At 67.3% G+C, this 57,671-nt stretch carries 42 protein-coding genes (2 of these 42 cut by a window edge); 23 read left to right on the top strand and 19 right to left on the bottom strand.

Features of this window, described 5'->3' with window-relative positions; translation table 11 throughout:
• Positions 1–712, top strand: partial view of an aminopeptidase P family protein gene (locus tag J5474_RS17930; protein ID WP_209362595.1) — the 3' portion only. It extends 515 nt beyond the left edge of the window; 712 of the gene's 1,227 nt are visible here — the last part of the coding sequence; the start codon falls outside the window, past its left edge; it ends in the stop codon at positions 710–712.
• Positions 713–767: 55 nt separating this feature from the next.
• Here the strand turns inward: J5474_RS17930 and J5474_RS23165 are convergent, their stop codons facing one another.
• Positions 768–1,355: a di-heme oxidoredictase family protein gene (locus J5474_RS23165; protein WP_209362592.1), complete on the bottom strand. Its 588-nt coding sequence runs from the start codon at positions 1,353–1,355 to the stop codon at positions 768–770.
• A 16-nt stretch (positions 1,356–1,371) separates the two neighbouring features.
• On the opposite strand from J5474_RS23165, the gene J5474_RS17920 reads away from it, so the two are divergent.
• The 3 genes from J5474_RS17920 (at position 1,372) to J5474_RS17910 (ending at position 2,734) form a co-directional block, all read left to right on the top strand.
• Positions 1,372–1,695 carry a hypothetical protein gene (locus J5474_RS17920; protein ID WP_209362590.1) on the top strand — a complete coding sequence of 108 codons (324 nt, stop codon included), beginning with the start codon at positions 1,372–1,374 and terminating at the stop codon, positions 1,693–1,695.
• A gap of 146 nt (positions 1,696–1,841) precedes the next feature.
• Positions 1,842–2,108 (top strand): hypothetical protein, encoded by a 267-nt coding sequence (locus J5474_RS17915; protein WP_209362588.1) that lies wholly within the window; start codon positions 1,842–1,844, stop codon positions 2,106–2,108.
• Positions 2,109–2,125: 17 nt separating this feature from the next.
• The gene (locus tag J5474_RS17910) at positions 2,126–2,734 is read left to right on the top strand and encodes a DUF1523 family protein (RefSeq protein ID WP_209362586.1); all 609 of its coding nucleotides are present in this window, start codon (positions 2,126–2,128) and stop codon (positions 2,732–2,734) included.
• Positions 2,735–2,844: 110 nt separating this feature from the next.
• Here J5474_RS17910 and J5474_RS17905 read toward each other — a convergent pair whose 3' ends face one another.
• The 4 genes from J5474_RS17905 to J5474_RS17890 all read right to left on the bottom strand — a co-directional run bounded on the left by J5474_RS17905 (position 2,845) and on the right by J5474_RS17890 (position 8,450).
• Positions 2,845–3,828: a nuclear transport factor 2 family protein gene (locus J5474_RS17905; RefSeq protein ID WP_209362584.1), complete on the bottom strand. Its 984-nt coding sequence runs from the start codon at positions 3,826–3,828 to the stop codon at positions 2,845–2,847.
• Between the two features lie 3 nt (positions 3,829–3,831).
• Positions 3,832–4,704: a dimethyl sulfoxide reductase anchor subunit family protein gene (locus J5474_RS17900; protein WP_209362582.1), complete on the bottom strand. Its 873-nt coding sequence runs from the start codon at positions 4,702–4,704 to the stop codon at positions 3,832–3,834.
• Between the two features lie 65 nt (positions 4,705–4,769).
• Positions 4,770–5,519 (bottom strand): 4Fe-4S dicluster domain-containing protein, encoded by a 750-nt coding sequence (locus J5474_RS17895; RefSeq protein ID WP_209362581.1) that lies wholly within the window; start codon positions 5,517–5,519, stop codon positions 4,770–4,772.
• 120 nt (positions 5,520–5,639) lie between these two features.
• Positions 5,640–8,450, bottom strand: coding sequence for a molybdopterin oxidoreductase family protein (locus J5474_RS17890; protein ID WP_245216558.1), 2,811 nt, complete (start codon positions 8,448–8,450; stop codon positions 5,640–5,642).
• A 209-nt stretch (positions 8,451–8,659) separates the two neighbouring features.
• On the opposite strand from J5474_RS17890, the gene J5474_RS17885 reads away from it, so the two are divergent.
• Positions 8,660–9,529 (top strand): phosphate acyltransferase, encoded by an 870-nt coding sequence (locus J5474_RS17885; protein WP_209362580.1) that lies wholly within the window; start codon positions 8,660–8,662, stop codon positions 9,527–9,529.
• A gap of 58 nt (positions 9,530–9,587) precedes the next feature.
• Here the strand turns inward: J5474_RS17885 and xsc are convergent, their stop codons facing one another.
• From xsc to J5474_RS17870, 3 genes are all read right to left on the bottom strand, one after another.
• Entirely contained in the window at positions 9,588–11,366 is a 1,779-nt protein-coding gene (gene xsc, locus J5474_RS17880) for a sulfoacetaldehyde acetyltransferase (protein ID WP_209362579.1), read from the bottom strand.
• A 99-nt stretch (positions 11,367–11,465) separates the two neighbouring features.
• Positions 11,466–12,449: an SHOCT domain-containing protein gene (locus J5474_RS17875; protein ID WP_209362578.1), complete on the bottom strand. Its 984-nt coding sequence runs from the start codon at positions 12,447–12,449 to the stop codon at positions 11,466–11,468.
• A 58-nt stretch (positions 12,450–12,507) separates the two neighbouring features.
• A complete protein-coding gene (locus J5474_RS17870) occupies positions 12,508–13,710 on the bottom strand; it encodes a glycosyltransferase family 4 protein (protein WP_245216557.1) in 1,203 nt (400 codons plus the stop codon).
• A gap of 171 nt (positions 13,711–13,881) precedes the next feature.
• Here J5474_RS17870 and J5474_RS17865 point away from each other — a divergent pair, with 171 nt between their 5' ends.
• Positions 13,882–15,285 (top strand): hypothetical protein, encoded by a 1,404-nt coding sequence (locus tag J5474_RS17865; RefSeq protein ID WP_209362577.1) that lies wholly within the window; start codon positions 13,882–13,884, stop codon positions 15,283–15,285.
• Positions 15,282–16,565, top strand: a complete 1,284-nt coding sequence (locus tag J5474_RS17860; RefSeq protein WP_209362576.1) for a glycosyltransferase family 4 protein — start codon at positions 15,282–15,284, stop codon at positions 16,563–16,565. The genes J5474_RS17865 and J5474_RS17860 overlap by 4 nt, the downstream gene beginning before the upstream one ends.
• A gap of 101 nt (positions 16,566–16,666) precedes the next feature.
• On the opposite strand, the gene J5474_RS17855 is transcribed toward J5474_RS17860, so the two are convergent.
• On the bottom strand, positions 16,667–17,158 hold the full coding sequence (locus J5474_RS17855; protein ID WP_209362575.1) for an SH3 domain-containing protein: 492 nt from the start codon (positions 17,156–17,158) through the stop codon (positions 16,667–16,669).
• Between the two features lie 101 nt (positions 17,159–17,259).
• Here J5474_RS17855 and J5474_RS17850 point away from each other — a divergent pair, with 101 nt between their 5' ends.
• The 4 genes from J5474_RS17850 (at position 17,260) to J5474_RS17835 (ending at position 19,918) form a co-directional block, all read left to right on the top strand.
• Positions 17,260–18,246 (top strand): 2-hydroxyacid dehydrogenase, encoded by a 987-nt coding sequence (locus J5474_RS17850; protein ID WP_209362573.1) that lies wholly within the window; start codon positions 17,260–17,262, stop codon positions 18,244–18,246.
• Positions 18,243–18,614: a CidA/LrgA family protein gene (locus J5474_RS17845; RefSeq protein WP_209362570.1), complete on the top strand. Its 372-nt coding sequence runs from the start codon at positions 18,243–18,245 to the stop codon at positions 18,612–18,614. Before J5474_RS17850 ends, J5474_RS17845 begins: the two co-directional genes overlap by 4 nt.
• The gene (locus tag J5474_RS17840; RefSeq protein ID WP_209362568.1) at positions 18,607–19,323 is read left to right on the top strand and encodes an LrgB family protein; all 717 of its coding nucleotides are present in this window, start codon (positions 18,607–18,609) and stop codon (positions 19,321–19,323) included. The genes J5474_RS17845 and J5474_RS17840 overlap by 8 nt, the downstream gene beginning before the upstream one ends.
• An 82-nt stretch (positions 19,324–19,405) precedes the next feature.
• Entirely contained in the window at positions 19,406–19,918 is a 513-nt protein-coding gene (locus J5474_RS17835; protein ID WP_209362567.1) for an alkylphosphonate utilization protein, read from the top strand.
• A gap of 228 nt (positions 19,919–20,146) precedes the next feature.
• On the opposite strand, the gene J5474_RS17830 is transcribed toward J5474_RS17835, so the two are convergent.
• Entirely contained in the window at positions 20,147–21,721 is a 1,575-nt protein-coding gene (locus J5474_RS17830) for a 2-isopropylmalate synthase (RefSeq protein WP_209362566.1), read from the bottom strand.
• A 340-nt stretch (positions 21,722–22,061) separates the two neighbouring features.
• Here J5474_RS17830 and J5474_RS17825 point away from each other — a divergent pair, with 340 nt between their 5' ends.
• Entirely contained in the window at positions 22,062–25,007 is a 2,946-nt protein-coding gene (locus J5474_RS17825; protein ID WP_245216556.1) for a calcium-binding protein, read from the top strand.
• Positions 25,008–25,161: 154 nt separating this feature from the next.
• On the opposite strand, the gene epsE is transcribed toward J5474_RS17825, so the two are convergent.
• On the bottom strand, positions 25,162–26,373 hold the full coding sequence (gene epsE, locus J5474_RS17820; protein ID WP_209362564.1) for an exopolysaccharide biosynthesis GT4 family glycosyltransferase EpsE: 1,212 nt from the start codon (positions 26,371–26,373) through the stop codon (positions 25,162–25,164).
• A 150-nt stretch (positions 26,374–26,523) separates the two neighbouring features.
• On the opposite strand from epsE, the gene J5474_RS17815 reads away from it, so the two are divergent.
• From J5474_RS17815 to J5474_RS17785, 7 genes are all read left to right on the top strand, one after another.
• Positions 26,524–27,375 carry a glycosyltransferase family 2 protein gene (locus J5474_RS17815; protein ID WP_245216555.1) on the top strand — a complete coding sequence of 284 codons (852 nt, stop codon included), beginning with the start codon at positions 26,524–26,526 and terminating at the stop codon, positions 27,373–27,375.
• Positions 27,372–28,724, top strand: coding sequence for an oligosaccharide flippase family protein (locus tag J5474_RS17810; RefSeq protein WP_209362563.1), 1,353 nt, complete (start codon positions 27,372–27,374; stop codon positions 28,722–28,724). Before J5474_RS17815 ends, J5474_RS17810 begins: the two co-directional genes overlap by 4 nt.
• A gap of 195 nt (positions 28,725–28,919) precedes the next feature.
• A complete protein-coding gene (locus J5474_RS17805; protein WP_209362562.1) occupies positions 28,920–35,285 on the top strand; it encodes a type I polyketide synthase in 6,366 nt (2,121 codons plus the stop codon).
• A 3-nt stretch (positions 35,286–35,288) separates the two neighbouring features.
• Complete coding sequence (locus J5474_RS17800) at positions 35,289–36,275, top strand: glycosyltransferase family 2 protein (protein ID WP_342454064.1); 987 nt, start codon at positions 35,289–35,291, stop codon at positions 36,273–36,275.
• Complete coding sequence (locus J5474_RS17795; RefSeq protein WP_209362559.1) at positions 36,262–40,731, top strand: MupA/Atu3671 family FMN-dependent luciferase-like monooxygenase; 4,470 nt, start codon at positions 36,262–36,264, stop codon at positions 40,729–40,731. The genes J5474_RS17800 and J5474_RS17795 overlap by 14 nt, the downstream gene beginning before the upstream one ends.
• A gap of 117 nt (positions 40,732–40,848) precedes the next feature.
• Positions 40,849–41,487 (top strand): 4'-phosphopantetheinyl transferase family protein, encoded by a 639-nt coding sequence (locus J5474_RS17790; RefSeq protein WP_209362557.1) that lies wholly within the window; start codon positions 40,849–40,851, stop codon positions 41,485–41,487.
• Positions 41,488–41,750: 263 nt separating this feature from the next.
• Positions 41,751–43,079, top strand: coding sequence for a Wzz/FepE/Etk N-terminal domain-containing protein (locus J5474_RS17785; RefSeq protein ID WP_209362555.1), 1,329 nt, complete (start codon positions 41,751–41,753; stop codon positions 43,077–43,079).
• A 271-nt stretch (positions 43,080–43,350) separates the two neighbouring features.
• On the opposite strand, the gene J5474_RS22860 is transcribed toward J5474_RS17785, so the two are convergent.
• The 6 genes from J5474_RS22860 to J5474_RS17755 all read right to left on the bottom strand — a co-directional run bounded on the left by J5474_RS22860 (position 43,351) and on the right by J5474_RS17755 (position 51,488).
• Positions 43,351–44,868: a CpsD/CapB family tyrosine-protein kinase gene (locus J5474_RS22860; protein WP_245216554.1), complete on the bottom strand. Its 1,518-nt coding sequence runs from the start codon at positions 44,866–44,868 to the stop codon at positions 43,351–43,353.
• 178 nt (positions 44,869–45,046) lie between these two features.
• Entirely contained in the window at positions 45,047–47,152 is a 2,106-nt protein-coding gene (locus J5474_RS17775; protein WP_209362553.1) for an NAD-dependent epimerase/dehydratase family protein, read from the bottom strand.
• Position 47,153: 1 nt separating this feature from the next.
• Positions 47,154–48,113: a glycosyltransferase family 2 protein gene (locus J5474_RS17770; protein ID WP_209362550.1), complete on the bottom strand. Its 960-nt coding sequence runs from the start codon at positions 48,111–48,113 to the stop codon at positions 47,154–47,156.
• A complete protein-coding gene (locus J5474_RS17765) occupies positions 48,110–49,330 on the bottom strand; it encodes a glycosyltransferase family 4 protein (protein ID WP_209362548.1) in 1,221 nt (406 codons plus the stop codon). Before J5474_RS17765 ends, J5474_RS17770 begins: the two co-directional genes overlap by 4 nt.
• Positions 49,327–50,334 (bottom strand): NAD-dependent epimerase/dehydratase family protein, encoded by a 1,008-nt coding sequence (locus tag J5474_RS17760; protein ID WP_209362546.1) that lies wholly within the window; start codon positions 50,332–50,334, stop codon positions 49,327–49,329. The genes J5474_RS17765 and J5474_RS17760 overlap by 4 nt, the downstream gene beginning before the upstream one ends.
• The gene (locus J5474_RS17755; protein WP_342454063.1) at positions 50,322–51,488 is read right to left on the bottom strand and encodes a Gfo/Idh/MocA family protein; all 1,167 of its coding nucleotides are present in this window, start codon (positions 51,486–51,488) and stop codon (positions 50,322–50,324) included. The genes J5474_RS17760 and J5474_RS17755 overlap by 13 nt, the downstream gene beginning before the upstream one ends.
• Before the next feature lie 206 nt (positions 51,489–51,694).
• Here J5474_RS17755 and J5474_RS17750 point away from each other — a divergent pair, with 206 nt between their 5' ends.
• A complete protein-coding gene (locus tag J5474_RS17750) occupies positions 51,695–52,459 on the top strand; it encodes a WecB/TagA/CpsF family glycosyltransferase (RefSeq protein WP_209362542.1) in 765 nt (254 codons plus the stop codon).
• A 159-nt stretch (positions 52,460–52,618) separates the two neighbouring features.
• Here the strand turns inward: J5474_RS17750 and J5474_RS17745 are convergent, their stop codons facing one another.
• Positions 52,619–53,110 (bottom strand): serine O-acetyltransferase, encoded by a 492-nt coding sequence (locus J5474_RS17745; RefSeq protein ID WP_209362540.1) that lies wholly within the window; start codon positions 53,108–53,110, stop codon positions 52,619–52,621.
• A gap of 143 nt (positions 53,111–53,253) precedes the next feature.
• On the opposite strand from J5474_RS17745, the gene J5474_RS17740 reads away from it, so the two are divergent.
• Genes J5474_RS17740 through J5474_RS17730 form a run of 3 tightly spaced genes read left to right on the top strand, consistent with a single transcriptional unit; the run spans position 53,254 to position 57,598 of the window.
• Positions 53,254–55,305 (top strand): acyltransferase family protein, encoded by a 2,052-nt coding sequence (locus J5474_RS17740; RefSeq protein ID WP_209362537.1) that lies wholly within the window; start codon positions 53,254–53,256, stop codon positions 55,303–55,305.
• Entirely contained in the window at positions 55,302–56,846 is a 1,545-nt protein-coding gene (locus J5474_RS17735) for a GMC oxidoreductase (RefSeq protein ID WP_209362535.1), read from the top strand. The genes J5474_RS17740 and J5474_RS17735 overlap by 4 nt, the downstream gene beginning before the upstream one ends.
• Positions 56,843–57,598 carry an SDR family oxidoreductase gene (locus J5474_RS17730; protein ID WP_209362534.1) on the top strand — a complete coding sequence of 252 codons (756 nt, stop codon included), beginning with the start codon at positions 56,843–56,845 and terminating at the stop codon, positions 57,596–57,598. The genes J5474_RS17735 and J5474_RS17730 overlap by 4 nt, the downstream gene beginning before the upstream one ends.
• A 7-nt stretch (positions 57,599–57,605) precedes the next feature.
• Here the strand turns inward: J5474_RS17730 and J5474_RS17725 are convergent, their stop codons facing one another.
• Positions 57,606–57,671, bottom strand: partial view of a Hint domain-containing protein gene (locus tag J5474_RS17725; protein ID WP_209362532.1) — the final stretch only. It continues 999 nt past the right edge of the window; only the last 66 of its 1,065 coding nucleotides appear in the window; the start codon falls outside the window, past its right edge — the gene reads right to left on this strand; its stop codon occupies positions 57,606–57,608.

Below are 57,671 nucleotides of genomic sequence, written 5' to 3'. Positions count from 1 at the left end.
GATCCGCGACGGTGCCGCCGTGGCGGACGTCGGCGGCCACGCCATCCGCGCCGCGATCCGCGAAGGGGTGCGGGAACTCGACGTCGCCATGGCGGGCCGCGACGCGATGGAGCTGGAGATCGCCCGCCGCTACCCCGACGCGGAATACCGCGACACATGGGTATGGTTCCAGTCCGGCATCAATACCGACGGCGCGCACAACCCGGTAACGGGCCGCATGCTTGAACGTGGCGATATCCTGTCGCTGAACTGCTTCCCGATGATCTCGGGCTATTACACCGCGCTGGAACGCACGCTGTTTGTCGCAGAGGTCGACGCGGCCTCGCTGAAGATCTGGGAGGCCAACGTCGCGGCGCATGAATACGGCATGTCGCTTCTGAAGCCCGGCGCCTCCTGCGCCGAGGTGACGGGGAAGATCAACACATTCCTCACAGAGCGTGACCTGCTGCAGTACCGCACCTTTGGCTACGGGCACAGCTTTGGCATCCTGTCGCATTACTACGGACGCGAGGCCGGACTGGAACTGCGCGAGGACATCGATACCGTGCTGGAACCGGGAATGGTGATCTCGATGGAGCCTATGCTGACCATTCCGGAGGGCCAGCCCGGAGCGGGCGGCTACAGGGAGCACGATATCCTCGTGATCACCGAAGAGGGGAACGAGACTATCACCCATTACCCCTACGGCCCGGCGTTCAACACGGTCGGATAGGTCGATACGGCGGGGGCATCCTTAGTCCCCGTCCACCCGCGCAATCACCTGGACCTCAAGGAAGGCAATCAGCGCCGCCTGCTCCGCCTCCGTCAGCGCGGCAAGGGCGGCGCGGCTTTCCGCGCCCTCGCCGCCATGCGCCATGCGCCATGATCGCCTCGCGCAGGCTCGTGGCGCGCCCGTCATGCAGCCACGGCCCGGTGGAACCGACCCCGGCAAGCGAGCGTGTCATCCACAAACGGTGCCGAATGCCCTGCGTGGCCTCCGGGCCGGCCGGCGCCTCGCCCATGTCATGACGGCGGAAATCGGTCCACCATGGCACCTGTACGGCGTCCCCCTCCTCTGCCAGCGGACCAAGGTGCCGCCCCTCGTGGCGGTTGTTCGGCTGGTCCCGCGTCAGGTCAAAGGAAATCGCCCGCGTCATGCCGCGTTCGGCCGGGATCGAGCCGTCTGGAAACCGCAGGTCGAAAACGCGGCTGGGTTCGCTGAACACCGGATCGTCCAGCGTGAGCACGGGCCGGTGCCCCCCTCCTCCGTGGTGGCGCGCGGCGGCGAAGCGCCAGGCCTGCACGCGCGGGGGCTGCCGTCCGGTTACAAGCGCCGTGGGGGTCGCTTTCACGGCGCTTGTAACCGGACGGCTCACCCGCCATCCTTTGCGCATGATCGCCGGTCTCTTGATCCCCGCTGCGGCGCTTGGCGCGCTTGCCATTCTCGTGACGCGCGGGGTGGAACGCGTCATGCCGGAAACGCTGGCGGGGCTTGTGCTGACCGCGCTGGTCGGGGCACTGCTGATGTGGCTGCTCTCTGCGGGGTTCTTCGCGCTGTGGTACGCGCTGAAGGCGCCGGGCGCTGCTTGGCTGATCGGCCAGACCGGGGCGCACCATTTCATGTTGCTGGGCGCACAGGCGGCCTTGATCTGGGGGCCGGTCCTCGTGCTGACGGTCAGCACCGCACCGCGTCGCTGGCGGACGAACACCTGGTAGACCGGGGCGCAGGCCCGCACGAACGCACTGGAGGCCCCATAAAACCCTGAATGGCTCCGCTCCACAGACGGACCGGAACGCCCGCGCGCCGTTTTGCCGTTGATTTTCGCCGCGCCCCGGTTCAGGTCATGACAAGGGAGACGGACATGCTGGCCTTTCTTCGGTTCTTTGTCATGGCCTTCGTGGTCGCGACCACGCTTTACGCGATCCTGTGGTTCCGCTACCGCGCCCTGCGCCGCCGCAAGATCCTGCAGGACTGGAAAGAGGACCATTCCGACCGCAACCTGAAGACCTTCATCGCCGAGGAAACCCGCCGCTGGGACCGCATCCGCCATCGCAACCTGATCGTCCTGCTCTACCTCTTGCCGACGGCGCTCGTGACCACCATCATCTACCTGACGAATTTCCACTGAAAGGCCCGCTAGACGCCATGACCATCGTGAAATGGACGCTCCGAGTGATCTTCTGGCTGCTTGTGCTGGCCTTCCTGCACTACACGCTGCCGCAGCACGACATCGCCCGCGTTACCGACACCTATGAAAAACGTATCGATCCCGGCGAGAACCGCTGGTTCTGGGCACAGGCCGACGTGGGCACGGACGGGACGGTGCCGAACCGGGACGTGTTCTTTATCCAGACGCAGCGGCGCAACGGATCGACCATGGTCTACCGCAACGAGGACACCGGCTGGGGCTGGCCGCCTTACTTCAAGTTCGACACGGCCAACCTGCAAGCAGAGGCGGCGGACCTGAAGTCGACCTCCGACAATCCGCGCTGGGTGGCGATCCGCCATTACGGCTGGCGCAACCAGTTCATGACGATCTTCCCCAACGCGGTCGGCCTGAAAGAAGTCGAAGGCCCGGACGTGGTCATCATCCCGTGGCTGAACATCGCCATTCTCGTGGTGCTTGCCGCGCTCTGGTGGGCGATCCGCGTGCGGTGGAATCGGTTCTGGGCGGCGCGCATCAGTCCCATGCTGGAAGACGCGGGAGACCGGATGCATTCGGGCGGGGATCGCATCCGCGGGCTGTTCCGCTAACGGATCAGCCGAAGGCCTGCGGGGGTCTGGCTCCCGCTCCCGTCCTGCTCGGGGCGCACCTCCGGTGTGCGCCAAGTCGAACTTTCAGCCCGAACCTTAAGCCCGAACCTTCAGACCGATCCCGTGGCCAGCAGGATCTGCCGCCAGATGGCGGGCGTATCGATCAGCGTCCATTCGCGATACAGCCCGCGCGGACCAAACGCCGCTTGCGTGATCCCCATCACCAGCACTTCGGTTCCCGTGGGCGCCCCGAACAGGCCGAACCCGTCGTGCCGCCCCTTCAGCACCCAACGCAGCGACGCGCGCGGGCTTTCGGGCTTTTCCTCGTTGCCGACGGCGTGCTGCACGGTGAATTTCGCGGTGGGGAAGGACGCGCGCAACCCGGTCCAGAACGCCTCTGCCGCGCGGTGCCCGGTTTGCGGGGCGCCGCCCGGATAGGCCAGTTCCGCCGCTTCGTCGTAGGCGCGCGCGACGATCGCCACCTCGCCCGCCATGATCCGGTGCAGGATGTCGCCCAGCGTGGCCGCCCATGGGTTCTCTGACGGTTTGCCCTCCATCCGGGGCGGCAAGTCTGTGTCGGGCGAAAGCGGCAGCACGCAGGCCTCCGGCCCGCCCTCGGCCCGAATGCTGGCGCGGGTCCAGCTTTCGGCATCATGGCCCAGTGCCTGTGCGATGGCCTGCCGATCGGTGATGCGCCAGATCTCTGCCACTTCGTTGGTGCGGCACCAGCTGTCAGTCAGAACGCGAAAGCCCATCGGCTTCTGTGTCGGCGCGCCATAAAGACCGGGGCCGGTGTGGGTGGCGGCGACCCAGTGGCGTTCGGCTGCGGTAAAGGACTTGTAGCCGGTCTGAACGGTCTGCAGGTCCTCGGACAGCACCGCCATGTCCGGGAAGGCGGACAGGCGGGCCTGCGCTTCGGCCACCAGCGCGGAGCGGCCTTTCAGCAGGCCTTCGGGCGCGCGCAGCACCACGTCCTCCGCATGAGTGGCGCGAATCCGGTCCAGCCGCCGCCCTTCCCATGTTTCACGGGTCACGGTGGTTATGAAATGCGCAGCGTCGCGCCAGCGCTCTTCGAATCCCGGCAGAAAGGGCATGTCTCAGGTCCTTTGGCTCTTGCCGTAGTACAGGCTCATGACGTGTTCCGCTTCGGCGAAGAACAACCATCGCGCCGTGATCCCCCCTGCCACATGCGACAGCAGGGCAACAAGTCCCAAGCTGTGGTGAAAGGGCAAAAGCAGCAGAAGCGCCGGCAGGAGCGCCCCGAGGGCGAGTGCGATGAGGCGCAGCTTTTCTGCGTGGCGGCGGGCCACGGAAAAGGCCATCTCGCGCGTGAGGTAGTTCGGTCCGGTGTGTGGCGGGGCAAAGGCGCGGGGACCGGGCAGGCCGGTGGCGGTGGAAAGCGTGGTGCCGGCGCGTGCGAGCCGCCGGTCGCCGTGGAGAAACACCGCCCCCTGCGCTGCGCCCGTGACGGTGAGCAGCACCAGCGCGGCCTCTACCCGCCCCGACAGCAGCGCGCCCCCGGTCACGGCGTATAGCAGGAACAACACCGGCGTCGACCAGTGATGCCAGCGCGGGACGGTCCTGAGTTGGGCATAGATCATCGACGTGGCGAAGACCGTGCCCAGCGCCAGCGCCGCCCCCAGCCAGCCCAGCGCGGGCAGGTGCAGGTCGAAGAACACCAGCCCGGCGGCATGAAACGCATTGACGGAAAGCGCCGCGACGGCGGCCCACGCCTCGCGCGACAGCCAGCTTGACCGCCACTGGGTGAACGCCTTCAGCGCGCGTTCCGGTCTTCCGAGGTGGCGGGTGGAAGCGCCGAGTCCAGCCAGCGCAAGTGCATAAGCGATGAGGTAGAAGGCTAGGCCCACCCAGCCGGACGGCGGCGTGGCGTCGATCCCCAGCCAGAACAGCAGGCCAAAGCCAAGGCCGGAGGCGACGGTAAAGGCGATGAGGGAGGGGGCCGGATGCATCTGTGTCCTTCTGGGGCGGGCGGGGAGCGGGGGCTGTCCTGCCCTGCGGTCGGTCCTGCGTCTGGTCAGAGTTTCGAAAGCGTCCGGTCGAGCCAGCCGAGGAAGCCGCGCGCGTCCTCCGCCACCGGCTCGAGGAAGGGGGCGAGCACATCAACCTCTTCGGTCCAGGTGTCGCGGGGGCGCGGGGGGAGGTACTTGTTGACCGGGCGGGTGCCCTGTTCGGGCATGAGGTCGAAGCCGCCCCGCTCTTCCACCAGCGCCGAGATGGCGGAGTTCGGGTCCGAGAGGTCGCCGAAGTGGCGGGCACCCGCCGGGCAGGTGCGGACGCAGGCGGGGATTCGATCCTCCTCGGGCAAGGTGGGATTGTCGATGCGGTCGACGCAGAGGGTGCATTTCTTCATCACCCCTTCGTCCGCGTCCAGTTCGCGCGCCCCGTAGGGGCAGGCCCATGCGCAGAGACCGCAACCGATGCAGTCGGTTTCGTTGACCAGCACGATGCCGTCGGCGGCGCGTTTGAAGCTGGCGCCGGTAGGGCAGACGGTGACGCAGGGGGCATCTTCGCAATGCAGGCAGCTCTTGGGGAAGTGGACCACCTGTGCGGGGCCATCGGCGGGCGTGACCTCGTAAGTGTGGATGCGGTTGAGGAAGGTGCCGGAGGGGTCGGCGCCATAGGGGTCCTGATCGGAGAGCGGCACGCCATGGCTCTGCGTGTTCCAGCCCTTGCAGGCCACCACGCAGGCATGACAGCCGACACAGGTATCAAGGTCGATGACGAGGCCGAGCCGGCGCTCGGTGAGTTTCGGCAGGCTGGTCATGGATGGGACCGAAGAAAGGGGGGCTCCGTCCCCAGCGGCCCTTGCCGCGCCCTGCGGGCGCTGCACCGCTGCGCGGACCGGTCCGCTTCCCCCCGGAGTATTCTGGCAAGAAACACGGGATCAGTCCTTTACCTGCCAGCGGAGGCTTTGCGGCGGCTCCGGGACCGGGCTGCGTTGCGCCGGCGGCGCGGGGTCGGGCGCGGCGGTTTTCTCGATCCGGACACGCAGGTCGAACCAGGCCGCCTGCCCCGTGACCGGGTCGGAGTTGGACCATCGCAACCCGTCGCCCTTTGGCGGCAGGAGTTCGTGGATCACATGGTTGAGCAGGAAGCCTTTCGTCGCCTCCGGCGCGCCGAGGGCAAGCGCCCAGGCGCCCGGACGCTTGCCGATGGCGTTCCACGTCCAGATGGTGTGGGGGTTCAGCGCGGCCATCTCCGCCACCGGCGCGGTGATCGACCCGTGCGGGGAGGTGACGCGGATCCAGTCGCCGTCGCTGAGGGCGTGCGCGCGCATCTGGGCGGTGGGAAGGTACATCGGGTTATGGCCGTGGATCTGCCGTAGCCAGGGGTTCTGAGCACCCCAGGAATGGTACATCGCCATGGGCCGCTGGGTGAGCGCGTGCAGGGGGTAGTCCCGCACGTCCAAGGCCGCTTGTTCGAAGGGCTCGTACCACGTAGCCAGCGGCGTCAGACTGTTGCGGATGCGGGCGCGCAGGTGGTCGGGCGGCTGGCGGGAGCCCTGTCCCTCGGCGGCCAGCTGGAAGCGTCTGAGCGGTTCGAGGTACAGCGTGAACCGGTAGGGCGCGGGTTTCTCGCACAGCCCCTTGGCCACGGCCCAGTCCTGATACGCGGCGTTCCATGGCTTGAAGTAGCGCGCTTCGGGCAGGACGTGCATGGTACAGAAGCCGCCGTTGGCGATGTATCGCTGCACCTGTTCGGGGTTGGGCGCGCCGCGACCGTGGTCTTCGCCCGAAGCGCCCAGCCGCCAGCCCGCCAGCGGTCCCACACCGGGGCGGCGTTCGTGGCGTGTCATGTAATCCGCGTAATCGGCGTATTCCGGGGTGCCGTCGTCGCCCACCATTCCCGGCAGGCCCAGCCGCGCGCCGAGGTCCAGCAGCACCGACTGGAAACCGCGCACGTCGCGGTCGGGTCCGACCACCGGCCAGCGGATCGCGTCGGCGGCCGCATCGGGTTCGGAGATCGGGCGGTCCAGCAGCGAGATGCAGTCGTGCCGTTCGAGGTAGGTGGTGTCCGGCAGGATCAGGTCGGCGTAGGCCACCATCTCGGACGAATAGGCGTCCGAGTAGATGATGCGCGGAATGACGTAATCGCCGCTCTCGTCGGTGCGGGTCAGCATCTCCATCACGCCGCGCGTGTTCATAGACGAATTCCACGCCATGTTCGCCATGTAGAGGAAGAGCGTATCGATGCGGTAGGGATCGCCGTTTACGGCATTGGAGATCACCATGTGCATCAGCCCGTGCGCCGACAGTGGGTTTTCCCAGGTAAAAGCCTTGTCGATGCGGAGCGCCCGGCCTGCGTCGTCCAGCGCGAGATCCTCCGGCCCCAGCGGGTAGCCCAGGTGCGGGCCGGCGAGCGGCTGACCGGGGATGGCCTGCGCGTGCGGTTTCGGATGGGCGTGGGCGGGTTTCGGATAGGGTGGCTTGAACCGCATCCCGCCGGGGGTTTCCACCGCGCCCAGAAGGATCTGCAGCGTGTGCAGCGCGCGCGCCGTCTGGAAACCGTTGGAATGGGCAGAAATCCCGCGCATGGCGTGGAAGGCGATGCCGCGACCCTTCATCGTGTGGTGCCGCGTGCCGTGCACGTCTGTCCAGGGCTGGTCGATCACCACGGGGTCGTCGAAGGCGCGGGCGATCTGCGCGGCCAGCGCGCGGATCTGGGCCGCAGGGACACCGCAACGCTCCGCCACCGCTTCGGGGGCATGGTCGGGGGCAAGCCAGGTCTCCGCCATGCGATGCAGAACGGTCACGTGGGTTACCCCGGCGATCCGCACCTGCCCGCCGGGGTCGGGGACGGCGCCGGGCGTGTCCTGCGGCGCTGGCCTGCCGGTGCAGCGGTCGAGCACCTGCACCCGCCCCGCCTCGTCACGCAGGTAGAGGCCGTGGGTGGGTGACTTCGGGTCGCAGTCCAGCAGCGTGGCGGCGTCCGTGTAGCGGGTGAGGTAGTCGAGGTCGATCTTGCCTGCCTTCATCAGGCAATGGATCAACGACAGGATCAGCAGCCCGTCGGTGCCCGGCGTGATGCCCACCCATTCGTCCGCCACGGCGTTGTAGCCCGTGCGCACCGGGTTCACGCCGATGACCTTCACGCCGCGCGCCTTCAACCGGGCGATGCCCATCTTGATCGGGTTGGAATCGTGGTCCTCCGCCACGCCGAACAGGATGAAAAGCTTTGCGTGCTCCCAGTCGGGGGAACCGAACTCCCAGAAGGCGCCGCCCATGGTGTAGATGCCCGCCGCCGCCATGTTGACCGAACAGAAACCGCCATGCGCGGCGAAGTTGGGGGTGCCGAATTGCTGTGCCCACCAGCCGGTGAAACTTTGCGACTGGTCGCGGCCGGTGAAGAAGGCGAGCTTTTGCGGGGCTTCGTCGCGCAGCGGTTTCAGCCATGCGGTCGCGGTGTCCAGCGCCTCCTCCCAGCTGATTTCCTCGAACTCGCCGGAGCCGCGCGGGCCTGTGCGGCGCAGGGGCGCGCGCAAGCGGGCGGGGGAATTGTGCTGCATGATGCCCGCGCTTCCCTTTGCGCAGAGCACGCCCTTGTTCACCGGGTGATCGCGGTTGCCCTCGATATAGGCGACCTTCCCCCGCCTCAGGTGAACGTTGATACCACAGCGGCAGGCGCACATGTAGCAGGTGGTCTGCCGGACCTCGTCCGAGACCTGCGGGGTCGTATCAACCCTTGGCTCTCCCATGGGCACTCCCTCTGGCGATTGCAGCATTGGTGCATCAATTCCGCCGCGCCGCAAGGGTTTGGAGGATCGTTCCGAAAAATCCGGAACTTCTGGACGGATCGCCCGATCTGGTGCCATTGCGCGGAACGATGCCCCCGCCGCTGGCGCTGGCGCGCTTGATCTTCGTACGCGGGCTTCGCAAGCTTGCCGCAGGAGAGAGGGGCAGGGTCATGGCGCGGCACTCATCGACGGTTCTGGAACGGGCTTTTGCCACGGCGCGGGCGCGGCGGGCGCGCGTGGTCTTTCCGGAAATCGAGGCGCCCCGCGTGGCAGAGGCCTGCGCCCGGCTGGCGGCGGAGGGGCTGTGTACGCCGATCCCGCTGGTGCAGCCTTCGGAGGGGCAACTGGCCGCGCTGACCGAGGCGCGTCGCGTCGGCGAAGGCGTGGCGCGGCGGATGCTGGCCCGACCGCTGATCCGCGCCGCCGCCATGGTAGCCGCAGGCGAGGCCGATGCCATGGTCGCGGGCGCCGAAAGCCCGACGCGGCGGGTCATCGAGGCGGCCGCTCTCGCCATCGGGCCGGCAGAGGGCGTCACCCTGCCATCGAGCTTTTTCCTGATGCTGTTTCCCGACGGGCGAGAGCTGATCTTTGCCGATTGCGCGGTGAATGTCGCGCCCGACGCCGCAGCACTGGCGGATATCGCGCGCGCCTCCGCCGCCTCTGCCCGCGCGCTGCTGGGGGAGGCGCGGGTCGCGCTCCTTAGCTTTTCCACCGGGGACAGCGGCGCGGGCGCATCGGTGGAAATGGTGCGCGACGCGGCCCGGCGCACGGGCTTTGCGGGGCCGGTGCAGGCGGATGCGGCGCTGAACCCGGACGTGGCGGCGCGCAAGGGCATGGGCGGGGGTGGCGGTGCCAACTGCCTGATCTTCCCATCGCTCGACGCAGGCAACATCGCCTACAAGCTGGTGCGGGAACTGGCCGGGGCGCAAGCGATCGGGCCGCTCTTGCAGGGTTTCCGCCGCCCGGTCTGCGACCTCAGCCGGGGCGCGAGCGTCGATGACATCGTCAAGGCGACCGCGCTTTGTATCGCGATGGGTTGAGAACCCGCGATTTTCCACAAGAAACCGGCCCCTCCCCCTGCGCGCCGAGACCGGCGGATCAGGCCCCCTGCGGGCGCATGTCGGCGGGGTCGATCCCCGCAATCACCACCGGCTTTTTCATGGCGTCGCGGCGGAAGGGTTCGCCCAGTTCCTGATTGATCATGACCTCGACGAGGGTGGTGATGCCATTCTCCATCTGGTCGATGATGGCCTGCCGCAGCGCCTGTTCCAACGCGTCCATGGTACGGGCCTGCACGCCCTTCAGCCCGCAGGCCTGCGCGATCCCGGCATAGCTGACCTGCTCATCAAGCTCTGTGCCAACAAAGTTGTCGTCGTACCATAGAGTCGAGTTCCGCTTTTCCGCGCCCCACTGATAGTTGCGAAACACCACCTGGGTGATGGCGGGCCATTCCTTGCGCCCGATGGCGGTCAGTTCCGTGACGGCGATGCCAAAGGCCCCGTCCCCGGAAAAGCCCACCACAGGCACATCCGGGCAGGCGATCTTGGCCCCGATGATGGCGGGCAAGCCATAGCCACAGGGTCCGAAGAGGCCGGGGGCGAGGTATTTCCGCCCGGCCTCGAACGAGGGATAGGCGTTGCCGATGGCGCAGTTGTTGCCGATGTCACTGCTGATGATCGCCTCGCGCGGCAGGCCGCTCTGGATTGCGCGCCATGCCATTCGGGGGCTCATCCAGTCGGGCCGGGCCGCGCGGGCGCGTTGATTCCACGTTGTGCCGGGGTCGTCGTCTTCGTGGTCCATGCCCGACAGTTGCTGTGCCCAGCGGCTTTTGGTTTCGGCCACACGGGCCATGCGGGCGTCGCGGCCTTCGTCGCCCGCCGTGTCCGACAATTGCGCCATGATCCCGCGCGCCACCTTGGCCGCGTCACCGACGATGCCGACGGAGATCGCCTTGGTCAGCCCGATGCGGTCGGGATTGAGGTCGACCTGGATGATCCGGGCGTCCTTCGGCCAGTAGTCGATGCCGTAGCCCGGCAGGGTCGAGAAAGGGTTCAGCCGCGTGCCCAGCGCCAGCACCACGTCGGCGTCGCGGATCAGCTCCATCGCCGCCTTCGATCCGTTGTAACCCAGCGGCCCGGCGAACAGCGGATGCGAGCCGGGGAAGGCATCGTTGTGCTGGTAGCCGACGCAGACCGGCGCCCCGAGCCGTTCTGCCAGCATCATGGAGGCCGCGATACCGCCCCGGCTGAGAACCACGCCCGCGCCATTCAGGATCACGGGTGCCTTCGCCCGCGACAGAAGCCGCGCGGCCTCCGCCACCGCGCTCTCGCCGCCGGAGGGCCGTTCAAAGGCGATGGGGTCGGGAATCCCGATATCGACCACCTGCGTCCAGAAATCGCGCGGGACGTTGATCTGGGCGGGGGCGCTGGCCTGCCTTGCCTTGGCGATGACCCGCGTCAGGACTTCTGCCATGCGGGAAGGGTCGCGGACCTCCTCCTGCCAGGCCACCATGTCGCGGAAAAGCGCCATCTGCTCGACCTCCTGGAACCCGCCCTGCCCGATCGTCTTGTTCGCGGCCTGAGGGGTGACCAGCAGCAGAGGTGTGTGATTCCAGTATGCGGTCTTGACCGCCGTGACGAAATTGGTGATGCCGGGCCCGTTCTGCGCGATCATCATGCACATCCGGCCCGAGGCGCGGGTGAAGCCATCGGCCATCATCCCCCCCGAGCCTTCGTGCGCGCAGTCCCAGAAGGTGATGCCCGCCTGCGGAAACAGGTCGGAAATCGGCATGAAGGCGGAGCCGATGATGCCAAAGGCGTGCTCGATCCCGTGGCGTTGCAGCACCTTCACAAAGGCTTCTTCGGTGGTCATCTGCATGGGCGCGCTCCGCAAGGCCGGTATGGCCGGTCACGGAGCAGTCTAAGGAGCGCCCCGTGCCCCGGATAGGGCCAGATCGGGGCGCCGCTTAGGTCCAGACTAGAGCCGTGCCAGAAGCTCGCCTTTCTTGTCGCGGAACTCGTCCTCCGTCAGGATTCCAAGCTCGCGCAGCTTGCCCAGCCGTTCCAGCGTGGCGAGAATCTCATGGGCGGTCCGCGCGGGGCCTTCGACCTGCGGCACCTCTGCCGGGGTGCCGACCGGAGTGTTGACCGGGCTGGGGTCGGGTTCGCCGGGGGCGATGCGGGTACCGGCGCCATGCGGGGTGACGCCGGGATCGCCGTCCTCCGGTGGAACCACAAGCCTGTCATCCTCCGCAGGCTTCGTGACGGGGTCGCGGTCACGCTCGGGGTGTTCCGGCGCACGCAACTCCGGGCCATCGCCCGCGACGACCTCCAGCTTCGACAGGTCGACCTCTCCGAATTGCGAGGTAAAGCGCCAGCCGCCGTTGTCCTGACTGACTCCGCCGATCTCGTGGCGGCCGGTATCATAAAGCGTGATGCGCCCCGCCAGCATGACCGCCAGCCGCTGCTTTTGCGGAAACACCGCGTAGGCCAGGTCGTTCTGCCGTCCCTGCGCCGAGGGATGGCCCAGATCCTCGGGCCACCAGCCAAAACCCATGACCATTTCCTGCCCGCGGCCCATGGCCATGCCGCCTCCAAGCCCCATCGACTGCCCTTGTGATTGGCCGTGCGATTGACCCTGCGACTGGTACTGGCCGCTCGCCATGGCCTGCGCGGCACGCGCGGGCTTGAACAGGGCGGCGCTTCCGCCAGCCTGCGCGATGTCATCGCACAGCGCGGAAACCCGTGCCTGAAGGCCGCTGTTGAACATGTCGCCGACCATGGTCATGCCGCCGCGCGACCATTGCCCCATGCCGCCAAGCTCTCCGATGTCGAATTGCGCCTGCGTGCCGCCGCCCCGAACGATGGCCTCCATCAGGGCGCGGACGGTCTGCTCCGTCACCCCGTGCCGCTCGCAGATCGCGGCAAGCGCCGCCTGCCCGTGTTCCGTCAGTTCCGCCATGATCCGCCCTTTTCGGCTGCCCGCGTCTTATGCCTATACCTAGCCCTTGGCGGCTGCCTCACAACCCCCGCGCACGCTGTGCCGCCACCGCCGTTTCGAGGTAGGCAACGCTCCGCCGGGCCCATGCGTCCCAGTTCAGCCGTTCCTCGAAAACTGCGCGTGTGGATCGCGACAGCCGCCGGTAGGCGGAAGGGTCGGCCCGGTAACGCCGGACAATCGCGGCGAAGTCGTCCGCGGTCGCGCCTGGTGGCAGTGCATGGCCGTTGCGTCCCTCGATCACCGGCACGCCCCCGATGCTCAGGCAAAGCGAGGGCACGCCCCAGGCCGAAGCCTCGCAAAAGGCGAAGCCGTAGGATTCGCGCGACGGCTGGACGAGGAAATGCGCCCGAGCCAGCGCCGCCTCGAACAGGCCCAGCTCCTCTGGAACGGATTTGTCCAGCTGGCGGTGCACGGTGACATGCGCGGACCTGTGCATCCTTGGGGGCGTGCAGCCGATCACCGTCAACCGCGCGTCGACGCCCTGCGCTCGCAGCGCCTGGAACGTGGCGAAGGCAAGCGGCCCGCCCTTGGCAAACCAGTCGCGCCCGATGACCAGCAGGTTCACCGGCCCCTCGGAGTCGAGCCGCAGCCATTCCGGGTCCGGCGGCGGCGGCGGGGCCATGTTGGCGCCCCATTCCACCACTTGCCCGACGCCGGCGGGCATCCCGTAGCGCGCATCCACAAGGCCGCGCAGCCATTCCGACGGCCAGAGCGCGACGTCCAGCCGCCGCAGCACCGCGCGCTCCTGCCGTTCGACCCAGCCGTCCAGCATCCGGCCCAGCGCACGGCCGTTGTAGGCGCCGCCGATCGCGCTTTCGCGGTAGACGGTCTGCACCGCGTCGGAGGTGAAGGCGGTCACCATGCCCTCGGGCACCGCCAGGTGCGAAAGCGCGTGCAGCGCGTAGGCGCCGAACAGAACATCGTGCCCCGGCAACGCTTGTTCGACCCGCCGCGCGGTGATCCGGCCCAAAGCGTAATGCGCCCGCCAGCGCAGCCGCATGTTGACCCCGACCGGGGTGTGCAGAATCGCGCGGCGCAAAGGCTCCGCCGTGCCCCAGTCACGCGGCATGACGGTGATGTCATCGACATGGTGGCCCAGCGCGTCGAACATACGCGCCAGCCCGCCCGAGTAGATGTTGCGGTCGCGCGGGTCCATATCGCTGAGAAAGGCGAGGCGCAGGCCGGTCATGAAAAGCCCTTTGGTAGAATTCCTTAGGGTCATGCAAAGATTTTCCGGCAAAAGAAAGGCCGCGCGCGCCGAAATCCGCAACGATCCGCCAGTTGCATGCCATATCGTCGCCATTTCCACAGATTGACCGCAAAGCTGACGCGACTTCGCCCGCCTGCCACGGTAAACCGTTTCTGAACCGGTTCCCGAGGCCCCGCCCCGCCCATGCCCAACCCGCTCGCCTTTCTCGTCCTCGCCTGTGCCCCGCTGGTGGTGATGGCGCTGTTCGGGCGGCTGCCGAAGGACCGCGCGCTGATCTGGGCGGTCCTGCTGGGCTACCTCTTTCTGCCGGAGCCGCCGGCGGTCTTCGACCTGCCCGCGGCCCCGCCACTGACGAAGCACAATATACCTGCCCTGACCGCCTTTGTCGTGTTGCTCTGGCGGCGCGAGATGTCCGCCGCCCTGCTGCCGCAGTCCTGGGTCGGGCGGGCGCTGGTGGTGACCTTCGTGCTGTCCCCGATCCCGACCGTCCTGAGCAATACAGAACCGGTCCTTTGGGGCACGGTGGGGCTGCCCGCGCTGGGGGTGAAGGACGCCATCGCCCTGACCGTGCAGCAATTCCTGCTGATCCTGCCCTTTCTCATGGCGCGGCAGTTCCTCGCCTCCGGCGGGGCGCAACGCGAATTGCTGAAGGCGCTGGTGATCGGCGGACTGGTCTATTCCGTCCTGATGCTGGTGGAGGTCCGGCTGTCGCCGCAGCTGAACATGTGGATCTACGGCTATTACCAGCACTTCTTCGGACAGAGCATCCGGTTTGGCGGCTATCGCCCGGTGGTCTTCCTTTACCACGGGTTGTGGGTGGCGTTCTATACGCTGATGGCGGTCACGGCGGCCTGGGGGCTGTGGCGGCTTTCACCGGGGAAACACGGGCCACGGCTGCTGCTGGCTGCGCTGTGGCTGACGCTGATCCTGTTCATGGCGAAATCCCTGGGATCGCTGATCTTTTTCGTGGTGGTGGCACCGCTGGTCCTGATCGCCCCGGTAAAGATGCAGGTGCGCATCGCAATCCTGATCGGGCTGGTGGCCCTGACCTATCCGATCCTGAAGGGAGCGGGCCTGATCCCGCAGGAGGCCCTGCTGAGCCGCGCCGCCGCCATCGACCCGGACCGCGCGGCGTCGCTCCGGTTCCGGTTCATGAACGAGAACACGCTGCTCGAACGCGCATACCTGAAACCGTTCTTTGGCTGGGGGTCATGGGGGCGGAACCATATCCTCGACCCGCTCACCGGCTTCATCCTGACGGTGACGGACGGGCGCTGGATCATCACCATCGGGGTCTACGGCTGGGTGGGTTTCGCCGCCGAATTCGGTCTGATCCTGCTGCCGCTGGTGCTGATCGCGAGGGAGGTGCGGCTGTCGCAGGGCGCCGTTTCGCCGCTCGTCGGACCATTGGCGCTGATGTTGTCGGTGAATCTTGCGGACATGGTGCCCAATGCAACGCTGACACCGCTGACGTGGCTCATCTGCGGGGCGTTGACCGGCTATGCGGAACACCTGCGCGCCGCCCGGCTGAAGGCGGCCCCTGCCACGCAGCGCGCGGGGCTGAAATGGAGGCCGGTGATCCGATGAGCGAACGCCACCCGCGCATTCTGGTCATAGCCGAGGCCGCGCATCCGGAGTGGGTGTCCGTCCCGCTGGTCGGCTGGTCGCTGGCGCAGGCCCTGCGCGATGTGGCGGATGTGCATCTGGTAACGCAGATCCGCAACCGCGATGCCATCCTGCGGGCCGGGCTGGTCGAGGGGCGCGATTTCACCGCCATCGATTCAGAGGCCCTGGCCCGCCCGATGTGGAAGCTGGCCGAGACGCTGCGCATGGGGCAGGGCAAGGGCTGGACCATCGTGCAGGCGGTCAGCGCGCTGTCCTACCCTTATTTCGAGCGGCTCGTCTGGCAGCGTTTCGGGCCCGAGATCGCGCGGGGTGATTACGACATCGTTCACCGGATCACGCCGCTGTCGCCCACGGCGGCCTCGTTCCTGGCCGGAAAATGCGCACGGGCCGGGGTGCCCTTTGTGCTGGGGCCGCTGAACGGCGGGGTGCCATGGCCGCAGGGCTTTGACGACATCCGTCGCGCGGAACGGGAATACCTGGCACCGCTGCGCGCCGCCTACAAACTCCTGCCGGGGCGCGGGGCGACGCTGCACAATGCCGCCGCCATCCTCGCCGGATCGCGACACACGGGGTCGGAACTCCCCGCCAGTGCACGCCACAAGGTCTTCTGGTTGCCAGAGAACGGCATCGACCCGGCGCGCTTCAACCGCGTGGCCGCGCCGGGGGACGGGCCGCTGCGGGCGTGCTTTGTCGGGCGGCTGGTGCCCTACAAGGGGCCGGACATGCTGCTGGAGGCGGCCGCCCCCCTGTTGCGCGACGGGCGGATGGTTCTGGATATCGTCGGCGACGGGCCGATGATGCCCGGCTTGCGCGCGCAGGCCGACGGACCGGGGTCTGGCGTTACCTTTCACGGCTGGCAGCCGCACGAGGCGGTGCAGGACATCCTGTCCCGCGCGCATCTCTTTGCCTTCCCTTCGATCCGCGAATTCGGCGGCGGCGCGGTGCTGGAGGCGATGGCACTGGGCGTCGTCCCGCTGATCGTGGACTACGCCGGGCCCGGGGAACTGGTGGACGACAGCGTGGGGATCAAGGTGCCGCTGGGCACGCGGGAGGCGATCACGACACGCTTTGCCGCGGAACTGGCGCGGCTGGCAAAGGACCCCGGCGCGCTGGCCCCCATGGCACAGGCGGCGCGGGACCGCGTGACGCAGCACTATCACTGGACGCGAAAGGCGGAAAAGATCGCCCGCGTCTACGATTGGGTACTGAAAGGACGCCCGGAGCCGAAGCCGGATCTTTAGGCCTACGCCAGGCTTGGATGTCGACCGTCCTGAATGGTCCCGACTGGACGTTGCCCGCCCTGGATATTGGCAGCCCCAGTTTTTCTCGGTCCCGGATTTCGTCAGTCCCGGATTTCTTCGGGGCCGACGCCCCATACGGCGGTCTTCGGCGCCCAGCCCTTGTAACCGTCGGCGATCAGGCGGCACCAGTCGATGCCGCATTCGTCAAGCCGTGCGATCACTCCCGCCTGCAGCCGAGCATTGATACCGGAATTCGTGTCGGCACGTTGGTAGAGCGGGGTCATGTCCTCTTCGACCACGACGGTGCGTACGCCGGACAGAAGCGAGTAATGCACCCAGCCCCCTGCCCCGTCGCGATCGCGCACGCGTCGCCAGTGGCCGAACTCAGCCGTGACCTCCAGCGGCATGTCACGCCGCTTGAAAACCCAGTCAATGCGATGCGACAGCGACGGCCCGCGCCGCACGTTGCCCTCTGCCGCCTTCATCGAGACGTAGCGCGGCAGCGGCAGGTTGGTGACGGGGCCTTTCTCGGCGGCCTCGGCCACCGGGGCGACCAGAGACAGCGACAGGAACGCTGCGATGAGTGAACGCATGGGAATGCCTGCTCTTTTTGTTCGGCGGGTTCTTGTGCCCCGTCCGGTCCTGTCGCAGGTTAGCCGTTATCCGACCTCTGGAGAAGCACGGGAGAGCCTCCATGCCATTAAAACGTCTGAGTGTTGTGCTCACGCGACGCCTGCCCGAAGTGGTCGAGACCCGCCTTTCGGAACTGTTCGACGTGAAGCTTCGTCTGGACGACCGGCCGATGACCCGCGAGGAGCTGATCTCGGCGGTACAGGACTGTGACGTGCTGGTGCCGACGATCACCGACCGCATCGACGCGGGCCTGATCGGTCAGGCCGGCGCGCGCCTGAAGCTGATTGCCAACTACGGGGCGGGCTTTGACAATATCGACGTGGCAACGGCGCGGCAGCGCGGGATGCTGGTGTCGAACACGCCGGGCGTGGTGACCGATGACACCGCGGACATGACGATGGCGCTGATGCTCGCCGTGACGCGCCGCCTGCCCGACGGGCTGGTCGTGATGCAGGACGGATCGTGGGAAGGCTGGGCGCCGACCGCCTTCCTTGGCGGACGGCTGGGCGGCAAGCGGCTGGGCATCCTCGGGATGGGGCGCATCGGTCAGGCGGTGGCGCGGCGCGCGGCGGCCTTCGGGATGCAGGTGCATTACCACAACCGCCGCCGTCTGCGCCCGGAGACCGAAGAGGCGATGGAGGCGACCTACTGGGAGAGTCTCGACCAGATGCTGGCGCGGATGGATGTGGTGTCGGTCAACTGCCCATCGACGCCCTCGACCTTTCACCTCCTGAATGCGCGCCGGCTGAACCTGATGAAACCCGAGGCGGTCATCGTGAACACCTCGCGCGGCGAGGTGATCGACGAAAACGCGCTGGTCCGGATGCTGAAGGCCGGAAAGCTGGGCGGCGCCGGACTGGACGTCTACCAGCAGGGGTCGCATGGCAACCCGGACCTGCGCGCCATGTCCAACGTGGTGATGACGCCGCAGATGGGGTCGGCCACCCGCGAGGGGCGCACCGAGATGGGCGAAAAGGTCATCATCAACATCAAGACCTTCGCCGACGGCCACCGGCCGCCGGATCAGGTGGTGCCCTCAATGCTATGATCCGCGTCCTGCTGATCCTGCTGGGTTTTCAACTGGCCGGGGAAACGGCGGCGCGGGGCGTGGGCCTTGCGGTGCCCGGCCCGGTTCTGGGGCTGGCGGGGCTGTTCTGCGCTTTCCTTCTGGTGCCACGCCTGGCGAGCTACATGCAGGACACGGTGCAGGGACTTCTGTCCCACCTGTCGCTGCTGTTCGTCCCGGCGGGGGTCGGCGTGGTCGCCAACCTCGACGTGATCGCGGCGCATGGGCTGGGTCTGTTCGTGGCACTGGCGGGGTCGACGATCCTGGCCATCCTCGCGGGCGTCGGGGCCTTCCTGCTGGTGGCGCGGATCACCGGCAGCACCGATGCGGGGGATGCGGGCGATGGATGAGGCGCTGACTCTCTGGTCCTACCTCGCGCGGGACCCGCTGCTGTGGCTGACATTGACTCTGGGGGCCTATGTCTCGGCAGAGGGGATTTCTGTGCTGTGCAAACGCCACCCGCTGGCGAACCCCGTGCTGATCGCGGTGATCCTGCTGGCGCTGGTACTGCGCGCAACGGAAACGCGCTACGACACCTATTTCGCGGGCGCCCAATTCGTGCATTTCATGTTGGGGCCGGCGACCGTCGCGCTGGCGCTGCCGCTTTACCTGAACCTCGGACGGGTGAAGCGCGCGGCGCTGCCGATGCTGGCGGGGCTTCTGGCCGGGTCGCTGGTGGCAATGCTGTCGGCGCTGGGGCTGGCCTGGGCCTTCGGGCTGCGGGGCGCGGCGCTCTTGTCACTTGCGCCGAAGTCCGCCACCGCGCCGGTTGCTCTGGGCGTATCGGAAGCGGTGGGCGGGATCCCCACCCTGACGGCGGCTCTGGTGATCCTGACGGGCATCATTGGCGCCGTGGTGGCGACGCCCATGCTGAATGCGCTGGGGGTGAAGGACTGGCGGGCGCGCGGCTTTGCCGTCGGAGTGGCGGCGCATGGCATCGGTACGGCGCATGCCTTTCGCATCAACCCCATGGCGGGGGCCTTTTCCGGCATCGGCATGGGGCTGAACGCGATCCTGACCGCCGTGCTGGCACCGCTGGTGGTGGGGCTGTTGTTCTGACGCAGGTTTTCTGACGCATGGACTTTGAGTGCCGGATACGGGCATTGCCCGTTCATTCCCCCGTTCATCCAAGGAGACACCCATGACACCTTGCGTCCTGTGCAAGGCCGAACCGGTCAGCCCCTACACAGTCGCCCCGAAGGAGGACACGGTCGCGCTGTGCGTCGCATGCCTGACGGGCGTGACCGATGCCCCGCAGGACGGGCCGCACTGGCAATGCCTGAACGAAGCGATCTGGAGCGCCGTTCCCGCGGAACAGGTTCTGGCGTGGCGGTTGCTGAACGCGCTCGACGCGGCATGGGCGAACGACCTGCTGGAGATCGCCTACCTGGAACCGGACGTGCTGGAGTGGGCGCAGGCCGGGGCTGCGGCGAGCGAGGCAGTGGTACACCGCGACGTGAACGGCACCGTGCTATCGAACGGTGACACGGTGACGCTGATCAAGGCGCTGCCGGTGAAAGGGGCCGGGTTCACCGCAAAGCAGGGCACGGCGGTGCGGCGCATAAGCCTCGAGCAGGACAACGCCGAACATATTTCCGGCCGGGTCGAGGGGCAGCGAATCGTGATCCTGACGAAGTTCGTGAAGAAGAGTTGAAGGATACAGGCGGCCGGGCCAGCCGACAGGCCCAGCCGCGGCCTGGGGTGACATCCGCGACGGTGATCCCCCTGGGGCACCGTGTCCATGGTCTGCGACGCGGGACGGGGGCGCTGCCCCCATCGCAGCGGAGCTGCGATTCCCCCGCGGTATTTTTGAAACCAAAGAAGCGGGGGGGGCGGACACCGCAAGGCGGGACGCCCGGCGGCGAGGCCGGGCATCGCGGGGTCAGAGCTCCTTGTAGCTGATCTCGCGCTTGTCGGCACCGGGGCCGACCTTGGCGCGGCGCACCACGAGGCGATTCAGCGCCTGGATATAGGCCAGAGCCGAGGCGACCACCGTATCGGTATCCGCCGACTGGCCGGTGGCGATCATGCCGTCCTCTTCGAGCCGGACGGAGACGGTGGCCTGCGCGTCGGTCCCCTCTGTCACCGCGTTCACCTGATAAAGCTGGAGCCGCGCCTTGTTGGGGTGGAGCGTGCGCACTGCCTTGAAGGTGGCATCCACCGGGCCGTCGCCTTCGGAGGTGGCGGTCAGATCCTCGCCGTCGATCTCGAGCTCGATCGTCGCCTCCGCCGGGCCGCCGGTGCCGCAGACGACGCGCAGGTTCACCAGCTTTATGGCGTCGCCGCCTTCGGTCGTGGCGGAGACGAGCGCGAGGATGTCGTCGTCGAAGACCTCCTTCTTGCGGTCGGCAAGGTCCTTGAAACGAACAAAGATATCCTTGAGCTGGTTGTCACCGACCTCGGTGCCAAGCTCCTTCAGCTTTGCCCGGAGCGCAGCGCGGCCCGAATGCTTGCCCAGGGGCAGCGAGGTGCCGGAGAGACCCACGTCCTCGGGGCGCATGATCTCGAAGGTTTCGGCGTTCTTCAGCATGCCGTCCTGATGGATGCCGGATTCATGGGCGAAGGCGTTCTTGCCCACGATCGCCTTGTTCGGCTGAACCTGGAAGCCCGACACGGTCGCGACGCGGCGCGAGATGTGCATGATCTTGCGGGTGTCGATGCGGGTGTCGAAGGGCATGATGTCGTGGCGCACGCGCATGGCCATCACGACCTCTTCGAGCGCGGTGTTGCCCGCGCGTTCGCCAAGCCCGTTGATGGTGCATTCGATCTGGCGCGCGCCGGCCTCTACCGCGGCGAGGCTGTTGGCCGTCGCCATGCCGAGGTCGTTGTGGCAGTGGGTGGCAAAGATCACCTCGTCGGCGCCGGGTACGGTTTCGATCAGGCGGCGGATCAGGTCGGCCGATTCACGCGGCGCCGTGTAGCCCACCGTGTCGGGAATGTTGATCGTGGTGGCGCCGGCCTTGATCGCGATCTCGATCACCCGGCAGAGGTAGTCCCACTCGGTCCGGGTCGCGTCCATCGGCGACCACTGCACGTTGTCGCAGAGGTTGCGGGCGTGGGTCACCGTCTGCTCGATCCGTTCTGCCATCTCGTCCATGGACAGGTTCGGGATGGCGCGGTGCAGCGGCGAAGTACCGATGAAGGTGTGGATGCGCGGCTGCGCGGCGTTCTTCACCGCCTCCCAGCAGCGGTCGATGTCAGGCAGCTGGGCGCGGGCAAGGCCGCAGATCACGGCGTTTTTCGAACGCTGCGCGATCTCCGACACGGCGCGGAAATCGCCCTCGGAGGCGATGGGGAAGCCCGCCTCGATGATGTCCACGCCCATGTCGTCGAGCAGCTCGGCGATCTCGAGCTTCTCGTCGTGGGTCATGGTGGCGCCGGGGCTTTGTTCGCCGTCGCGGAGCGTGGTGTCGAAGATGAGAACGCGGTTGGTCGCCGCTGCGGTATCAATGGTCATGGTGATCTCTTTTGAATTCTCTAGGCCTCTTGGCGCGAAGCGGTACCCCTCTGAGCGGTCGCGCCGAATGGCACGCTCAGAGGCGCTTTAGGTCTAGAGCCAGGGCCAGCGCAAGCGGCGCCCGAAGGGGCGCGGTCGCGGGGGTATGGAGGGCCGTGGTCATGCCCGGCACTATACGCGTGGGATCGTGAATGAAAACCCATGAAAACCGCGAAAACGCGCCGGGGGAATGCGGCATGGGTTTGTGCGCCGCGCGACTTGGGGCATAGTGGTCCGCAAAACAGCGGCCAAACGGGCCAGACGGGGCAGACGGGGCAGTTCGATGATCAGGTTTGTGGCGATGGCCCTGGTTCTGGGGCCGATTCTGGGGTTCGCGGCGGGAGCCGCGCAGGCGGAACGGCAATTGGTAAAGGCCTATGTCTTTGGCAATTCTCTGGTGCATCACCTGAGCGAAACCAGCGAGAACACCAACGTTCCTCACTGGCTGAACGATCTGGCACAGTCGGACGGGCGCGGCTTTGGCGTCGATGGCCAGTGGGGGTTCCTGCGCAATTTCGCGGACGGTTTGCCGCCGACGGCCAACTGGTCTTTCAAGGGGGTGTCGGGCGTCTGGGGGCCAGGCCAGGGCGGTTTTGGCGACGCCGGCTACGACGCGGTTCTGGTGACGCCCGCGAATTTCATTCAATATCAATTGCCTGACGTCCCCTACGAGGGCGACAACCCCACCGGGGAAAGCCCGCTGGGCGCCATGCAGAAACTGTTCGATTGGGTGCATTCAGAAAGCCCGCAGTCGCGGCTGTACATCTACGAAGGCTGGGCGGAGATGGACGGTGTGGTCGGGCGCTTCCCCCCCGACGCGGCCGGGTTCGACCGCTATAACGCCGTCAACAGGGGCGAATACCATCAGTGGTATCGCGACCTGATGAACGTGCTCGACGTGACGCGTCCGGAGTTGGGCGTGGAGCTGATCCCGGTGGCCTCCGTCATCGCGGGGCTTCTGGCGGAGGGCGGTCCGCTGGAGGGGATCGAGCCGCAGGCGCTGTATGTCGACGGCGCGCCGCATGGTACGCCGTCGCTGTATTTCCTCGCCTCCATGGTGGTTTACGCCTGGCTCTACGAGGCGCCGCCACCGGCGGACTACCGCCCGCCCGCGATGCTGCACCCCGATATCGTCGAAAATTACGCCGCCATCGCAGAGCGGATCTGGGCACAGGCCCCGGTGCAGAGCGCACGCGACACGGCACGCTCCGAGGGGGCTGCCGCCGTGGCGGAGGCGGCGCAGGCGGAGGCGCCCGACCTGCCGGAGCGTCAGGCCATCGCGCTGCCGGTCAGCGGCTTGCGTCCCAAGGGGCTGCCCGCGCTGGGGCTGGGGCTGAACGGGATCTCCGACTGGTCGACGCAGCATCCCTTCATCAACATGATGAAGACCGCGCGCGGCTGGGTCGGGCACACGGCGGACGGGTGGGGCGCGATCTCTACTGCCGAACTGCGGGCGGCGGGGCACCTCGACCCGCTGGGCTATCCCCTGACGCTACCGGCGGAGGCCGTGGCGCTGGAGGCGGTCCTGCTGACCGATCAGGACGAGGCGCAGGAGTGGCTGCGCGGCGATTATGTCCTGACATACAAGGGCAAGGGAGAGATTACCCTCACGGGCCGCGCCCGGCGGATGCGGCGGGAACCGGGGCGGATCACCTTCCAATACACGCCGGGCGAAGGGCTGGTGGGCGTACGCATCGAAGCCATCGACCCCGCAGATCCGATCCGCGACATTGCCGTGGTCAAGGAGGAATTCGTGCCCTTGCACGAGGCGGGTGCGACCTTCAACCCCCTGTTTCTGGACAGGATTCAGGATGCGCGGTCGGTGCGGTTCATGGACTGGATGTTGACCAACGGATCGCCCATCCAGACCTGGGAAGACCGCCCCGTGCCGGGCAACATGACATGGTCGGAGCCGGGCGTGCCGGTGGAGGTAATGGTGGATCTGGCCAATACGCTTGGCGCCGATCCATGGTTTACCATGCCGCACGCGGCGGATGACGATTACGTGCGGCGCTTTGCCGAGGTGGTGAAGACCGGGCTCGACTCCCGGTTGAAGGCGCATGTGGAGTATTCCAACGAGGTCTGGAACCAGATCTTTCCCCAGGCGGCCTGGGCTCGTGAACAGGCGACAGCGCGCTGGGGTGAAAGCGACATGGGCTGGATGCAGTATTACGGGCTACGCGCGGCACAGGTCATGGACATCTGGACGGAGTCTTTCGGAGTTGAGGCCGAAGCGCGACTGGTGCGCGTGGTGGCCACGCACACCGGCTGGCCGGGGCTGGAAGAGCAGATCCTCGTGGCACCGCTGGCCTTTCTGGAACTGGGGCGCAAGCCGGTAGAGAGCTTCGACGCCTACGCGATCACGGGCTATTTCGGATACGAAATGGGGTCCGAGGAGATGGCGCAGCGCATGAACGGCTGGCTCGATCAGTCAGAGGCGCTGGCAGTCAAGGCGGGCGAGGCACAGGGCCTGCGCCGGGTCGCCCTGCGGGAATTCGTGAAGCAGGCGCGCTTCGAGGGGGCCATTGCTCCGGTCGCCAACGCGCTGGAAGAAGGCAGTCTGGCGCAGCTTGTGAACGAGGTGTTCCCCTATCAGGCGGCGGCGGCACGGCGATACGGCTTGCAGCTGGTGATGTACGAGGGCGGCACCCACGTCACCGCCCACGGCGCGCGCACGGAGGACGAACGGCTGACGGCTTTCTTCGAGGAGTTCAACTATACCCCTGAAATGGCGAAACTATACGAGATCCTGCTAAGCGGCTGGGCAGAGGCGGGGGGAACCCTGTTCAACGCCTTCGTCGATGTCGCCCCCGCGACGAAATGGGGGTCGTGGGGCGCGTTACGGCATCTGGAGGATACCAACCCGCGCTGGGACATGCTGATGGCCTATAACGCCTCTGCGCCGCAGTGGGAGGATCGCGATGCGCTTGCTTTTGCCGATGGACTCCGCGCGCTCGGGTCCAACGCGGCGGAGCGCATTCAGGGCACCCCCGCCGAGGATTACATCGTCGCGCTCGGCGGGGACGATGTAATCCTGCTGAACGGCGGCGCCGACGTGGTGAACGGCGGCGCGGGGCGCGATGTGGTGGTGCTGCCGCTTTCGCAGGACGCCTATGAATTCCAGACGGTTGCAGGACGGATGACCGTCACCGGTCCGGGAGGCGTGACGCAGATGATCGGGGTGGAGGTGCTGCGCTTTGGCGGCACCGAAGGGCCGGAGGTCGCGCTGGACACGCTCGGCGGCTGACGTGGCCAACGTGACGTTGACCGGGCTCGTGTTGGCGGTTTTCAACCGGAGTCCCGGCAGGCGGCAGGGCCGGATTGGGGCCGTTTCAAACCGTGCGCTGATTCAGGCGCTGATCGCGTGACGGCTTGGGAGGAAAGTGCGCTGGAACCGCGCCTTACGCATCCTTCAGGCGCTGGATTTCGTCGACCAGAACCTGCGCCCCCAGTTCGGCGCGGAAGTGCGCCTCGATATGCGCGCGTCCAGCGGTGGAGAGCCGCATCAGCGCGTCCGGGTCGGCGGCCAGCGCGCGGATGGTGCGCGCCAGCTGACCGGGATTCTTGGGCTCCACGAGGTAGCCCGTGGAACCGTCGGCGATCAACTCGCTCACCCCCCCTGCATCGGTGCCGATGGTGGGAACGCCCATGGACATCGCCTCCATATAGGCGACGCCCAGCGGTTCGTGCCATGAGGCGAGCACAAACAGGTGCGCCTGTTCCAGCTTCTGCTTCACCTCGACGTTGGAGATCGCGCCGAGCAATTTGACGTGGTCCTGAAGACGCAGCTTCTTCAGATGATCTTCCAGCTCGCGGCGGTAGCCGGTACCGCCTTGGTCGTCCTCTCCCGCAATCTCCACCCGGACGTCGGTGCCCTGATCGATCAGCTGGCGGGTTGCGCTGAGCAGGTCCTGATGGCCCTTCACCACGTTCAGCCGCGCGCAGGAGAAGATGCGGATCGGGCGGCCATGGCCCGGCGGGTGATAGGGCGCGGCGCGGCTGAGTTTCTCCGTATCCACGCCCATCGGGCGGACAAGGATGCGTTCCGGCAGATCCGGCGACAACGCCGCGTGTACCTCGTCCAGCAGTTTGTGGGTGATGACAGTGGCGAAACTGGCGTCGCGCCACTTGAAACGCTGGCCGGGACCGTAGTCTGACAGTGGCCCGTGCAGCGTCAATGAATAGCGCGGCCCGCCCATGTGGTGCGTCAGCGCCGCAATGAAAGCCGCGCGGGCGGCGGAATGCGCGTGCACGTGATCCAGTTGCAGCTTGCGCGCGGCGGCCTGCAGATGGTCGGCGGCGGCAAGGCTGATGAGCACGTCCTTGGAAAAGGCCCTCGGCTCTGTCAGCAGCCATTTCGGCAGGCCCTTCGGCGTGAGTTTGGCAATGGCGGGCAGCGCGCGGGCCGGATTCACCCGTCCGAGGTAGGTGGTGCGGGCCATGGCCTCTTCGGCCCAGTCGTGGGAAATCAGTTTGGGCGGGGGTTTGCGGGTCGAAAAGACGTGCACCTCGTGCCCCATCCTTTCCAGTGCCTTGATCTCGCGCCAGAAGAAGATGTGGGTCTGTCCCGGAAATTGCGGGACGATGTAACCGATGCGGAGGCCTTTCGGCAAAAGTGATTCCCTGATGTGGCAGCCCTGCCCTCCCCGAGACAGGCTGAGGCGAGTATTTCCGGTGGCTTCCTTGTTTGACCATAGTTAACTGGAAGTAAGGGCCAGAGGCCGCCCCGGTTTTTCGCCGGGTGTGGCGCAGCGGGTACGGGTATGGGTTCGCAAGAGGCGACAGGCGGGATGAGGGCGGCGGTGGTGCTGCCGGCGAGCAACGAAGCGGCGCTGATCGGTGGCTGCCTCTCCGCGCTGGTTGGTTCTGACCTTGGCGGTGGGCTGGAGGTGGTCGTGGTGGCCAACGGTTGCCGCGACGATACGGCGGCGCGGGCACGCGAATTCGCCGGCGCGTTTTCCCAAAGAGGCTGGCGGTTGACTGTGATCGACCGCCCCGAGGGCGGCAAACCGGGCGCACTGAACGCGGGCGACGCGGCAGTGACTGCGCCGGTGCGGGTCTACCTCGATGCCGATGTGACGGTGTCGCCCACGCTGCTGCGCCGGATCGTCGAGGCCCTGGAGGTAGGCGCGCCGCGCTATGCCTCTGGCCGGGTGCGGATCACGGCGACGGGGCCGGTCAGCCGGGCCTACGCGCGCATCTGGTCCCGCGTGCCCTTCATGCGTGAGGGCGTGCCGGGGTGCGGACTGTTCGCGGTGAACGCGGCCGGGCGGAGGCGCTGGGAAGAGTTCCCGCCGATCATATCCGACGACACCTACGTACGGTTGTGTTTCGCGCCATCTGAGCGCGCCTGCGTCGATGCTCCCTACGATTGGCCCATCGCCGAAGGCTTGGCGCGGCTGGTACGGGTACGCAGGCGGCAGGATGCCGGAGTCGAGGAGATCGCTGAGCTGTTCCCCCACCTGCTGAGAAACGACGACAAGAGACCCCTGCCCCGACGCGGGATGCTGGCGCTGGCGTTGCGCGACCCGCTGGGGTTCGCGGTCTACGCGGGCGTGGCGGTGGCGGTGCGGCTGACCCGCCGCGATGCGCAGGACTGGAGCCGGGGCCGATGAGGCTGGCGGCGTTCCGAGGCGACGGGCTGAAGGCGCGGGTGATGCGGTCCTCGCTCTGGACGGTGGGCGGGTTCGGTCTGAGTCAGGTGATCCGGCTGGCGGCGAACCTGATCCTGACGCGACTGCTGTTTCCTGAGGCGTTCGGCCTGATGGCGCTGGTGATGGTCTTCCTGATGGGGCTGCACCAGTTTTCCGATGTCGGCGTGGTTCCCGCCATCCTGCGGTCCAAACGCGGCGACGACCGGGATTTCCTGAACACGGCGTGGACGTTGCAGGTGTTGCGCGGTGCCGGGCTGTGGCTGGTGGCCTGCGCGCTGGCATGGCCCATGGCGCATCTCTACGGCCAGCCGGAGCTGGCGTGGATGCTGCCCGTCGCGGCGCTGACGCTGTTGATCGACGGGTTCCGCCCGACGAGCATGGTGACGGCGAACCGGCATCTGATGCTGGGGCGGGTGACGGCGCTGGACGGCATAACGCAACTCTCGGGCGTGCTGGCAGCGGTCGGGCTGGCATGGTGGTGGGGCAGCGTCTGGGCGCTGGTGGTCTCCGCGCTGGTGGGGTCGGTGGTACAGGTGGTCATCAACTTGCGTTTCCTGCCGGGAGAAAGGAACCGGTTCCGATGGGAAGGAGCCGCCCGAAAAGAACTGATTTCCTTCGGAAAATGGGTCTTCCTCGCCACGATTGCAGGGTTCTTCTACAATCAGGCGGACAAGATCCTGATGGGCAAGTACCTCGCGCTGGAGACTTTCGGCGTCTACAATATCGGGTTCTTCTGGGCGTCCTTCCCGCTGATGATGGGCTATATGGTGACCCAGAAAATCCTGATCCCGATCTACCGCGAAAGCCCGCCAAAGCAGAGCGCGGAGAACTACGCGCGGCTCAGGCGAATGCGGCTGGCGGTGACGGCGCTGCTGATGGGATTCGTCGGGGTCTTTGCCCTGCTGGCTGGCTGGCTTGTGGGACAGCTTTATGATCCGCGGTACGCGGCCGCGGGGGCGATTGCCGTAGTGCTGGCCTGCGCGCAGATGCCCCTGCTGGTGGTGATGACCTACGATCAGGCGGCACTGGCGGCGGGCGACAGTCGGCGTTTCTTTGTGCTGGCGCTGGCGCGGGCGGTGTTGTTGTGGATCGGGCTTGTCGCCGGGCTGGAGGCCGGCGGCCTGCTGGGGGCACTGATCGGCATGGGCTGCGCCTACCTTGCCGCCTACCCGGTGGCGGTCTGGCTGGCGCGGCGCATGGGCGTCTGGGACGCGATGCACGATCTGGCCTTTGCCGGGGTGGCGCTGGCGTTGACGCTGCTTGCCATCTGGGTCAACGGCCCGGCAATTGTGGCGCTCACGGTCTTGTGACCCTGTCCAAAGGCATAGGTATTCTGCATGGTTTCCCCATAAAATACGTGGGCATGGATGCCATTATCCGATCTGGGGAAACGATTTTCGGGAAATTGCGGCCCCCCCTGGGGGTGATTTCCTAAAAAGCGCCGCATTTTTCCCGCATTGGTGGGCAAGGATGTCGGGGCTTTGCGGCCAGGTGGTTTGGGGCGAATGATGGACGGATCTACCGAGAACGACATCGCGATTGTCGGCATGGCCGCGCACCTGCCCGGCGCCGCCGATATCGACTCCTACTGGCGGAACCTGCGCGACGGCGTGTCGTCGATCCGGCGCCTGTCGGAGGAGGACCTGCGCGCGGCGGGTGAGGATCCCGGCCTGATGCGGCACCGCGATTACGTGCCCTTTGCCGCGCCGCTGGAGGGATTTGCAGACTTCGACGCGGAGTTCTACGGCCTGTCGCCGAAGGACGCTGCGATCATGGACCCGCAGCATCGCCAGTTCCTCGAAGTCGCATGGGAGGCACTGGAAAGCGCAGGCCACGTGCCGGAGGGCTTCGACGGGCAGATCGGCGTCTTTGCCGGTTGTGGAATGGGGTCGTATTTCTATTTCAACCTCTGCTCCAACCCGGATCTGGTGAAGAACACCGGCATGTTCCTGCTGCGCCACACCGGCAACGACAAGGATTTCATGACCACGCGGGCGTCGCACATCCTAGACCTGAAGGGGCCATCGGTGAACCTTCAGACGGCGTGTTCCACTTCGCTGGTTGCAGTGCATTACGCGGCTCAGGCGCTGTTGAACGGCGAATGCGACATGGCGCTGGCGGGGGGCGTAACCATCGAACTGCCGCAGGGGCGCGGGTATCTCTACAAGGAGAACGAGATCCTTTCCCCCGACGGCGCCTGCCATGCCTTCGACCACCGGGCGCAGGGGACGGTCTTCGGCTCCGGCGCGGGGGTTGTGGTGCTGCGGCGGCTGGCCGATGCGGTGCGCGACGGGGATCACATCTGGGCCGTGGTGAAAGGGTCCGCCATCAACAACGACGGCGCGCAGAAGGCGGGCTATCTGGCGCCCTCGGTGGAGGGACAGGCAGAGGCCGTGGCCGACGCGCAGGCGCTGGCGGGTGTCACTGCGGACACGGTCGACTACGTGGAATGCCACGGCACCGGCACCTACCTTGGCGATCCGATCGAGGTCGCGGCGCTGACACAGGCCTTCCGGGAGACGACCGAGGCGGTCGGAACCTGCCGGATCGGGTCGGTGAAGACGAACATAGGCCACCTGGATACCGCCGCCGGGGTCGCGTCGCTGGTGAAGGCATCCCTGGCTCTGCATCATCGGCAGATGCCGCCCTCGCTGGGCTATGAGGCGCCGAACCCGGCGATTGCCTTCGAGGGCTCGCCCTTCGTGGTGAACGACCGGCTTACGGCATGGGAGCGCGGGACGCATCCACGCCGCGCCGGGGTGAACAGCCTGGGTGTCGGCGGCACCAACGCGCATGTGGTTCTGGAAGAGGCGCCGGAGCGGGCGTCGAGCGAGCAAAGCGAATGGCCGTTCCAGATTCTGACTGTATCGGGCCGGACAAAAGCCGCACTGGAAGCCAACGCCGCCCGGCTGGCGACACATCTGCGGGCGCATCCCGACCAGCCTTTGGCCGACGTGGCCTGGACGCTGCACCGGGGGCGGCGTCCGTTCGCGCGGCGCATGGTCGTGGTTGCCGCCAACCATGCGGAGGCGGCGGACCGGCTGGAGGGCAAGCAGCCCCGGCGGCGGTTCACGCACGAGGCGGTGGAGCGCCCCGAAGTCGTCTTCATGTTTCCCGGCGGCGGCGCGCAGTACGCGGGCATGGCGAAGGATCTTTACGAGACGGAACCGGTTTTTGCCGAGTGGATGGACCGGGGCCTTTCCGAGATCGAGCGCCTGGAGGCGGCGTCGGACGCCTCCGGCGGGAGTATTTCCGCCAGGGAGAAACAGGGGGTCCGCGATCTATGGTTGTCGAAGGGCGCTGAGGCGGAGGCGGCCCTGCTGCGGCCTTCGGTGCAACTGCCGCTGATCATGGCGACGGAATACGCGCTGGCGCAGCTTTGGATGAGCTGGGGAATAAAACCGGTGGCGCTGACCGGTCATTCCATGGGCGAGAACACAGCCGCCTGTCTGGCCGGGATTATCGGGTTCGAGGACTGTATCGGGCTGGTGCGTTTGCGGGGTCGGCTGTTCGATACGGTGCCGGCGGGCGGAATGCTGGCGGTCTCCATGGCTGCGGATGAATTGCGGCCACTGCTGGGGTCGGCGCTGGATCTGGGCGCGGTGAACGCACCGGGGTTGTCGGTGGCTTCCGGGCCGCAGGCGGCGCTGGACGATCTGGCTGCGCGGCTGGAAACGAAGGGCATCGAATGCCAGCGGATCGGCATCGACATCGCCGCACATAGCCGGATGCTGGAACCGATCCTCGAGGAGTTTGGCGATTACCTGCGGGGCATTCCGCTGCGGGCGCCGACGATCCCGCTGACTTCGAACCGGACCGGCGCGCTGATGAGTGATGCTCAGGCCATGGACCCGGAGTACTGGGTAAGCCACCTCCGTGGCGCGGTTCTGTTTGCCGATTGCGTGGGCGCTGTCGCCGGGGAGAACCGCGTGCTGCTGGAGGTCGGGCCGGGCAAGGCGCTGACCAGTCTCGCGCGAGCGCATCCCAAGGTGGTGGCGGAACAGGTTCTGTCCTCGCTCCGGCACCGTGACGAGGACGTGGCCGACGACGTACATATGTTCGAGGTCCTGGGACGGCTCTCCGCGTTGGGGGTGGGGATAGACTGGGGCCAGATCTGGGGCGAGGCCCGGCGCAACCGCGTGGTGCTGCCGACCTACGCCTTTCAGCGGCAACGCTATTTCATCGAACCGGGAGAGGCCGCGCCGAGGGCGGAGGTCGTGGCGCGCCACGACGACATGGCCGACTGGGGCTGGGTGCCGCACTGGCGGCCACGCTCGGCGGCGGTCGAGGTGGATGTGGTCGACGCGCTGGATGAGGCGGAGCGTCACGTCTGGCTGCTGTTCGTCGATGAGGGCGAGGTTGCGGCGGGTCTTGGCGCGCGGCTGCGCAAGGCCGGTCACTGGGTTGTCGAGGTGCGTCCCGGTGACGGCTTTGCGCGGGTCGGAGAGGGCTACGTTCTGGCGCCCGAACGCGGGCGGGAGGAGTTCGACCTGCTCGTGGCGGACCTTGCGGAGCGGGGGCTGCTGCCGACACGGATCGGGCATTTCTGGCTGCTGACTCGGGGCGAAGGGCATCGTCCGGGGTCGTCCTTCTTTCACCGCGTGCAGGAGCAGGGATTTTACACGCTGCTGTTCCTCGCTCAGGCGCTGGAGGGCGAGGCCGTACCGCGCCCGCTGCACATCACGGTGGTAACAAACGGCGCAGCGCGCGTACGGGACGAGGCGCTGCACTGGCCGGAGAAGGCCACCGTCCTCGGCCCCGCGCGGGTGATACCGCGGGAACTGGCGGGAGTGACGGTATCCACGCTGGACGTGGACGATGCGGGCGCGGGTAGCCCGGTGGCGCTGCTGGAGGAACTTCTGGCGGAGCCGGACGGCACCACAGCCGCTCTGCGCAACGGACGCCGGTTTGACTGCGTGATGAAACAGGCGGCGCTGGCGCCGGTCGATAGCGTGGATGTGGCGGGCAAGGCGGTGCTGATTACCGGCGGCTTTGGCGGCATCGGTCTGACGCTGGCCCATGACCTCGCGCGGCGTGGCGCAAAGCTCGCGCTGCTGGCGCGGCGATCACTGCCCGACCGCGCCGACTGGGAGAACTACCTGAAACGCCATGCGCCGCAGGACGCGGTAGCACAACGCATCCGCGCGGTGCAGGCGCTCGAAGCGGTGGGCGCGGAGGTCATGGTGGTTGCCGCCGACGTGTGTATCGCCGATCAGATGCGCGCGGCACGGCACGCGGTGGAGGCGCGGATGGGCCGCATCGCCGGGGTGATCCACGGCGCGGGGGTCATCGTCGACGCGCCCTTGATGACAAAGACGCCCGCCTCGGTGGAGGATGTCTTTACCCCCAAAATCCACGGAACCGTGGTGCTGGGTCAGGTCTTTCCCGACGGGGACGCGGAGTGGATGGTGCTGTTCGCCTCGTCCTCGACCGTGACAGCCCCGGCGGGGCAGGTCGACTACGTCGCCGCCAACGCCTATCTGAACGCCTTCGCGCAGGCGCGCTGCGGGCGGACGCGGGTTGTGGCTCTGAACTGGGGCATCTGGTCAGAGGTCGGCATGGCCGCCGAGGCAGTCGCCGCGCGCATCGGTGACCTGCCCAAAGCGGCGGTAGAGCCCGTCGTCTGGCCGATGCTCGACGAGATGAGTTTCGACGCGAGCGGGCACCGGGTGTTTCACGCCGAATGGTCCGCGCGCGACTGGTGGATCGCGGAACACCGGACAAAAAAGGGCGATGCGCTGCTGCCCGGCACCGGGTACCTGTCGATCGCGGCGCAGGCGCTCAGGGCGCATCACGAAGACGGCGGCTTCGAAATCCGCGATCTGGAATTCCTGCGACCGCTGAAGGTGGCAAAACAGGGTTCGCGGGGGGTCCGCGTGCGGCTGACGCGGTCGCAGGCGGGCTATACCTACAACGTTCTGGCGGACGTCACGCTGAATGGCCGCCATGGATATGCCAGTTGTGCACAAGCTGACCTGGCGCTGTTACCGATGGCGCGGCCCGCTGCTGTCGACCTCGGGGCAGTGCGGTCGCGCTGCAGGCAGCGGCGCGACGGACATGGCGAAAAACTGAAGGCGGCGCAGGAGGTATTCCTGAACTTCGGGCCGCGCTGGAAGGTGCTGGACGCCTGTGCGTTGGGACAGGGGGAGGGCCTGGCGGATCTGTCTTTGGGTCCGGAGGCGCGGGACGACAACTGCCTGCTGCACCCGGCACTGATGGATATCGCCACCGGCTGGGCCATGGATCTGATCGAGGGCTACCAGCCGACGCACCTCTGGGTGCCGGTGCGCTATGCTTCTGTCCGGGTGCATGGCCCCCTGCCCGATCGGATCGTCAGCTGGGTGCGCAACGCGTCGGATAACCACGCTTCACGTGAAACGGCGGTCTTCGACGTGACGCTTTGCGCGCCGGACGGGACCGTGCTGGTGGAGGTGCGCGGCTTCACCCTGCGCAAACTGGCCTCGCTCGATGTGCTGGCGAGCGCGCCGCGCGTGACTGCCAACGAACTGGAGGTGGACGCCAGTACGGTGCAGCCGCTGTCCCCCGCAGAAGAACGGCTGGCGCAGAACCTCGCTCAGGGCATCCGGCCCGAGGAAGGTACAGAGGCCTTCTGGCGGGTGCTGGGCGGGTCGTACCGGCAGATTGTCGTGTCCTCCATGGACCTGCCCGCGCTGGTGCGGCAGGCCGACCGGCAAGAAACGCCGGCGGCCCAAAGCTTTGACCGGCCGCAATTGGAGAGCGACTTCGTCCCCCCCGAAGGCGAGATCGAGGACCGGCTCGCGGGCTTCTGGCGCGACCTTCTGGGGGTGTCGCGGGTCGGCGCGGAAGATTCCTTCTTTGACCTTGGCGGGCACTCGCTGATCGCGGTGCGGCTGTTCACCATGGTGAAAAAGGCATTCCGCGTGGATTTTCCGATTTCCGTGCTGTTCGAGGCGCCCACCATCCGCGCCTGCGCCCGCCTTATCGAAGCGGAGATCGGGCCGCAGGCCGGGGAGGCACGCAAGCCCCCGGAGCGGCGTTTCCGTCATCTGGTGGCGATGCACGAGGGCGATGGCGGGCCACGGCAGCCCTTCTTCCTGATCGCGGGCATGTTCGGCAACGTATTGAACCTGCGTCACCTTGCCCACCTGCTGGGTACGGATCGTCCGTTCTACGGCGTGCAGGCACGCGGGCTTTATGGTGGCGAGGCTCCGCATGACACCATCGAGGAGGCCGCCCGCGATTACATCGCGGAAATGCGGCAGGTGCAGCCGGAGGGGCCCTACATGCTGGGCGGTTTTTCTGGCGGCGGCATCACCGCCTACGAGGTCGCCCGACAGCTGGAGGCGGCCGGGCAGGAGGTCTCTCTCGTTGTCATGCTGGACACGCCGCTGCCCCGGCGGCGCCCGTTGAAGGCGGTGGATCGGGTATTGATCCAATTGGCGCAGGCGCGCGAGGGCGGGCTGCTCTACCCCTTGCGCTGGGCACAACGGCGCATCGCCTGGGAAATCGCGAAACGCCAGCCGGTTGAGGGAACCCAGGCGGGCTTTCACAACGCGGAAATCGAGGCCGCCTTCTACCGTGCCATCAAGGCATACGAAGTGCGTTCATGGGGCGGCAGGCTGGTGCTCTACCGTCCGCCGCCAAGCGGCAAGTGGCGGGTGTCCGGCGGTCGTCTGGTAAACGAGGAACGCGCCTACGTTCTGGAGGACAACGACTGGCGGACTGTCGCGCCACAGGTAGAGGTGGTCGAGGTGCCGGGGGATCACGATTCCATGGTACTGGAGCCGAATGTCCGGGTGCTGGCCGCAGAGATGCGCAAGATGATCGAAGCGGCTGAGCGGCGCGCGCCGGGCGAGGTCCTCTCCTTCCCCGGCCATGCGGCGGAGTAAGCGGTGCGTATACTCGTTGTATCCCTCAACTGGCGCACGGCGGAAATGACGCTCCGCTCCGTTCGCGCGGCGTTGCGGGCGATGGAGGGGTTGGACGCTGAACTGGTGGTCGTCGACAACGATTCCGGTGACGGGTCGTTCGAGAGGATAACGCAGGCGGTCGCGGACGAGGGCCTGCCGGTGCGCGTGATCCAGTCAGGATGGAACGGCGGTTTCGGGGCGGGGAACAACGTCGGCATTCGGGCTGGTATGGCCGATGGGACGCTGCCGGATCTTGTATACTTGTTGAATTCAGACGCCTTCCCGGAACCCGACGCGATCCGCGTGCTTTCGGAATTCCTCGCCGCGCATCCGTCCGCGGGCATTGCCGGGTCGCGCATCGTAGGGGAGGATGGCGCACCCCACTGGACCGCCTTCCGCTTCCCCTCCGCGGCCTCCGAATTGGAGGGCTCGGCGCGGTTCGGCCCGCTCACGCGCCTTCTGACGAACCACAAGGTACCACTTGGCGTGCCCGAGGCGCCGCGACGGGTGGACTGGCTTGCAGGCGCGTCGATGATGATCCGGCGGGAGGTTCTGGACCGGGTCGGACTGTTCGACGAGGTATACTTCTTGTACTTCGAAGAAACCGACCTCTGTCGCCGCGCCGCGCAAGCCGGTTTCGAAACGCACTACGTGCCTCAAAGCCGGGCGATGCACATCGGCTCCGCGTCCACCGGCATGGGTCGTTGGGCACGCGTTCCGGGCTTCTGGCTGGACAGCCGTTGGCATTATTTCACCAAACACCACGGCCGCGCGCGGGCCATGCTGGCGACGGGCGCTCACCTGCTGGGCGGGATGCTCTGGCGGGTCAGGTGTGCACTGCAAAGACGTGCACGCATGGATCCGCCGCATTTTCTGCGCGACCTCGTGATACATGACCTGAAGGCGATGCTCCGCCCCTTGCCGGGCCGCGACGCGCCGCAGAGGAGGGACGACGATGTCCACGTTTGACTGCGTTCTGCTCGGAAACCAGTCGCTGCTGACGCAATGCGGCGAGATGGTGATGGCGCGCGGCCACCGGATCCGCGCGGTCGTCACCCACAGCACGGACGTGCACGAGTGGGCAATGCGCCGTGACCTGAGGGTCGAACCCTACGGCGACGGGCTGGCCGGGCGATTGGGCTCGGTGGACTGGCTGCTCTCCATCGCCAATCTGACAATCATCCCGCAGGAGGTGCTGGCCTGCGCCGCGCGGGGCGCGGTGAATTTTCACGACAGTCCCCTACCCCGCCATGCCGGGCTGAACGCGCCGGTCTGGGCGCTGCTGGCAGGCGAGGCGCGGCACGGCGTGACCTGGCACATGATCGCGGGCGGCGTGGACGATGGCGACATTCTCGAACAGCGCTTTTTCGACATTGCGCCGGGAGAGACTGCATTGACGTTGAACACAAAGGCGTGGGAGGCGGCCATCGCTTCCTTCCCCGCTGTTCTGGGGCAACTCGAAAGCGGGTTGCAACCGCGGCCACAGGACTTGTCGCAGCGCAGTTATCACGGCCTATCCGACCGGCCCGAAGGCTTCGGCCTGCTGGATTTCGCCCGACCCGCAGAGGCCCTGGCGCGTCAGATCCGCGCGCTGGATCACGGCCCTTACTGGAACCCGCTCTGCGCGGCGAAAATACGCGCAGGCGGATCGGTATGGCTTGTGCGCGAAGCCCGGGCCGAAGCGGCCCATGCCGCGCCCGGCACGGTGCTGGGCACCGACGGGGCGTTGTTGGTGGCCTGTGGACGGGGCGCGTTGACAATGACGCTCGCACGGATATGCGGCACGCCCGTAGCAGCCTCCGAGGTGGCCCGTGTCGGCGATGTCCTTTCCTGCGGCGACCTCGCGGCGGTGAACCGGGCGGTAACGTTGACGGTCCCGGCCGAGGCGCGGGCGCGCGCCACCTTTGCCAGCTATGCGCCCGCAGTTCTTGCCGGCTGTTCAGACACTGAGGGCGAAGTCGTTTCGCGGCCCATTGGGGTGTCAAAGGAGGCCATCGCTCTCTGGGCGCGGCGCATGACGGGGCGCGAGACAGTGGACCTCGCGTGGTCTGACGCCACCCTGCGCCAGGCCGCCGCGACGGGCATCGTCTCGCCCTGGGCGGTGGCCCGCGTCGATGCGGACGGGCTGAGCCCGGCCAGGCCATTCGCCACGGACCTCTTTGCCCGCGCGCCGGAACTGTCGTGGCCGGAGATACCGATGATCGGTCTGTCGGACGACGGCCACGTGCCGGGAACGGTGGTGACGGTACAACTGTCGGGAGCCTGTTCCTACGACGCAGGGCGCATCGCACCGGAGATGGCAGACTTGCTGGCCGCGCGGTTGGAACTCTGGGCCGTATCCCCCGCCGCTGGCCTGCCGGACGCAGAGCATCAGTTCGTACTGCATACGGTCAATGAGACAACGGTCGAGCATGACCGAAGGTTGACCATGCAGACGGCCTTTGAAGCCCAAGTGGCGCGGACGCCGGATGCCACTGCGCTGATTTTCGAAGATGTGCACCTCACGTATGCAGAGCTGAACGCCCGTGCCAATCGCGTCGCGCATTTGCTGCGGCAGATGGGCGTGGGCGCGGAGCAGATTGTCGGGCTTTGCGTGACACGCTCTGTCGATCTGATGGTAGGCGCGCTGGGAATCCTGAAGGCTGGCGGGGCCTATCTGCCCATGGACCCGACCTATCCGGCGGAACGCCTAAGGCACTTCGTCGAGGACAGCGGCACAGCGGTCATTGTCACGCAGGCAGGGATCGTCGCGGCGCTGCCGCGTCATGACGCGCAGTTACTGGTGCTGGACGCAGAGCCGCGCCTGGCCGAAATGCCGGACGTGAATCCGGAGCCATCGGCGCAGCCCGAAGACCTTGCATACATGATTTATACCAGCGGTTCGACCGGCCAGCCCAAGGGTGTCATGGTCGAACACCGCAACGTGGTGAACTTTTATGCAGGCATGGACGGCAACATCCCGGCCGAGGGCGTCTGGCTCGCGGTGACTTCGCTCAGCTTTGACATTTCCGTGCTGGAGCTGTTCTGGACCACGGCGCGCGGGCTGACGGTGGTCCTGACCGGCGATGCGGAGCGCGGCCAGATCTCGAACGGGCCGATGCCCTCTGCAGGGGGCATGGAGTTTTCCCTGTATTACTGGGGTAATGACGACGGCGCGGGGCGCGACAAATACGCCCTGTTGCTGGAGGGGGCCAGATTTGCAGACGAGAACGGTTTCGTTGCGGTCTGGACGCCGGAAAGGCACTTTCATGCCTTTGGCGGACCCTACCCGAATCCGTCGGTGACCGGCGCGGCGGTGGCCGCCGTGACACGCAATATCGGGGTGCGGGCCGGGTCCGTGGTGGCGCCGCTGCACCACCCTGCGCGCATCGCCGAGGAATGGGCGGTGATCGACAACCTCACGAACGGGCGCGCGGGCATGGCGATTGCCAGCGGCTGGCAGCCGGACGATTTCGTGCTGCGTCCCGAAAACACCCCCCCCGCGAACAAGTCCGCCATGATCGAGGCCATCGACACGGTGCGGCGGCTCTGGCGCGGCGAGGCGGTAGAATTTCCGAAAAAGGACGGAACGCCCCACGCGGTGGTCACGCAGCCGCGCCCTGTGTCGACGGATCTGCCGGTCTGGGTCACGACCGCCGGAAACCCCGCGACGTGGCGGGAGGCGGGAGAGAATGGCTGCCATGTCCTGACCCACCTGCTGGGCCAGTCGGTGGAGGAAGTCGCGGAGAAAATCCGCCTCTACCACGACGCATTGCGCGGGGCGGGGCACGATCCTGAGGATTTCAAGGTCACGCTGATGTTGCACACATTCATCAGCGACACGCGGGATCACGCACGAGAGATCGCACGGGAACCGATGAAGGATTACCTGCGCTCCGCTGCCGGGCTGATCAAGCAATACGCCTGGGCCTTTCCGGCCTTCAAGCGGCCCGAAGGGGTGTCGAACGCCTTCGACCTGACGCTGGAGGGGCTCGGGGAGGAAGAGATGGACGCGATCCTCGACTTTGCCTTTGACCGGTACTTCAACGACTCTGGCCTGTTCGGGACGATGGAAGACGCGGTGGCCCGTGTCGAACAGGTAAAGGCAATCGGTGTGACGGAGGTCGCCTGCCTGATCGACTACGGCATTGACCGCGAGGTGGTATTGGACGGGTTGCGCCCGCTGGCGGAGGTCGTGCGGCGCGCGAAGGCGGCGCGGGACCTCGCGGCGGATGACTTCAGCATCGCCGCGCAGATCGTGCGGCACGGGGTGACGCACCTGCAATGTACGCCGTCCATGGCGCGGCTGATCGCCCTGAACGAGGAAGCGCGCTACGCATTGAAGCATGTACAGCATGTCTACCTGGGCGGGGAACCCCTGCCCGGGGCGCTGGTAAAGGAGCTGTCGGCGATCACCTGCGCGACCGTCACCAATATGTACGGGCCGACCGAAACGACTATCTGGTCGTCTTGTACTCAGGCTGTACAGGACGAGGTCGTGGTCAATATCGGAGGCCCATTGGCCAACCAGATGCTGTATGTGCTGGACGAAAACCAGAAGCCGGTGGGCGTCGGGGTGGAAGGTGAGCTGTGGATCGGCGGGGACGGTGTCACACGCGGCTATTGGCGGCGCGAGGATCTGACCGCAGAGCGATTCAGGGACAACCCCTTTGCCCCGGGGCGGATGTACCGGACGGGGGACCTTGCAAGGCGGCGGGTGGATGGGTCTATCGAGTTTGTCGGGCGCGTCGATCATCAGGTGAAGCTTCGCGGCTACCGCATCGAGTTGGGCGAGATCGAGGCCGCGTTGGAGGCGGTCGGAGACGTCACGCAGGCTGTGGTCACCGCGCGCGAAGAAGCGCCGGGCGACCTGCGGCTCGTCGGGTACTACACCGGCGCGCGGCAGGAAGAGGCCGCGCTGAAGGCCGCGCTGGGACAGGTACTGCCTGCCTTCATGGTGCCGGGGCGCTTGGTGCAACTGGACGCCTTCCCCCTGACCCCGAACCGCAAGGTGGATCGCAACGCGCTGCCGGCGTCCTCGGCCGTTACGGCCCCGGCGCAGGAAACGGCCGCGCCGCTGCCCGCTCTCATGGGCGGCGGGGCAGCAGATGGCGCGGCTGTGCAGGCCCGCGTGGCCACTATCTGGTCGCGGTTTCTGGGCGTCGCAGCGCCAAGGGGGGGGGACAGCTTCTTTGACCTCGGGGGGCATTCGCTGCTGGCAGTGCAGGTACACCGGGCCCTGCGCGAGGAACTGGGCGCCCGGCGGCTGACGATCACCGACATCTTCCGCCTGCCGAAGCTCGGAGATCTCAGCGCGCGCGTGGCGGAACTCGCAGAAGGCGCATCGGTCGAGACCGCCCCGTCCGCGCCGGAGCCGCGACCCGGCACCACGCGGGCCGAGGCCATGGCCAAGCGGCGCGCAATGCGGGCACGGCGGCGCGCGTAACGGCAGGGGAGGTCGCGGCCTCCCCTCTGCGAGAGTATTTCAGCCAAGAAGAAACACCGGGCGCTCATGGACGGGCGGGCTTGCGGCTTGGTACAAGGGCGCGAAGGGGGCGATCGCGTGCTGGAGCAATTGCATGAAATGGTGGCGCAGTTTGCCCGCCCGGGGCTGGGCTGGGGCGTGGCGCGGGTCGGTGAAACAGCGCCCCTGGCAGAGGTCGAACGGCAGGCGATGGCCCGGGCGATCCCGGCCCGCGTGGCGGAGTTCACCGCCGGACGTATCGCCGCGCGACGGGCGCTGGCGGTCCTGGGCCACCCCGCGGCCCCCATCCCCATGCAGGCGGATCGTGTGCCGCTCTGGCCCAAAGGCTTCATGGGCTCAATCAGCCACGCGGCGGGGCTGGCGGTGGCGGTGGTCTGCGCCCTGCCCGCGCGGGTCGGCGTGGATCTGGAGGAGGACGGCCCACTCGACGATGCCCTCCAGCCGGAAATCCTGACGCCGGTGGAGTACGGGCAGGATCTCCGGCGGGTTTTTTCCGCGAAAGAGGCCGTATTCAAAGCCGAATACCCGGCACATCGGGTCATGCACGGCTTCCACGGGCTGGTTGTGGATCTGACAAAGGGCAGCGCGCAGTACACTGACCACCCCGAAGTCGCCACACTTCGGCCCGATTCTCTGGAATCGCGGCCTGAAACACTACCTGTGCAGCAACTATCGCGCGGCGGCTTGATCCTTTCCCTATCTTGGCGCAGGTGCTGATAGCGCCCTGAAACGGCAACAATCTACATTTCAGGCACGCATTGCACAAGATTGGTCGTGAAGACGGCAAAACTATGGCCGCGATCCCGGATTGCCGAACGCTCTGTTTCCCAAATTCTCGCCGCAAGGTGATGGCGGAAATAAGGCACGGTTGCTAGATTGTGTCTTGAAGATGGCGCCTTCTGGCCGCGTTTGCCCCAAGTTGGGCGAGGCTCGGGGACGTCTCTTCCGCATTGGGGGCCAACTTTGCGGGAGCGCGTGACATGAACCAGTTCCACTCGATCGGAGAGATCCTTGCCGCCGTGAAGCGTCGCGGCTGGCTGATCCTTGCGATCGTCCTGATCGGGACGGTCCTGTCGTTGAACTACGCGCTCACCCAGACAAAGATCTTCGAGGCCACCGCTGTCGTCCAGATCGAGGATGCGCGTGTGTCCGGCACGCAGGCCTCCGCCATCGCGCAGGTCAACGACACCACCCGCCGTCTTCAGCTGATCGAACAGCGCCTGATGTCCCGCGACAATCTGATGAAGCTGATGGACGAGCACGCCCTCTTTGGCGACGCCATGCTGTCGGATGGCGAACGCCTGTACAGAATGCGCAAGGCGGCACGGATCGAAAGCATTTCCAACCCGCAGCCGATGTTTTCCGCCGTTCAGCAGGCGCCGTCGGGGCTGATGATCACGGTGCAGCTGGCCGACCCCGAAAAGGCCGCAACCGTCGCCAACGATCTGATGACCGACGTGATCGAACAGTCGCGCGACCGGTCCGAGGTGAAGGCGCGCGAAACGCTGGCCTTCTACCAGGCGGAAGAGGCACGGGTCGATCGCGAAATTTCCCGGCTGGAGGACGAGATCGCGGCCTACAAGCTGGCCCACGCCGAGCAACTGCCCGCCGGTGTCGCCGCGCTGCGCACGGAACTGGCCACGCTGCGCGACTCCGCACTGGCGCTGGAGCAGGACATCATCGGGTTGCAGGCCGACAGCAGCCGCAAGCGCGCCGAAGACGTGACCCGCCAACTGTCCCTGCTGCAGGATCAGAAGGCGCTCGTGACGGAGCGCGCCGCCCAGACAGAGGCGCTGATCAACGGGGCACCCACTGTGGAGCGCGAACTGACCCGGATGGAACGTGAAATGGACCGCCTGAAGGACCAGTATAGCGTCATCACCCGCGGCAAAGCCGAAGCCGAGATGGGTCAGGCGCTCCAGGACCAGCAGGCGGGCGGACGCTTCGAGGTGCTCGAAACAGCGCTGGTGCCGGAAAACCCGATGTCATCGTCGGCAAGAAAGATCGCCGGTGTCGGCGCCGTCGGCAGCCTGATCCTCGCGCTCCTTGCAGCGCTGGTAGTGGAGATGATGCACCCGGCCATCCGCACGGAGGCCCAGATGGAGCGCCTGCTGGGCATTCAGCCGGTGGTGACGATCCCGGTCGTGGCGACGAAGGCCGACCGCAGCATCGGCGGGGTGAAGACGCTGGGCAAGGTTCTGGGCCTCACCGCGCTTCTGGCCGGGCTGGTGGCATGGCTGGGCAAGACCTCCGGCCTGTCGGTTCTGGTGGGCGACCTGCTGCCGCGCCGTGTGGTGGCCGGGGAGTAAAGGCGAGTCCCGATCGGGGCACGGGACGAGTAACTGGTCCGGTCACTGGTCCGGTCACTGGCCGGGCGGCGGACCGCGAAGGTCATCCGATAAAGTTCAGGGGAATGCAGCCCCTCCGTGCCTGTGGGGGCGCCGGAGGGGGGGAGCCGCGGCGGGAGGTGGGGACCTTCGCCGCGGTTTTCCTTTCGCGGAGCGGCTTTATCGGTGCGCACGTACGGGTCGGCGCATTCCGGTCTGACATCATGGGCCGGGACCCTGACCGCCCCGCGCCTCAGTAGGCGTAACGCTCCAGACCGGCGTTCTCCGCCTTGTTCAGCACCATCCCGAGCAGAGGCGTTTCCTTGCCCAGACGACGCTCGACTTCCTTGATCTCGCGCTCTGTCGTCAAACCGCCTCCGATGACCAGCAAGACACCATCGATCAGCGGCTGGGCGGCGATCACATCGTCGTAGAACAGCGCCGGTGGCAGGTCGAAAAGCATCACGTCGGGCCGGAACGCATCCTCGATATGCGTCAGGGCGCGCTTCGTACGCGGGTCCTGCAGCAGTTCGGAGGCATAGGGCTCCGCCACCGTATTCAGGGCAAAGGCGATGTTGTGGCCGGCGGAGAAATTGTTCTGCCCCATGCGCAGGAAATGCTCCTCGGGGTCACAGTTGCCGCGCAGCACATCGCCCAGAGCGCCGGGCGAGGACACCCCCATCACCTTGTGCAGGGCGGGGCGCCGCATGTCGAAATCCATCACCAGCGTGCGGGCATTTTCCTGACGCGACAGCGAGATGGCAAGGTTCGCCGTGGTGAAGGTCTTGCCACAATCCTTCCCCGGAGAGGTGATGGCAACGCGCTTCCACCCCTTATCCGCCAGCGCCTGCATCAGACGGGTGCGCAAAACGTCAAAGGTGGTGTGTGCCGGGTCCAGCCGGTCGGCGGTGATGACTCGGTGCCGATTGAGGTGGCCCAGGTCAACGGTCATTGCAGGAATGTCGAACCACGGGTCGCTGCGCTGCTCAGGCCGCAGTGCCAGCGGTGGCTGGGCGCGGCGGGTGACTTCGGCGCGGCTGAGACGGGCATCGCGGGCGACTTGCGCCTGTTCGGCCAGGCGGCGGTCCTCGGCGCGCTGGGCATCCTCCATGCGGCGGGCGCGGGCGGCCTTGCGATCGGCTTCTGCCCGCACGCCAGCCACGCGTCGGGCCTCTGCCTCCACCTCCCTGTGGGCCTGCTGTTCGGCAGCGCGGCGCTGCGCCTCTGCCTCTGCCTCTGCGGCGCGACGTGCCGTGTCTTCAGCGATGCGGCGAGCATGTTCCTCGGCCTGCGCGCGGGCCTCGGCTTCGCGGCGCTCCTGTTCCTCGGCCTGCGCGCGGGCTTCGGCATCGCGGCGGGCGCGGGCCTCTGCCTGGCGGCGGGCGAGTTCGCGCGCCTCCGCACGCTCGCGTTCGGCCGCCTCGGCGGCGGCCTGCTCCGCTTCGGCACGGCGGGCGTCTTCTCCGGCCTGATCTCGGGCGCGGGCCGCTGCCGCCTCGCGGGCGTTCTCTTCTGCCGCGCGGCGCGCCTCTTCCTGTTCGGCAAGCCGGGCGTCTGCCTCCGCTCGAACCTCCGCCTCCAGCCGCGCGCGTTCCTCGGCGAGCCGCAGGTCTTCGGCGGCACGCGCGGCGGCCTCCTCGGCGGCACGGCGTGCCAGCCGTTCCTCGCGTGTTTCCAGCGGCGGGACAGGCGCGATTTCGTCGCCAAGCGGTTCCTCGACACTCGCCGTCTTGCGCTTGCGGCGGAATTTCCGGCTGTCCATCATGTTCATGCCTTGCCCTCGACCCGGATCGCTCGCTGGCGCGATCTGTCCCTGCACTCATATAATACCAGTACGGCAAATATCCGTACGGCGCCCCCGCAGGGCGCGACTGCTCCCGTCAAGGAAAGCACCCGAATCTGGCCAGAATGAGACCGATCAAAGGGGATTGTTTACCAAACCCGCCCGATCAGAAGCCGAACAGTCCCGCCTCAGTGATACCCCGTCGGATGAACCGCGCCCGATCCGCCTCTGGCTGCCAGTTCAGCGCGGCCTTGGCCGCCGTATTGTCAAAGCGGGAGAAATGCGCCCGGCTTTTCCAGTCGGCACGGGAGGGGCGGATGACGCCCTTGCGCCGCAGCGCGTGCTTTTTCAGCAGGTACTTCACCGCGTCGGCGGCGTAAAAAGCATCGAGGTTGCCGGTGGCGACCCGGATGCGGGCGCCAAGCGCGTGATGGATCGCGTCAAAGTAATCGCGCGCCGACAGCATCGGTTCGCCGGTCAGGTTGAAGCTGCGACCGATTACCGGTGCCTCTGCCATGGCAATTAGCCCGTCGGCCACGTCCTCGTTCAGAACGAAGGGCAGGATATTGCGGCCATGCCCCCAGATGCGCACAGCTCCCGCGCCGTGCCAGCGTCCAATGCCCCAGTGCTGCAACGGCCCGCCGGGTCCGATGACGATGCCGGGGCGGGCGATGACCAGCGGCAGCCCCCGTTCGCGGTGCATTTGCAGCAGGCGGCATTCGCATTCGGCCTTGGACCGGGCATAGAGGTTTCGGTCGGTCATGTCCGCCGGGAAGGGCGTCGTGTCGGTGATTGTCACCTTCGGGTCCGACATGTCGAAGGACGCGATCGTGCCGGTGTAGACCAGCCGCTGCACCCCGGCGTCCAGCACCGCCTCTCCGATCCGGCAGGCCACCCCGACGTCCTGGGTCAGCGCCTCTTCCCAGGTCGAACACATGGCGCGGGCGAGGTTGTAGACCGTATCGATGCCCGTCATGGCGTCGGTCAGCGCCGCGCGGTCGGCGAGGTCCACGGCGACGGTTTCCACCTGATCGGGGAGATCCGGGAAGGGCCCGCCCCGCCCTCGCGACACCACGCGCACGTCCTGCCCCCGCGCCACCAGCCGCCGCGTCAGCGCCCGTCCGATGAAACCGGTGCCACCGATGACCATGGCCTGGGGTTTCGGGGCGCGGGTCCGCACGGCGGGGGCAGCGGTGTGACGCGCCTCCTCCGGCAGGGCTTCGATGATGGCCTCCACGGTCTCCATCACCGCGACCGCGCTGGCGGCGGAAAAGCGCGGGTCCTGCTGCCGCTGCGCCATGGCACCGTAGACGGCGGCGTTCATGCCGCGAAAGCTGCGCGCGTAGGGATTCTGTGTGTTCAGCGACTTGGCCTGCGTAAAGGCATTCGCCACCCCACGCGCGACGTGCTGGGCGGAGAGTTCCATCTGCCGCCGAAGCGGGTTCACCACGAGGTCGGAGGCGTTCTCCCGCTCCACCGTCAGCACGTCGGCGGCGAAGTCCAGCCGCGCCCGCGCGGAGGATCCACGCAGCGTGACCGAGCGATCGTCTACCGTCTCCACCATGGCGATGTGGAAGGCGACGCTGACGTGCCCGGCGCGCGCCAGCACCCGGAAGCCCTGCGGACGCGGGTCAGCGCCGGGCAGCATCACGGGATGCGTCGCCTCCGCATGGGTGATGGTCACCGGCCCAAAGAGGTCCTGCGCGAAGGCCACCAGATGCGGACCCAGTTCCAGCATCAGGTTCTGCGGCTGTTTGAGCAACCAGAGGCTGAACGGACCGGACCTGAGCGGCGCGAGGGGCAACGCCCATGTGACCTCTGCACTATGGATGCGGCCGTAGTCACCTGCCTGCATCGCGGTCTTCATCCGGGCGTAGGACGGCAGCCCTAGAAAGTTGTGACCGGGCGCAAACAGACGACCGTTTTCCTGCGCGCAGATGGCGATTCGGCGGACCGCCCCAACCGATTCGGCAACAGGTTTTTCCACAAGCACATCCAGACCGTTCGAAAGGCAGCTCAATGCTATACCTTCGTGTATATTGGGTGGTGTAAGCACATGGACCGCCGAGCACGAGCCGGAAGTGATCAGGGACTCTACAGTTGTGAACACCTGTGCGTCGTGTTGATTCGCCAGCGTTCGGGCCACCGATTCGCGGGGATCGCAGACGGCAGCGATCCGCACACCCGGGGTGGCCGCCAGCGCATCCGCATGCCAGTCCGCGATATAGCCCGCGCCGATGATGCCTATGCGAATGGGGTCGGGTGCGGTCATATCACTTGTACTCGATCAGGGTCATGTCGGCGCGCCTCAGCCGACGCAGGTAATACCGCGCCATGCCGATCAGATTGGGAAATTTCGAAAGCGTCAGCAAGGCGGCCATGCGTGTGGCATCGCCGGGCGGGATACCGTCAGACCTCAGCGCGGCGCGGCCCTTCCGGTAGCTGATCGCATACAGCGCAAGGATCGGCAGCAGCAGCCATGGCAGGGTGACGAGCGCGGCAAGCGCCATCAGCGGCAGCGCTGAGCCATAGGTCAGTACGCGACGGACCTCGGTTCCGAAATACTCCGGATGCAGGTGGTGGACCTGGGCAAAGCCGTGGCCGGTGCGTTCGGCCCGCTTCCACCACTGCCCGAAGGTCAGCATGGCCGCGTCGTGCCGCGTCATCGGCTGCGGCAGACGGTGCAGACGCGCGCCGGTCTTGCGGAAGCGGCAGCAGACCTCGTCGTCCTCGGCGGCAATGACCTGCGGGTTCATGCCCTCCACAGCCCGCCAGAGGCTGGCGCGCACCATCATGTCACCACCGCAGGCAAGGATCTCTCCCGCCGGACGGTGCCATTCCCAGTCGCAGAGCCGGTTATAGAGACTGACCTCCGGGTACACCTCCGCGCGCCATCCAGTGACCATGCCAACTGCCGGTGTCCGGTCCAGGAAAGCCGCGCCGCCCTCCAGCCAGCCGGGCACCAGCGTGCAGTCGCCGTCGATGAACTGGACATACTCCGGCGCGTCGAGCGCGTCGAAACCGGCATTGCGAGCGCGCGCGGCGGTGAAGGGCGTGGTCAGATCCAGCTGTACCACCTTTGCGCCAAAGCGCTTTGCCTGCGCGATGCTGTCATCGCTGGAACCGGAGTCGACATAGACCACCTGCCGTGCCTGCCCGCCAAGCGCGGCCAGCGCCGCCACCAGCCGCGCGCCTTCGTTGCGACCGATCAGGACGACGTCGACGGGGGTCATGCGCCGGGTTCCGGGCGTTTAGGCGGCGCCTCACCCCGCGCATAGGCTGTGAACAGCGCCGAAAGGCGGGCGGCTTCCTGTCGCGCGTCAAAGGCTTCGGCCACCCGCGCGCGACCCGCCTGTCCCATGGCGCGCCGCCGCCCGGGGTCGGAAAGGAGATCACGCAGGGCCGTCGCCAATGCGTCGGCATCACCCGGTGGGACCAGCCGCCCGGTGCTGTCGTCCACCAGTTCCGGGATGCCCGCGATTTGCGTCGTCACAACCGGCACGCCGGAGGCCAGCGCCTCCATCAGCACCACGGGCAGGCCTTCGGCAAAGGACGGCAGGACAAAGACATCCGCCTCCAGAAGCGCATCCGCCACCTCGGTCTGCGAGCGATAGCCGAGAAAGCGCACCGGCAGCCCCTGCGCCTGCCGTTCCAGAGCGGCGCGGTCGGGACCGTCGCCGATGATGGTCAGTTCGACCCCGTCGGGCAGCGCGCGCAGCGCGTCCAGCAGAAGCGGCACACCCTTCACTGCGGCCAGACGCCCGACAAACAGCAGCGCGTGCCCCTCGTGCGTGGCGGGGCGGTAGCGCGCAGGGTCGACGCCGCAGTGCACCACATGCAGCTTTGGCCAATCCGCCTGCGCCGCGAAACACATCAGCTGCGACCGGCAGAAATCGCTGATGCAGGCCACGAAACGCGCCCGCGCGGCCTTTTCGTCGATGCGCCAGTGCTGCGGTTCAAAGAAGATGTCCGGCCCGTGGATGGCAAAGCTGTAGGGAATCCCCGACAGCGCGGAGGCCAGCATTGCCACTGTGCAGGAAGCTTTTGCGATATGGTTGTGCAGATGGTCGACGCCCTGGCGGGCGAGGTGATCGGCCAGCACACCGGCTTCGACAAAGTAGATGAGGTTATAAAGCCGTCCGCGCAGCCCCTTCGGCGCCGTTCGCCACGCCAGCGCCAGTGCGCGCAGGTAGCGCCCCGGCCACGCCATCCAGCGCACGTGGGCACGGAGCACACGCAGGGGCGACCGGCAGGCGGCCAGCACCCTGAAGGTGCTTGCGTGCTCCTCCCCCTGCTCCGGCCCGACGAGATGCTCCGCCCCGGTGGTCCGGATCGAACACGTCTCTACCTGATGACCAAGCGCGCGCAGTGCCGCCACCTCGCGCTGGATGAAAGTGTCGGAGGCGCGCGGATATTCCCCCGTCAGATATGCGAGGCGCGGCAGGGTCATGGCTGTCCCTTCGCGGCGCGCATGAGATCCTCGAAACTGGCGTGATCGGCCCCGCCCAGCGCGTGCCGCAACCGTGTGTTGGGAAACCGCAGCGGCATCATGCGCGCCCGCAGGACGGGTTCACGCAAGAGCCCCGGCAGCACGGCTGAGAGCGGCCCAAGCAGGCGCACCAATGCCAGCCAGGCGGTATAGGGCACCGTGACAGACAGGCGCGGCCAGCCTTGGACGTGCCGGTGAACGCGCAGGAAACGGCCCCGCGTCGGCCGGTCGTCGTCAAAGACGTTGACGGCAGTGACCCCTTCGGTGGGCGTCCGTGCCGCCTCCACCGCCGCGCGGGCAACGTGGGTGACATGCGCGAGCGGCAGTTCACCCTTTGACCCGATGGTGACGAATAGCTTCCACACCCGGAACCCCTGCAGCGCGTGCCACGTCCGTCCGGGCCCCCAGATCGCTCCGGGGCGCAGAATCCACGCGTCGTCCAGATCGCGCATCATGACCTCCTGCAACCGCTTCGCCCCGGCATAGGCGTCACGCACTCTGCGCAATACGGTTTCCGGGTCGTCCAGCGCACCCTCCGGCAGGGGGATCAGCGCCGCGGCTTCTGTCAGGGTCTGGCCGGGGGACAGCGCGTCGAAGTCATAGACAGCCAGGGACGAGATCAGCACCAACCGCGCGGCCCCGTCCCGGTCGCGTCCCGCCAGCACCGCCCGCGTGGCATCCACTGTGTCGCGTTTCAGCGCCGCCGGGTCGGCGCCAAGGTGTCCGGCCGCGTGGATCACCGCGCCGGATTCCGGCAACTGCCGGGCGAACCAGCCACCGGGCTCAGACAGATCCAGCCGTACCGCCGTGATGCCGGGATCGCTTGCCCACTCCACCACGGGCTGCGCGCGATAAAGCGCGATCACCGGCAGGCCGTGCCGCCGCGCTTCCGCCACACAGGCCCGCCCGACGAAGCCATTGGCCCCCGTCACCAAGACGGTTTTGCGCCCGGTCACTTCGCCCATGGCATCGGCTCCATCGGGGCGCAGGTGGTGGTCATGCGTTGCGCGCCGGAGGTCTCGCCTGCGTTTTGTATGGCAAGCGTGATTTCGGTCAGGTGCAGCGCCATGTCATTCGACATGCGGCAGGGACGCCCCTCGCGCAGCGCCGCCAGCACCTCCGCCGGGCCGAGCGCAAAGTTCATCGCCGCCGCCCCCCAGCGTTTGACCTTCGGATGCGTGGGCTGGGGCAGGCGCAGGCATCTGGGAAAGGGATGCTCCATCAGCCGCCTGCGCAGGGTCAGCCGCCGGGCAAAACGGACCTTCGCCGCGTTGTCCCAGGCGGCATCGCAGGACAGTACGCCCCGGTCGCCGACAATGCGGATGCTGTGGTCATGTGGCGCCGCGATGGAGCAGGTCAGCCGCACCACCGGGCCGGCAACGAAGTAAAGCACCGCGACAGAGACATCGGGGGCGTATGGCCCCTGCCCCGCCTTTTCGGTCACCTCGGCTGAGGCGGCGACCACGGTGCGCACTGGCCCGAACCAGGCGATCAGCCATGTCAGGTAGTAACCCGCGTGCTCCAGCGTGCAGCCAACGCGGAATTCGTCCTCCGCCGGCCAGGGCGCTCCGGATTCGGAGATCCACCGGCCGAAAGCCGCCTGGCTCACGTAACCGTCATCGAGTTCCGCGTAGATCAGCCGGGGCTTGCCCGCCACACCATCGCGCAGGGCGCGCCCCAGCGTCTGCGCCGCCTCGCCAAGCGCCGAACAGGGCGCGGAGGCCAGCACCAGCCCGCGCGCCTCCGCCAGTGCGTGCAGCGCCTGCGCCTCCGGCAAGGTCATGGCGAGCGGCTTTTCCGAGTAAACCGGGTGCCCCGCCTCCAGACAGGTGCGCGAGGTTTCGAAATGCGCCTGCGGGTTGGTGAGGTTCAATATCAGAGCACCCGGGGCAGCGGCCAGCAAGGCTTCGAAGCTGTCGCAGGCCGGGTAACCCCAGTATCCACAAAACTGCCGCAGACGCGCGGGGTCGGTGTCGTAGACGCCCGCCACCGCGATCTCCGGGTGCAGCGCCAGCGAACGCGCATAGAGGTCGGCCACGAAACCGCATCCCAGCAGAAGCACCCGGTCCGCCCGAGCGGCCCCATCCTCGCCCTTCTGGTCCTGCGCCTGAAAAACCACCCTGCACCCCTTTCGGCCCATGCCGCCCGTGCCATTCAATCATGGCCAGAGTTCGGCGCCCGCCTCCTAATGGCCCGCGATCGCGGCGCCGCGGCATCACCACAGCAAATTTTGTTCGCCCTGTTGCAGTTAAGGCACGGACCCCGGACAGGATAACAGCTATCAAGGCGCCGAACGCCCACCTCAGGGGCGGGAAAGGCTGCCTTATGGAATTCCGGGTCGAAGGTCAGGCGATCCAGGTGAACGTGCCGACATGGGCCGCGCTCGAAGCGCGGGTGCGCGAGCGTTTCGCGCGTCGAAAAGGCTTCGCGCTGGCCACGCTGAACCTCGACCACCTCGTGAAGTTGCGCGCCTCTCCGGCCTTTCGAAGTGCCTATGCGGCGCAGACATTCGTGGTGGCGGACGGCAACCCCGTCGTCTGGCTGTCGCGCCTTGCGGGGCGGCCAGTCTCGCTGATCCCCGGGTCGGAGGCAATCCTGCCGCTGGCCCGCATCGCAGCGGCGCAGGGCGTGAAGGTGGCACTTTTCGGCGCGACGGAGCCGGTGCTGGCGGCGGCGAAGGACTACCTCGAACGCGAAGTGCGCGACCTGCGGGTGGCCTGCACCATTGCGCCCGCCATGGGCTTTGACCCGCAGGGCGAACTGGCAGAGGCCATGCTGGGCGAAATCGCCGACAGCGGCGCGCGGCTGTGCTTCGTGGCACTGGGCGCGCCCAGACAGGAGATCTTTGCCGCGTATGGCCGCAAGGTCGCCCCGGAGGTGGGATTTGCCTGCATCGGCGCGGGTCTCGACTTCTTCGCAGGCAGCCAGCAGCGTGCGCCATCATGGGTCCGCAAGCTGGCGATGGAATGGCTCTGGAGGGCGCTCAGCCAGCCAAAGCGTCTGGGGCCCCGCTATGCGAAATGTCTCGCCATCCTGCCTTCGGAAACCGCCAAGGCAACGCTGTCGCGCCTGCGCCATCCCGCCAGTTGACCTCGCATCGGCCTCTCGCCGCTTTCACCGGGACCCGGTTTCGTCTTGGTTCAAATACTCAAACTCGCGGCCGAAGGGCGCGCCAGTCGATTTGCGCAGAAAATCGCAACGCCTTGTCCCGGGCGATTTACGCAGCGAATCGACGCCCCGACCCACCAGTCATCCGCCCGAAATCACCCGCGCCGGGACACCGGCCACCACGGCCCCCGCAGGCACATCCCGCGTCACCACCGCGTTTGCACCGATCACCGCATGATCGCCCACGGTCAATGGCCCGATCAGCTTGGCTCCCGCGCCCACATCCACATGACCGCCCAGCACCACGCGTCCGGCCAGCGTGACCTGATGGAACAACATGCAGTTCGGGCCGATCACCGCCTCCGGATGCACGATGATGCCGTTGGGATGCGTCATCCGCAGCCCACCGCCCACCTGCGCCGTCAGGTGCAATTCCGATTGCGTCATCAGCGACCAGAACCAATGGTTCAGAACCCAATACTTCGACATCGCCCGTCCCAGGGTGCCCCGGCCGCGCCAGTGCTGATACCGACGGACCGACCGGATCAGCTTCCTGCCCGGATCCCAGAACCGCTCCACCCGCTCGCGCGACCAATCGGGATGGGTTGCAGAGATGCCGCTCTTCTCGTCCATTCCCGCGTACCTTCGCCCATCCGCCCTATTCCTGCCCTGAAATGCGGTATTATCACCCTCATGGCAACACAGAGGCGTCTCGGCGTGACCGGCACGCGGAATTCGCCGCCAAAGAAGCCGGAGAAGCCGGAGAAGCCGGAAGCATGAGCAACGACACCCGCCATCTGAAATACAGGGGCGAAATCGATGGGCTGCGCGCTATCGCGGTCCTCTCGGTCGTGTTTTATCACTTCGGTCTGCCACTCCGGGGCGGATTTGTCGGCGTGGACGTGTTCCTTGTGATCTCGGGCTTCCTGATCGGTGGCATCCTCTGGCGCGAACTTCAGGAAACCGGACACCTCCGCCTCGGCGCCTTTTACGTCCGGCGCTTTCGCAGGCTGGCCCCGGCCTTTTTTGCCGTGCTGGCGGCAACCTTTGCGGTGGGGTGGCTGCTGCTCTTACCCTTCGAATTCCGAGAGCTGGGCAAGAGCGCCATCGCCGCCACGGTTTACCTATCGAATGTACTGTTTTTCCGCCAGAGCGGCTATTTCGACGCCAGCGCCCACGACAAGCCGCTGCTGCACACTTGGTCGCTGGCGGTGGAGGAACAGTTCTACATCCTGCTGCCGCTCCTCATGCTGCTTTTCCTGCGCAGGCCCCGACAGATGGTTGCGATGCTCGCACTCGCCTGGGGGGCTTCGCTCGCCGCCTGCGTCTGGCTGACGCCGCAGTATCCCACGGCGACCTTCTACCTCTTTCCGTTCCGCGCGTGGGAGCTTCTGACGGGCGTTCTGCTGGCAATCTGGGGGCAGTCGCGCGGCACCACATGGACTGGCTGGCGCGGATTCTCCTGGGCCGGGCTGGCACTGGTGCTGATCTCCGTCGCCACGATCCCCGCCGGCCCGAACTTCCCCGGCCTGCTCGCGGTGGTGCCGGTTCTGGGCACCGCGCTGATCCTGTCGAGCGGCACGAACGACGGCACCGTCAACCGCCTTCTCCGCAAGCCCGCTCTGCGCTTCGTGGGGCTGATGTCCTATTCGCTCTACCTCTGGCACTGGCCGGTCTACACGCTTTCCAACACGTTACGCGACGGCTACGCTGGCCCGGCCGAGGCACTGATCTGGATGGCGTTGTCCTTCCTGCTGGCGTTCCTGTCGTGGCGGTTCATCGAACGCCCGGTGCGGCGGGCGTGGCGGCTTCCCGGCGGGGTCATCGTTTCCGCCACGGGGCTCGCCACCATCGGCGCGCTGGCGGTGAGTGTGAATGTCTTCCTGCGGGACGGCCTGCCCGATCGCTTCGGGCCGGAGGCGCGGGTGCATGTCGACGCCTCCGCCGACTTCCTTCAGGATTTCAGCCGCTGCTACACGGAGGACGCGCTGCCGCTTGACGGGCTGGAGGTCTGCCCCATCGGCCCCGTCGGCCCGCCCCGGGTGCTGATCTGGGGCGACAGCCACGCCCGCGCCTTCCACGACGGGCTGGCGCAGGCGGCGGAGGAGGCGGACGTGCCTGCCATCCTCCTCTGGCGCGCGGGCTGCCCGCCGCTGGTCGACCTGCGCAAGGTCGAAAGCGCCGCCACCCCGGCACAGGACACAGCCTGCCGTCAGGCCAACACGCAGGTCCGGCAGGGGTTCGGGCGGCTCTCCTCCATCGACACCGTGCTGCTCATCGGGCGCTGGGGCTACTACGCCGAAGGCAAGGGCATCGGCTTTGACGCGGGCAACGCCATCGCGCTTTATCCGACGCAGCGCCCGGAACGGGTCGGCGAACCCCAGGGCGCCGTTCTGGCGGAGGCGGCAGAAGCCACTGTCGCCCAGTTGGACCGTTTCTTTCCCCGCGTGTTTGTCCTGCGCCAGCCGCCGGAGATTCCGCGCTACGACAGCCGCCGCGCCGCGCGCGAGGCGGCGCATCGGGGCCTGCCCCTGGCCGCGCCCCCGGTGGTTGAAACGGATGTGGACCCTACCGCGCTTCTCGGTCGCAGCGAGCAGGCGGATGCGCCCTGGATGCCGCTGGTGGCCGCGGGGCGTGTGCAGTGGATCGACCCCTGGCCACGGTTCTGCGATGCCACGCGCTGCTCCGCGCTGGCGGGCGGCGTGGGACAGTATTTCGACAACAATCATGTCACCAACAACGCCGCGCGCCGGGTGCGCGACCTCTTTGCCCCCGTCTTTCGCGGCGCGCTGCGGGAGACCGCGCTGTCGGGCGCCACGGAGGAATGAGCACGCTGGCGGACCACGGCGACGCGCCGGAGGGCGGGTGGGACGCGCTGGTGATCGGCACCGGCATCGGCGGCGGTACGCTGGGACGCAGGCTGGCAGAGGCCGGGATGCGCGTGCTCTTCCTCGAAAAGGGGCAGGCCGATGCCCGAAGCGCCGAAAACGGCCTGTCCGAAGTCGCCCTTCCCGAGGCGCGCGCGGTGCGGGGCCTCTGGCCCGCCCCCCTGACAGCCACGGTCGACGGTATCACGCAGCGCTTTTTCGCGCCGTTGGGGTCCGGGCCGGGCGGGTCTTCGGTCTTCTACGCCGCTACGCTGGAGCGGCCAGACCGTCACGACATCGACGACACCCCCGGCCGGCCGCATCCCACCGGCGGCTGGCCGCTGGGTTTCGATACGCTTGCGCCCTCTTATGCCGAGGCCGCGCGGCTCTACCGGGTCTACGGCACGCCGGATCCGCTGTCGCCCGAAGTACCCCTGCCCCTGCGCGCGCCACCCCCGCTGACCGCGGTCGAGGCGCGCCTTTTTGACCGGCTCCAGCGCTCCGGCCTGCACCCCTACCACGCCCCCACCGGGATCGAGCGCATCGACGGCTGCCGGATGTGTCTTGGCCGCAAGTGTCCCAAAGCCTGCAAGATGGATGGCCGCTCTGCCGGGGTGGAACCGGCGCTGGCCACCGGGCGGGCGCGGCTGGTGACGGGAGCGGAGGTCACCCGCCTTGTCATGGACGGCGACCGTATCGCGGCGGTCGAGGCCACGGTTGACGGCACTTCCCGCCGTTTCACCGCCCGGCGCATCGTGCTGGCGGGCGGCGCGCTGGGGTCCCCCCGCGTACTGCTACGGTCCGCGTGCGAAGACTGGCCGGACGGAGTCGCCAACCGTTCCGGCCTTGTCGGGCGCAACCTGATGTTTCACCTCAATGAAATTCTGGCGGTCTGGCCCGGTCTCGACGGCCCTCCGACCAAGGCGGTCTCTTTCCGCGACCTCTACCACCGCGACGGGCAGCGGCTGGGGACGGTTCAGGCCATGGGTATCCGTGCCTCCTACGGCGAGATCACCTATTACCTGCAGCGGATGCTGGAGGGCACGCGTCTGGCGCCCCTCGCTCCCGTCGCGCGGCTTCCGGCTGCGCTGGCTGCGCGGCTTCTGGGATCGGCGCAGATCCTCGTCGGGTTGCTGGAGGATCTGCCCTACCGCGAAAACCGCGTGGGGGCGGACGGCCACATTCACTACACTCTCCATGACGAGTTGAAGGCGCGACGGCGGGTTTTCCGGCGCGCGCTCCGGCAAGCTTTCCGGGGACAACGTGGGCTGCTGCTGGGCATTGCACCGGACCTGAATTGGGGCCACCCCTGCGGCACGCTGCGGTTCGGCCACGACCCGGCGCATAGCGTTCTGCGCGCCGACGGGCGGACCCACGATGTGGAGAACCTCTGGGTGGCGGATGCCTCCTTCATGCCGACGTCGATGGGGGTCAACCCGAGCCTGACCATCGCGGCCTTCGCGCTGCATGTGGCGGATGGGATGCTGGGGGGGCGAAAATGAGAGTCACACCTGAGGATGGCATCGTGGTGGTGACGGGCGCAGGGTCCGGCCTTGGCCGGGCGCTGGCGCACGTCTTTGCGCATAAAGGCTTTGCCGTCGCGGGTCTCGGCCGGCGGGCGGAGGCGCTGGAGGAGACCGCCGCGCTTTGCCCCGGCTTCTTCGCCGTACCGGTGGACATCGCCGACGCGGGCGCCGTTCGCGCAGCCTTTGCCACGCTGCCCGCCCCGGCTGTGCTGGTGAACAACGCCGCCATCTATCCGCGCCGCGACCTGCTGGCGGAGACCGGAGAAAGCTGGGCGGAGACGGTGAACTCCAACCTCAACGGCCTGGTCAACTGCACGCTGGCGGCGCTGGGGCCGATGGTCCAACGCGGGCAGGGGCGCATCCTGAACGTGGCAACCTTCGCAGACCTGAACCCGCTACCCGGCGCCGCCGCCTATTCGGTATCGAAGGGCGCGGCGCGCATCTTTACGCGCGCGCTGATCGCTGACATTACCGACCGCTTTCCGGGCATCGTTGTGTCCGACTGGATGCCGGGGATGCTGGCGACGAAGATGGGTATCCGCGACGGGCTGGACCCCGCGACCGCCGCCGCCTGGGGGGCGACGCTCGCGCTCTTGCGCGACCCTTCGCTGACCGGCTCCACCTTTGAAATGGACCGCGAGATCCTTCCCCCTCGGGGCCTGAAGAACCGGGTAAAGGATGCGCTGCTTCTGCGCCGCCGCAGGCCGCGCGTCCTGTCGGACCTCTAGACCGGTCTCACGCCGCCTCATGCAGCAGGATCGCCGCTTCGGAGCGGGACAGGTTGCGCCGCGCGTAACTGCC

It is taken from the genome of Sagittula salina, assembly GCF_017813235.1.
GTDB lineage: Bacteria > Pseudomonadota > Alphaproteobacteria > Rhodobacterales > Rhodobacteraceae > Sagittula > Sagittula salina.
This window is presented reverse-complemented; position numbering and strand designations above follow the sequence as displayed.

Coding starts and splice junctions, on each gene's coding strand:
- J5474_RS17920 (WP_209362590.1), top strand. CDS start 1,372: ATGATCGCCGGTCTCTTGATCCCCGCTGCGGCGCTTGGCGCGCTTGCC.
- J5474_RS17915 (WP_209362588.1), top strand. CDS start 1,842: ATGCTGGCCTTTCTTCGGTTCTTTGTCATGGCCTTCGTGGTCGCGACC.
- J5474_RS17910 (WP_209362586.1), top strand. CDS start 2,126: ATGACCATCGTGAAATGGACGCTCCGAGTGATCTTCTGGCTGCTTGTG.
- J5474_RS17905 (WP_209362584.1), bottom strand. CDS start 3,828: ATGCCCTTTCTGCCGGGATTCGAAGAGCGCTGGCGCGACGCTGCGCAT.
- J5474_RS17900 (WP_209362582.1), bottom strand. CDS start 4,704: ATGCATCCGGCCCCCTCCCTCATCGCCTTTACCGTCGCCTCCGGCCTT.
- J5474_RS17895 (WP_209362581.1), bottom strand. CDS start 5,519: ATGACCAGCCTGCCGAAACTCACCGAGCGCCGGCTCGGCCTCGTCATC.
- J5474_RS17890 (WP_245216558.1), bottom strand. CDS start 8,450: ATGGGAGAGCCAAGGGTTGATACGACCCCGCAGGTCTCGGACGAGGTC.
- J5474_RS17885 (WP_209362580.1), top strand. CDS start 8,660: ATGGCGCGGCACTCATCGACGGTTCTGGAACGGGCTTTTGCCACGGCG.
- xsc (WP_209362579.1), bottom strand. CDS start 11,366: ATGCAGATGACCACCGAAGAAGCCTTTGTGAAGGTGCTGCAACGCCAC.
- J5474_RS17875 (WP_209362578.1), bottom strand. CDS start 12,449: ATGGCGGAACTGACGGAACACGGGCAGGCGGCGCTTGCCGCGATCTGC.
- J5474_RS17870 (WP_245216557.1), bottom strand. CDS start 13,710: ATGACCCTAAGGAATTCTACCAAAGGGCTTTTCATGACCGGCCTGCGC.
- J5474_RS17865 (WP_209362577.1), top strand. CDS start 13,882: ATGCCCAACCCGCTCGCCTTTCTCGTCCTCGCCTGTGCCCCGCTGGTG.
- J5474_RS17860 (WP_209362576.1), top strand. CDS start 15,282: ATGAGCGAACGCCACCCGCGCATTCTGGTCATAGCCGAGGCCGCGCAT.
- J5474_RS17855 (WP_209362575.1), bottom strand. CDS start 17,158: ATGCGTTCACTCATCGCAGCGTTCCTGTCGCTGTCTCTGGTCGCCCCG.
- J5474_RS17850 (WP_209362573.1), top strand. CDS start 17,260: ATGCCATTAAAACGTCTGAGTGTTGTGCTCACGCGACGCCTGCCCGAA.
- J5474_RS17845 (WP_209362570.1), top strand. CDS start 18,243: ATGATCCGCGTCCTGCTGATCCTGCTGGGTTTTCAACTGGCCGGGGAA.
- J5474_RS17840 (WP_209362568.1), top strand. CDS start 18,607: ATGGATGAGGCGCTGACTCTCTGGTCCTACCTCGCGCGGGACCCGCTG.
- J5474_RS17835 (WP_209362567.1), top strand. CDS start 19,406: ATGACACCTTGCGTCCTGTGCAAGGCCGAACCGGTCAGCCCCTACACA.
- J5474_RS17830 (WP_209362566.1), bottom strand. CDS start 21,721: ATGACCATTGATACCGCAGCGGCGACCAACCGCGTTCTCATCTTCGAC.
- J5474_RS17825 (WP_245216556.1), top strand. CDS start 22,062: ATGGCCCTGGTTCTGGGGCCGATTCTGGGGTTCGCGGCGGGAGCCGCG.
- J5474_RS17815 (WP_245216555.1), top strand. CDS start 26,524: ATGGGTTCGCAAGAGGCGACAGGCGGGATGAGGGCGGCGGTGGTGCTG.
- J5474_RS17810 (WP_209362563.1), top strand. CDS start 27,372: ATGAGGCTGGCGGCGTTCCGAGGCGACGGGCTGAAGGCGCGGGTGATG.
- J5474_RS17805 (WP_209362562.1), top strand. CDS start 28,920: ATGATGGACGGATCTACCGAGAACGACATCGCGATTGTCGGCATGGCC.
- J5474_RS17795 (WP_209362559.1), top strand. CDS start 36,262: ATGTCCACGTTTGACTGCGTTCTGCTCGGAAACCAGTCGCTGCTGACG.
- J5474_RS17785 (WP_209362555.1), top strand. CDS start 41,751: ATGAACCAGTTCCACTCGATCGGAGAGATCCTTGCCGCCGTGAAGCGT.
- J5474_RS22860 (WP_245216554.1), bottom strand. CDS start 44,868: ATGAACATGATGGACAGCCGGAAATTCCGCCGCAAGCGCAAGACGGCG.
- J5474_RS17775 (WP_209362553.1), bottom strand. CDS start 47,152: ATGACCGCACCCGACCCCATTCGCATAGGCATCATCGGCGCGGGCTAT.
- J5474_RS17770 (WP_209362550.1), bottom strand. CDS start 48,113: ATGACCCCCGTCGACGTCGTCCTGATCGGTCGCAACGAAGGCGCGCGG.
- J5474_RS17765 (WP_209362548.1), bottom strand. CDS start 49,330: ATGACCCTGCCGCGCCTCGCATATCTGACGGGGGAATATCCGCGCGCC.
- J5474_RS17760 (WP_209362546.1), bottom strand. CDS start 50,334: ATGGGCGAAGTGACCGGGCGCAAAACCGTCTTGGTGACGGGGGCCAAT.
- J5474_RS17750 (WP_209362542.1), top strand. CDS start 51,695: ATGGAATTCCGGGTCGAAGGTCAGGCGATCCAGGTGAACGTGCCGACA.
- J5474_RS17745 (WP_209362540.1), bottom strand. CDS start 53,110: ATGGACGAGAAGAGCGGCATCTCTGCAACCCATCCCGATTGGTCGCGC.
- J5474_RS17740 (WP_209362537.1), top strand. CDS start 53,254: ATGAGCAACGACACCCGCCATCTGAAATACAGGGGCGAAATCGATGGG.
- J5474_RS17735 (WP_209362535.1), top strand. CDS start 55,302: ATGAGCACGCTGGCGGACCACGGCGACGCGCCGGAGGGCGGGTGGGAC.
- J5474_RS17730 (WP_209362534.1), top strand. CDS start 56,843: ATGAGAGTCACACCTGAGGATGGCATCGTGGTGGTGACGGGCGCAGGG.